This is a genomic window from Vibrio sp. 1288 (genome assembly GCF_033344475.1).
Window position 1 is genome coordinate 1 of sequence record NZ_JAWPOX010000006.1, and the last position, 57,671, is coordinate 57,671.

At 43.4% G+C, this 57,671-nt stretch carries 48 protein-coding genes and 1 riboswitch (1 of these 49 running past the window's edge); of the genes, 22 read left to right on the top strand and 26 right to left on the bottom strand.

Features of this window, described 5'->3' with window-relative positions; all coding sequences use genetic code 11:
* Window positions 1-169: 169 nt before the first annotated feature.
* On the bottom strand, window positions 170-679 hold the full coding sequence (locus tag R8O11_RS06180; protein ID WP_005387834.1) for a DUF2062 domain-containing protein: 510 nt from the start codon (window positions 677-679) through the stop codon (window positions 170-172).
* A gap of 8 nt (window positions 680-687) precedes the next feature.
* Between R8O11_RS06180 and R8O11_RS06185 the strand changes: the two genes are divergently transcribed.
* Genes R8O11_RS06185 through kdsB form a run of 5 tightly spaced genes read left to right on the top strand, consistent with a single transcriptional unit; the run spans window position 688 to window position 6,651 of the window.
* Window positions 688-2,943: a DNA internalization-related competence protein ComEC/Rec2 gene (locus R8O11_RS06185; protein ID WP_213915678.1), complete on the top strand. Its 2,256-nt coding sequence runs from the start codon at window positions 688-690 to the stop codon at window positions 2,941-2,943.
* A 31-nt stretch (window positions 2,944-2,974) separates the two neighbouring features.
* Complete coding sequence (gene msbA / locus R8O11_RS06190) at window positions 2,975-4,723, top strand: lipid A ABC transporter ATP-binding protein/permease MsbA (protein WP_017820018.1); 1,749 nt, start codon at window positions 2,975-2,977, stop codon at window positions 4,721-4,723.
* Between the two features lie 5 nt (window positions 4,724-4,728).
* Complete coding sequence (gene lpxK, locus R8O11_RS06195; RefSeq protein ID WP_065274294.1) at window positions 4,729-5,736, top strand: tetraacyldisaccharide 4'-kinase; 1,008 nt, start codon at window positions 4,729-4,731, stop codon at window positions 5,734-5,736.
* A complete protein-coding gene (locus R8O11_RS06200) occupies window positions 5,717-5,896 on the top strand; it encodes a Trm112 family protein (protein ID WP_005378451.1) in 180 nt (59 codons plus the stop codon). Before lpxK ends, R8O11_RS06200 begins: the two co-directional genes overlap by 20 nt.
* Window positions 5,896-6,651 (top strand): 3-deoxy-manno-octulosonate cytidylyltransferase, encoded by a 756-nt coding sequence (kdsB, locus tag R8O11_RS06205; RefSeq protein WP_054575460.1) that lies wholly within the window; start codon window positions 5,896-5,898, stop codon window positions 6,649-6,651. Before R8O11_RS06200 ends, kdsB begins: the two co-directional genes overlap by 1 nt.
* A 79-nt stretch (window positions 6,652-6,730) precedes the next feature.
* On the opposite strand, the gene R8O11_RS06210 is transcribed toward kdsB, so the two are convergent.
* The 9 genes from R8O11_RS06210 to R8O11_RS06250 all read right to left on the bottom strand — a co-directional run bounded on the left by R8O11_RS06210 (window position 6,731) and on the right by R8O11_RS06250 (window position 19,716).
* On the bottom strand, window positions 6,731-8,290 hold the full coding sequence (locus R8O11_RS06210; protein ID WP_005378449.1) for a SpoVR family protein: 1,560 nt from the start codon (window positions 8,288-8,290) through the stop codon (window positions 6,731-6,733).
* Between the two features lie 11 nt (window positions 8,291-8,301).
* Entirely contained in the window at window positions 8,302-9,573 is a 1,272-nt protein-coding gene (locus tag R8O11_RS06215) for a YeaH/YhbH family protein (protein ID WP_005378448.1), read from the bottom strand.
* Window positions 9,574-9,620: 47 nt separating this feature from the next.
* Window positions 9,621-11,555, bottom strand: a complete 1,935-nt coding sequence (locus R8O11_RS06220) for a PrkA family serine protein kinase (RefSeq protein ID WP_005378447.1) — start codon at window positions 11,553-11,555, stop codon at window positions 9,621-9,623.
* 493 nt (window positions 11,556-12,048) lie between these two features.
* Window positions 12,049-12,549 (bottom strand): YfbU family protein, encoded by a 501-nt coding sequence (locus R8O11_RS06225; RefSeq protein ID WP_005378446.1) that lies wholly within the window; start codon window positions 12,547-12,549, stop codon window positions 12,049-12,051.
* A gap of 136 nt (window positions 12,550-12,685) precedes the next feature.
* Window positions 12,686-13,351 (bottom strand): energy-coupling factor ABC transporter permease, encoded by a 666-nt coding sequence (locus tag R8O11_RS06230; protein ID WP_104978939.1) that lies wholly within the window; start codon window positions 13,349-13,351, stop codon window positions 12,686-12,688.
* Window positions 13,352-13,505: 154 nt separating this feature from the next.
* Entirely contained in the window at window positions 13,506-14,246 is a 741-nt protein-coding gene (gene pflA / locus R8O11_RS06235; RefSeq protein ID WP_005387854.1) for a pyruvate formate lyase 1-activating protein, read from the bottom strand.
* A 211-nt stretch (window positions 14,247-14,457) separates the two neighbouring features.
* Window positions 14,458-15,435 (bottom strand): lipid A deacylase LpxR family protein, encoded by a 978-nt coding sequence (locus tag R8O11_RS06240; protein WP_318193998.1) that lies wholly within the window; start codon window positions 15,433-15,435, stop codon window positions 14,458-14,460.
* Between the two features lie 153 nt (window positions 15,436-15,588).
* On the bottom strand, window positions 15,589-17,865 hold the full coding sequence (gene pflB / locus R8O11_RS06245; protein WP_005378442.1) for a formate C-acetyltransferase: 2,277 nt from the start codon (window positions 17,863-17,865) through the stop codon (window positions 15,589-15,591).
* Between the two features lie 303 nt (window positions 17,866-18,168).
* Window positions 18,169-19,716 carry a DUF3360 domain-containing protein gene (locus R8O11_RS06250; RefSeq protein WP_262589027.1) on the bottom strand — a complete coding sequence of 516 codons (1,548 nt, stop codon included), beginning with the start codon at window positions 19,714-19,716 and terminating at the stop codon, window positions 18,169-18,171.
* Between the two features lie 453 nt (window positions 19,717-20,169).
* Here R8O11_RS06250 and R8O11_RS06255 point away from each other — a divergent pair, with 453 nt between their 5' ends.
* From R8O11_RS06255 to R8O11_RS06280, 6 genes are all read left to right on the top strand, one after another.
* Window positions 20,170-21,654: a 54K polar flagellar sheath protein A gene (locus tag R8O11_RS06255; RefSeq protein ID WP_318193999.1), complete on the top strand. Its 1,485-nt coding sequence runs from the start codon at window positions 20,170-20,172 to the stop codon at window positions 21,652-21,654.
* Window positions 21,655-21,918: 264 nt separating this feature from the next.
* Window positions 21,919-22,689, top strand: a complete 771-nt coding sequence (locus tag R8O11_RS06260; RefSeq protein WP_318194000.1) for an ABC transporter ATP-binding protein — start codon at window positions 21,919-21,921, stop codon at window positions 22,687-22,689.
* Between the two features lie 83 nt (window positions 22,690-22,772).
* The gene (locus R8O11_RS06265; protein ID WP_005378437.1) at window positions 22,773-23,543 is read left to right on the top strand and encodes an ABC transporter substrate-binding protein; all 771 of its coding nucleotides are present in this window, start codon (window positions 22,773-22,775) and stop codon (window positions 23,541-23,543) included.
* Window positions 23,544-23,624: 81 nt separating this feature from the next.
* The gene (locus R8O11_RS06270) at window positions 23,625-24,365 is read left to right on the top strand and encodes an ABC transporter permease (RefSeq protein ID WP_005378436.1); all 741 of its coding nucleotides are present in this window, start codon (window positions 23,625-23,627) and stop codon (window positions 24,363-24,365) included.
* A 3-nt stretch (window positions 24,366-24,368) separates the two neighbouring features.
* Window positions 24,369-25,046, top strand: a complete 678-nt coding sequence (locus tag R8O11_RS06275) for an ABC transporter permease (RefSeq protein WP_005378435.1) — start codon at window positions 24,369-24,371, stop codon at window positions 25,044-25,046.
* Between the two features lie 154 nt (window positions 25,047-25,200).
* Window positions 25,201-27,924: an ImpA family metalloprotease gene (locus tag R8O11_RS06280; RefSeq protein ID WP_318194001.1), complete on the top strand. Its 2,724-nt coding sequence runs from the start codon at window positions 25,201-25,203 to the stop codon at window positions 27,922-27,924.
* 93 nt (window positions 27,925-28,017) lie between these two features.
* On the opposite strand, the gene xthA is transcribed toward R8O11_RS06280, so the two are convergent.
* The 5 genes from xthA to dinG all read right to left on the bottom strand — a co-directional run bounded on the left by xthA (window position 28,018) and on the right by dinG (window position 32,501).
* Window positions 28,018-28,824 (bottom strand): exodeoxyribonuclease III, encoded by an 807-nt coding sequence (xthA, locus tag R8O11_RS06285; protein ID WP_005378433.1) that lies wholly within the window; start codon window positions 28,822-28,824, stop codon window positions 28,018-28,020.
* Window positions 28,825-28,919: 95 nt separating this feature from the next.
* Entirely contained in the window at window positions 28,920-29,084 is a 165-nt protein-coding gene (rsmS, locus tag R8O11_RS06290; protein WP_005378432.1) for a pleiotropic regulatory protein RsmS, read from the bottom strand.
* Window positions 29,084-29,629 (bottom strand): primosomal replication protein, encoded by a 546-nt coding sequence (locus R8O11_RS06295; protein ID WP_017820026.1) that lies wholly within the window; start codon window positions 29,627-29,629, stop codon window positions 29,084-29,086. The genes rsmS and R8O11_RS06295 overlap by 1 nt, the downstream gene beginning before the upstream one ends.
* Window positions 29,626-30,411 carry a sulfite exporter TauE/SafE family protein gene (locus tag R8O11_RS06300; RefSeq protein WP_115385848.1) on the bottom strand — a complete coding sequence of 262 codons (786 nt, stop codon included), beginning with the start codon at window positions 30,409-30,411 and terminating at the stop codon, window positions 29,626-29,628. The genes R8O11_RS06295 and R8O11_RS06300 overlap by 4 nt, the downstream gene beginning before the upstream one ends.
* Before the next feature lie 14 nt (window positions 30,412-30,425).
* Entirely contained in the window at window positions 30,426-32,501 is a 2,076-nt protein-coding gene (gene dinG, locus R8O11_RS06305) for an ATP-dependent DNA helicase DinG (protein WP_017634733.1), read from the bottom strand.
* A 515-nt stretch (window positions 32,502-33,016) separates the two neighbouring features.
* Here dinG and R8O11_RS06310 point away from each other — a divergent pair.
* Window positions 33,017-34,096, top strand: coding sequence for a porin (locus R8O11_RS06310; RefSeq protein WP_005378424.1), 1,080 nt, complete (start codon window positions 33,017-33,019; stop codon window positions 34,094-34,096).
* A gap of 76 nt (window positions 34,097-34,172) precedes the next feature.
* On the top strand, window positions 34,173-34,850 hold the full coding sequence (locus tag R8O11_RS06315; protein WP_154204716.1) for a DUF2057 family protein: 678 nt from the start codon (window positions 34,173-34,175) through the stop codon (window positions 34,848-34,850).
* Window positions 34,851-34,935: 85 nt separating this feature from the next.
* Here R8O11_RS06315 and R8O11_RS06320 read toward each other — a convergent pair whose 3' ends face one another.
* The gene (locus tag R8O11_RS06320) at window positions 34,936-35,637 is read right to left on the bottom strand and encodes a pseudouridine synthase (protein ID WP_005387874.1); all 702 of its coding nucleotides are present in this window, start codon (window positions 35,635-35,637) and stop codon (window positions 34,936-34,938) included.
* 311 nt (window positions 35,638-35,948) lie between these two features.
* On the opposite strand from R8O11_RS06320, the gene R8O11_RS06325 reads away from it, so the two are divergent.
* Entirely contained in the window at window positions 35,949-38,174 is a 2,226-nt protein-coding gene (locus tag R8O11_RS06325; RefSeq protein WP_005378404.1) for an NADP-dependent isocitrate dehydrogenase, read from the top strand.
* Window positions 38,175-38,359: 185 nt separating this feature from the next.
* Here the strand turns inward: R8O11_RS06325 and cspD are convergent, their stop codons facing one another.
* A complete protein-coding gene (cspD, locus tag R8O11_RS06330) occupies window positions 38,360-38,578 on the bottom strand; it encodes a cold shock domain-containing protein CspD (RefSeq protein ID WP_005378407.1) in 219 nt (72 codons plus the stop codon).
* 704 nt (window positions 38,579-39,282) lie between these two features.
* Between cspD and clpS the strand changes: the two genes are divergently transcribed.
* Window positions 39,283-39,603: an ATP-dependent Clp protease adapter ClpS gene (clpS, locus tag R8O11_RS06335; RefSeq protein ID WP_005378419.1), complete on the top strand. Its 321-nt coding sequence runs from the start codon at window positions 39,283-39,285 to the stop codon at window positions 39,601-39,603.
* Between the two features lie 50 nt (window positions 39,604-39,653).
* A complete protein-coding gene (gene clpA, locus R8O11_RS06340; RefSeq protein WP_005387879.1) occupies window positions 39,654-41,921 on the top strand; it encodes an ATP-dependent Clp protease ATP-binding subunit ClpA in 2,268 nt (755 codons plus the stop codon).
* Between the two features lie 133 nt (window positions 41,922-42,054).
* Here clpA and infA read toward each other — a convergent pair whose 3' ends face one another.
* From infA to aat, 3 genes are all read right to left on the bottom strand, one after another.
* Window positions 42,055-42,273: a translation initiation factor IF-1 gene (gene infA / locus R8O11_RS06345; protein WP_001040192.1), complete on the bottom strand. Its 219-nt coding sequence runs from the start codon at window positions 42,271-42,273 to the stop codon at window positions 42,055-42,057.
* 81 nt (window positions 42,274-42,354) lie between these two features.
* Window positions 42,355-43,056 carry an arginyltransferase gene (locus R8O11_RS06350; protein WP_005378346.1) on the bottom strand — a complete coding sequence of 234 codons (702 nt, stop codon included), beginning with the start codon at window positions 43,054-43,056 and terminating at the stop codon, window positions 42,355-42,357.
* Window positions 43,053-43,760: a leucyl/phenylalanyl-tRNA--protein transferase gene (aat, locus tag R8O11_RS06355; RefSeq protein WP_005387881.1), complete on the bottom strand. Its 708-nt coding sequence runs from the start codon at window positions 43,758-43,760 to the stop codon at window positions 43,053-43,055. The genes R8O11_RS06350 and aat overlap by 4 nt, the downstream gene beginning before the upstream one ends.
* A 39-nt stretch (window positions 43,761-43,799) precedes the next feature.
* Between aat and R8O11_RS06360 the strand changes: the two genes are divergently transcribed.
* Both R8O11_RS06360 and aroA read left to right on the top strand, forming a co-directional pair.
* Window positions 43,800-44,276, top strand: coding sequence for a glycine zipper 2TM domain-containing protein (locus R8O11_RS06360; protein WP_005378348.1), 477 nt, complete (start codon window positions 43,800-43,802; stop codon window positions 44,274-44,276).
* Between the two features lie 290 nt (window positions 44,277-44,566).
* On the top strand, window positions 44,567-45,847 hold the full coding sequence (aroA, locus tag R8O11_RS06365; RefSeq protein ID WP_017634728.1) for a 3-phosphoshikimate 1-carboxyvinyltransferase: 1,281 nt from the start codon (window positions 44,567-44,569) through the stop codon (window positions 45,845-45,847).
* Between the two features lie 63 nt (window positions 45,848-45,910).
* Here the strand turns inward: aroA and R8O11_RS06370 are convergent, their stop codons facing one another.
* Window positions 45,911-46,159: a YciN family protein gene (locus tag R8O11_RS06370; RefSeq protein WP_042522113.1), complete on the bottom strand. Its 249-nt coding sequence runs from the start codon at window positions 46,157-46,159 to the stop codon at window positions 45,911-45,913.
* A gap of 434 nt (window positions 46,160-46,593) precedes the next feature.
* Between R8O11_RS06370 and topA the strand changes: the two genes are divergently transcribed.
* From topA to R8O11_RS06390, 4 genes are all read left to right on the top strand, one after another.
* Window positions 46,594-49,224 carry a type I DNA topoisomerase gene (topA, locus tag R8O11_RS06375; RefSeq protein WP_005378351.1) on the top strand — a complete coding sequence of 877 codons (2,631 nt, stop codon included), beginning with the start codon at window positions 46,594-46,596 and terminating at the stop codon, window positions 49,222-49,224.
* Between the two features lie 608 nt (window positions 49,225-49,832).
* The gene (gene glgC / locus R8O11_RS06380; RefSeq protein WP_017634726.1) at window positions 49,833-51,050 is read left to right on the top strand and encodes a glucose-1-phosphate adenylyltransferase; all 1,218 of its coding nucleotides are present in this window, start codon (window positions 49,833-49,835) and stop codon (window positions 51,048-51,050) included.
* Window positions 51,040-52,497, top strand: a complete 1,458-nt coding sequence (gene glgA, locus R8O11_RS06385; protein ID WP_042522112.1) for a glycogen synthase GlgA — start codon at window positions 51,040-51,042, stop codon at window positions 52,495-52,497. The genes glgC and glgA overlap by 11 nt, the downstream gene beginning before the upstream one ends.
* Before the next feature lie 109 nt (window positions 52,498-52,606).
* Window positions 52,607-53,410: an alpha/beta fold hydrolase gene (locus R8O11_RS06390; protein WP_017820032.1), complete on the top strand. Its 804-nt coding sequence runs from the start codon at window positions 52,607-52,609 to the stop codon at window positions 53,408-53,410.
* 31 nt (window positions 53,411-53,441) lie between these two features.
* Here the strand turns inward: R8O11_RS06390 and R8O11_RS06395 are convergent, their stop codons facing one another.
* The 5 genes from R8O11_RS06395 to torD all read right to left on the bottom strand — a co-directional run.
* Window positions 53,442-53,762 (bottom strand): DUF2007 domain-containing protein, encoded by a 321-nt coding sequence (locus R8O11_RS06395; RefSeq protein WP_017820033.1) that lies wholly within the window; start codon window positions 53,760-53,762, stop codon window positions 53,442-53,444.
* Between the two features lie 20 nt (window positions 53,763-53,782).
* Complete coding sequence (locus tag R8O11_RS06400) at window positions 53,783-54,469, bottom strand: TVP38/TMEM64 family protein (RefSeq protein ID WP_005378366.1); 687 nt, start codon at window positions 54,467-54,469, stop codon at window positions 53,783-53,785.
* A gap of 114 nt (window positions 54,470-54,583) precedes the next feature.
* Window positions 54,584-55,174: a TfoX/Sxy family DNA transformation protein gene (locus tag R8O11_RS06405; RefSeq protein ID WP_005378367.1), complete on the bottom strand. Its 591-nt coding sequence runs from the start codon at window positions 55,172-55,174 to the stop codon at window positions 54,584-54,586.
* Between the two features lie 116 nt (window positions 55,175-55,290).
* Window positions 55,291-55,380: riboswitch (cyclic di-GMP riboswitch) on the bottom strand.
* Between the two features lie 287 nt (window positions 55,381-55,667).
* Complete coding sequence (gene purR, locus R8O11_RS06410) at window positions 55,668-56,672, bottom strand: HTH-type transcriptional repressor PurR (protein WP_005378368.1); 1,005 nt, start codon at window positions 56,670-56,672, stop codon at window positions 55,668-55,670.
* 468 nt (window positions 56,673-57,140) lie between these two features.
* Window positions 57,141-57,671, bottom strand: the 3' portion of a protein-coding gene (gene torD, locus R8O11_RS06415) for a molecular chaperone TorD (protein WP_005378369.1). The gene runs 117 nt beyond the window's last position; the window shows 531 of its 648 coding nt (coding positions 118-648); the start codon falls outside the window, past its right edge; it ends in the stop codon at window positions 57,141-57,143.

Here is a 57,671-nt window from a genome sequence, read left to right on the forward strand (position 1 = left end):
ATTGGCGCTGGACTAAACAAAGGCCCCCTTTTAGGGGGCTCACACAAAGCCACCTTCTTTAGAAGGTGGTAATTTACATTTATCCGACTTGAGTAACATCGCGTTTCATTCTAACTGTTAGATGCCCCTCAACTGATAGCTCAAATGCTGATTTTTACGCAGTAAGGTCTTATCTTATTTTGCGTTTTTGCCAGCTCCGTACCACGGAGTAGCGCCAAAGCCCTCGAATTCCGAAGTAGCCAATAATCGCGGATACAACCCCACAAATTGCGCAGCCCAATAGAAATGGAGGTCCAATGGTGCTCATTTGCTGCATGATGAATTCCCACGATAGTTCAAAGTGAAAAGGTTGCGGGGGAAGACGCATCACTAGAGCACCTAGCTTGTACGCAAAGTAAAATAGCACAGGCATAGTGATAGGATTGCTGATCCATACCAAAGCGACGGAGAGGGGCAGATTGACACCCAACATAATGGCCAAACCAGCGGCCATGATCATTTGGCTCGGCAGCGGAACAAAAGCCATAAATAACCCGACAGCAAAAGCCCCTGATGCCGAGCGGCGGTTTAAGCACCACAAGTTTGGGTTGTACAACACATTGCCGAAGACCTTCAATGCTTTTTGGCGTTTGATCAATTCATGATCTGGCATGAAGCGTTTTATCAGCTTTCTAGGCATAGGACAGCATGACTCTCTCAGAAAAAAGTTGGACCTTGGCGTTATTTGTAGCGAGCGTAATCTCGTCGGCTTGGTGGCCGACAATACCAGATTGGCGTTGGTTGCTGCTGGGAATAATAACCACTGGCTCAATAATCAAATTACGTCGTGGCTTAATTAGCATAGGCGCAATTGCGGGCTTTATGGTTGTCATCGTCCACGGCAATGTATTGGAGTCTCAGAGACAAGCCCTTTTTCAAGCAGGGGAGAATATTACCATAATTGGTAAAGTTGACAGCCCTTTTACGCAAATAAGTCACGGTTATGAAGGTATTGTCGCTATAGAAGCGGTAAATTCTCAAACTCTGTTACCTTTTCTTAAACCTAAAATCCGTCTTATTACGCCTTTTCCACTCGATGTTAACAGTGAGTTTACGACATCCATCTCGTTAAAGCCGATTACAGGTCTACGCAACGAAGCTGGCTTTGATGCTGAAAAGCACGCGATGGGTAAAAATATTATCGCCCGAGCGGTTGTTAACAAAGATGCTAAGTGGATTGTTCGTTCTAATGTATCTCTGCGTCAATCCATTATTGCCGATGTCGCTGATGATGTGTCTTCCCTTCATCATTTCTCGTTAATAAGTGCGTTAGTTTTTGCTGACCGTTCTTGGTTGTCTAAGGAAGATTGGCAAGCGCTCAGGGACAGTGGTTTACTGCATTTGGTCTCCATTTCTGGTTTACATATTGGTATGGCGTTTACTTTTGGGCTAGTCGTGGGCGGTACCGTTCGTTATCTATTACCCCAATACCAGTTGTTACCTAGCTTATATGGGCTGATCTTCGCTGTTGCCTACGCTTGGTTAGCGGATTTCTCTCTGCCTACTACGCGAGCAGTGTCGGTATGCGTTGTTTACGTTCTCCTGAAGTATACTCTGGTGCACTGGACTTCTTGGCGAGTTCTTTTGCTTGCAGTATCTCTACAACTGCTTGTCCAACCTTTTGCATCCTACAGTATGAGCTTTTGGTTATCGTACCTCTCCGTTTGTGCGGTATTGTTCGCAATTAATTTGATTCGACATCAAAGGGGAGGTTGGAAAGCGCGATTAAAAGCGTTATTGCTTACTCAATTGATGTTGAGCGCTTTAATCGTACCTGTTAGTGGCCATTTCTTCTCCGGTTTTAGTTTGTCCTCAATAGCCTACAACTTGGTATTTATTCCTTGGTTCGGATTTATCGTTGTACCTTTGATGTTTCTAGCCCTGTTCTCATCTTTGTTTCTTGAAATGATAGCGAAGCCTCTGTGGCATTTGGTGGACTGGTCATTACAGCCATTGAGCACGTCAATACAGTACGCAGTAGGTTCTTGGCAACCCATTAGCATGGAAATGACAATGCTAGTTATGGTGATAGTGGTTTGCTTAATATTTCAACGGTTCATGTCTCAGTACGCGTGGTATTTGTTACTCGGCATCGTTATTAGTATCAAGCTTGCATCGGAGTATGAACCGCATTGGCGTATCGATGTATTAGATGTAGGTCATGGCCTTGCAGTGGTTGTAGAAAAAGACGACAAGGTGTTGCTGTATGACACTGGTAAAGCATGGCAAAGCGGCAGTATCGCAGAGCAGGTCGTCACTCCGGTTTTGCATCAACGAGGTTATGAAAGCATAGATACACTGATTCTAAGCCATTTCGATAATGATCACGCAGGCGGCCGCTTTTTCATTGAAGATGCCTTTTCTCCACAGCGTAAACTTAGTAGTCAATTCTTTATCGGATATGAGCCTTGCACTAGAGGTGACCAATGGAAATGGCAAGGATTAAACATGGAAGTGCTCTGGCCTCCTGCACTTGTTCAACGTGCGTATAATCCGCACTCCTGTGTATTACGACTTACTGACCCTATTTCTAACTTTAGTATGCTTTTTACTGGTGATATTGAGGCCATTAGCGAGTGGATTTTGCTTAGAGAACCCGGAAAGTTACAAAGCGATGTGGTGCTAGTCCCTCACCACGGGAGTAAAAGTTCATCGAATCCTCGATTTATCGAGGCGGTGAGCCCGAGTGTGGCGGTTGCTTCTTTAGCAAAAAACAATCGATGGGGAATGCCAGCGGAAAGTGTCGTTGCTTCATACCGAAAGCTTGGCATTACTTGGCTTGATACTGGTGAGGGTGGTCAGGTAAGCTTCTTTATTCACCGTGATAATTGGCGCTCAGAAACCAAACGTAGCGATACATTTGAGCCTTGGTATAGGCAGATGCTGCGTAAGGGAGTAGAATGAGAGTCTTAATGTAAGAAAATAAAGCACTTCTATGTCGATAAATACTGATGAAACGACTTGGCAGACGTTTAAGCGTCTATGGCAATTTATTCGCCTTTATAAGTCAGGTCTTGTCGTTGCAGTCATTGCATTAGTTATTAATGCCATATCAGATACCTATATGATTTCCCTACTAAAACCACTACTCGATGAAGGTTTTGGGAACGCTGAATCTGATTTTTTACGCACGCTTCCATTGATTATTTTTGCCATGATGTTCATCCGTGGCATAAGTGGATTTGTCTCCACCTACTGTTTGAGCTGGGTATCTGGCAACGTAGTTATGCAAGTCCGTCGCATGGTGTTCAATCACTTTATGCACATGCCAGTGTCATACTTTGATAAGGAAAAGACGGGCAACTTATTGTCGCGTATAACCTACGACTCAGAGCAAGTATCAGCGGCAACTAGCCAAGCGTTGGTGAGCATTGTCCGTGAAGGTGCAAGTATCATTGGTCTGTTAGTTTTGATGTTTTACAACAGCTGGCAATTGTCGCTAGTGCTGTTTGCTGTTGCTCCCGTTGTGGCATGGGGTATTGGTGTTGTTTCTAAACGTTTTAGAAAAATATCCAAAAATATGCAGACCATGATGGGTAACGTAACTGCATCAGCAGAGCAGATGCTGAAAGGCCATAAAGTTGTGTTGAGCTATGGCGGCCAAGACATCGAACGTCAACGATTTGAAAAAGTCAGCAACCAAATGCGTCAACAAAGCATGAAGTTGGTGACGGCTCAAGCGGCGGCTAACCCTATCATCCAAATGATTGCATCACTTGCAATTGTTGCCGTTCTTTATTTAGCAAGTATTGATTCGATTAAAGAGCAACTGACTCCAGGTACATTTACTGTTGTGTTCTCTGCAATGTTTGGTCTGATGCGCCCACTTAAAGCGCTGACTAACGTTACTTCTCAGTTCCAACGTGGTATGGCCGCGAGCCAAACGCTCTTCGCGTTAATTGACCTCGAGCCTGAGAAAAACGAAGGTAAGTTGACAGTTGAACGCGCAAATGGCGATGTTTCAGTTAAAAATGTAAGCTTTACTTACACTGGTGCAGAAAAACCAGCATTGGAAAATGTCAGCTTCGATATTCCAAGAGGAAAAACGGTGGCGCTAGTTGGCCGTTCTGGCTCAGGTAAAAGTACCATCGCGAACTTGTTCAACCGCTTCTATGATGTTGACAGTGGATCTATCACATTAGATGGGCATGATATTCGTGATTACGAGCTAAAGAATTTACGTCAGCAATTTGCACTAGTATCGCAAAATGTTCATTTGTTTAATGACACGATAGCAAACAATATTGCGTACGCAACGGATGGCCAATACGAGCGCAGTGATATCGAGAAAGCGGCAACACTCGCGCATGCGATGGAGTTCATCGGCAAAATGGATGATGGACTTGATACCATGATTGGTGAAAATGGTGCTAGCTTGTCTGGTGGTCAACGCCAACGTGTTGCGATTGCGCGAGCTCTATTGCGTGATGCTCCAGTGCTGATTCTTGATGAGGCAACTTCGGCTTTGGATACCGAATCCGAGCGAGCTATTCAAGCTGCACTTGATGAGCTGCAAAAAGATAAAACGGTACTTGTAATAGCGCACCGCTTATCCACAATCGAGAAAGCCGATGAAATTCTTGTGGTTGATGATGGTGCCATCATTGAACGTGGCAACCACGCTGAGCTTATTAAGAAAAATGGTGCGTATGCACAATTGCACCGTATTCAGTTTGGTGAATAAGCGCGGTGATTGAAAAAATCTGGTTTGAAAACCATCCAATAAAATACCTCTTGTGGCCGCTTTTGTGGCCACTGAGTTTATTATTTGGAGCGATAAGCAAGTCAAAGCGAAAGCAATACCAAACTGGCCGCAAGCAAGCTTATAATGCGCCTATACCTGTTGTTGTGGTTGGCAATATCACTGCTGGTGGCAATGGTAAAACACCAGTTGTTGTGTGGCTTGTTGAGCAACTACAGCAAATGGGCTTTAAGCCGGGGGTTGTTTCTCGTGGTTATGGGGCAAAGGCTCCTGCCTATCCGTTAGTGCTAAAAGAAGATACGCCAGCGAAGCATTGTGGCGATGAACCTAAGTTGATTCATCGCCGTACAGGAGCACCTGTTGCGGTAGATCCTGTGCGTTCAAATGCAGTGAAAGCACTGCTAGATTTGGATGTGGATATCATAATTACGGATGATGGATTACAACATTATGCGTTAGGCCGTGATATTGAGTTAGTGATTGTGGATGGGAATCGCCGGTTTGGGAATGAAAGCCTGATTCCATTAGGTCCTTTACGTGAAGGTATTGAGCGACTTAAAGAAGTCGACTTTATCATCACCAATGGCGGTCAAGCGCATACGGGCGAAATCGCAATGGCTTTAGCACCCTCTAAAGCTATTAATCTTAAGACTAAGCAACATGTGGATGTCTCGGAGTTGAAAGATCTCGTCGCATTTGCGGGCATTGGGCATCCTCCGCGTTTTTTTCATACACTAAACTCGATGGACGCAGATGTTAAAGTCACAAAAGGTTTTGCTGACCATCAAGACTTTGATCAACAAGAATTAGAAGCATTGGCTCAACAAGGGACCAATGTGATTATGACCGAGAAAGATGCCGTCAAGTGCAGCCATTATGCGCAAGATAATTGGTGGTATCTGCCTGTATCTGCCCAGTTTGAATCAAACGATGCAGAGCAAATTTTAAATAGAATAAAAGAGGTTAAAGCGGCTTATGGATCACCGTCTACTTGAGATTGTAGCTTGCCCTGTTTGCAAAGGTAAGCTGACGTACGATAAAGATAATCAAGAGTTGATCTGCAAATTGGATCGCCTTGCTTACCCGATCAAAGAGGGTATTCCAGTTCTGCTAGAGCCTGAAGCTCGCACTATGAGCATGGATGAGGGACGCTAATGTCTTTTACGGTTGTCATCCCTTCGCGCTACGCATCGAGCCGTTTGCCTGGTAAACCGCTAGCGGATATTGGTGGTAAGCCTATGGTTCAGTGGGTTTATGAACAAGCGCTACAAGCGGGTGCGGAAGATGTCATCGTTGCAACTGATGACGAGCGTGTTGCGAAAGCGGTTTCGTCATTTGGTGGTAAAGTTTGTATGACCTCTCCCCACCACGAATCAGGTACGGAGCGTCTTGCCGAAGTTGTTGAAAAGATGGCTATTCCGTCAGACCACATTATTGTTAATGTGCAAGGGGATGAGCCTTTGATTCCGCCGTCCATCATTCGTCAGGTTGCTGATAACTTATCTGGGTGTGAAGCCCCGATGGCGACGTTAGCTGTAGAAATAGACTCGGAAGAGGAAGTGTTCAACCCGAACGCTGTTAAAGTTGTCGCAGATGAGCAAGGCTATGCGTTGTACTTTAGTCGAGCAACCATCCCTTGGGATCGCGATAGCTTTGCTAAACAAGACAAAACTATTGCCAACCCATTAATGCGTCATATTGGTATTTATGCTTATCGAGCTGGTTTCATTAATACGTATGTCAACTGGGCACCAAGTGCATTAGAGCAGATTGAGTGTCTTGAGCAACTGCGAGTGCTTTGGTACGGTGAAAAAATTCATGTGGCGGTAGCGAAAGAAGCACCAGCGGCAGGGGTTGATACGCCCGAAGACCTAGAAGCCGTGCGCGCGATTGTTGCAAAGCAAGCGTAACAAATGCTCATATAGATTTAAGAATAAACAAGGCTCCTGAATTAGGAGCCTTTTTGTTTTACTTGTATCGCGGTATTAGTTAAATGTTAGTGTCGTATTGGTTCCGTTTAGGGCAGGTTGCTAACACTTCTCGGTGACCGGTGTCTTTCACTTCTTGGAGAATGACATCAAAGCCCCATAATCGGTACACGTGCTTTAGAACTTCTTCGTAACTATCATCAAGTGGGATGCGGTTGTGAGGAACGTACTGCAACGTAAGCGATCTATCACCACGGACATCGACATTAAACACCTGAATGTTTGGCTCAAGATTAGATAAGTTATACTGAGCAGCTAAGGTTTCTCTAATGCGTTTATAACCCATCTCATCGTGTATCGCAGCGACTTCAATAAAGTTCTTATGATCATCATCGTTGATCGCAAACAGCTTGAAATCACGCATTAATTTCGGAGAAAGGTATTGGCTAATAAAGCTTTCATCTTTGAAATTATGCATCGCGAAATGCACTGCATCTAACCAGTCGGTTCCTGCTAGGTCTGGAAACCACTCTTTGTCCTCATCAGTTGGTTCTTCACAGATACGCTTAATATCTCGGAACATGGCAAAGCCTAACGCGTAGGGGTTAATGCCATTAAAGTAAGGACTGTTATAAGGCGGCTGAGCCACGACACTGGTGTGGCTATGTAAGAACTCTAGAATGAACTTTTCAGACACCAAGCCCTCATCATAAAGATGGTTGAGTATGGTGTAGTGCCAGAACGTTGCCCAGCCCTCATTCATAACTTGCGTTTGTTTTTGCGGATAAAAATACTGACTGATCTTACGGACGATCCGAACAACTTCACGTTGCCACGGCTCTAGCAACGGCGCATGTTTTTCGAAGAAGTAGAGCAAGTTTTCCTGAGGCTCGCTTGGGAATCGCTCTTTAATGTCTTCCTCTTTCGTCTTGGCTGTCGGTACCGTGCGCCAAAGCTCATTAACTTGAGATTGTAGGTATGCTTCGCGTTCTTCTTGTCTTGCTTTTTCCTCTGTAATTGAGATTTTCTCTGGACGCTTGTAGCGGTCTACACCAAAGTTCATTAACGCGTGACAAGAGTCGAGCAGTTTTTCCACTTCTTTTACGCCATATCGTTCTTCACACTCGGCTAAATACTTTTTGGCGAACAGCAGATAGTCGATAATAGAGCTGGCGTCAGTCCACGTTTGGAATAGGTAATTACCTTTGAAAAAAGAGTTATGGCCGTAACACGCGTGCGCTATAACGAGTGCTTGCATTGTTACCGTATTTTCTTCCATCAAATAAGCAATACAAGGGTCGGAGTTAATCACAATCTCGTAGGCTAACCCCATTTGACCATGTTTATAGTTCTGCTCTGTTTGAATGAATTTTTTACCAAATGACCAGTGGTTGTAATTGATTGGCATGCCGATACTTGAGTAGGCATCCATCATCTGTTCTGAAGTAATCACTTCTATTTGGTTAGGGTAAGTGTCTAGGCGATAATGCTCCGCGACACGCTTAATTTCTTTGTGGTATCGCTCTAACAGCTCAAATGTCCAATCTGGTCCATCTGGCAACACTTTACTGTTACGCTTTTTAGGCGCCTCTCCTGAGAGGTTTCTCGTTGCGGTATTCATCGCTAGCCTCCTTACGCCGTTTCTTTTTGGAATAGTTCACGAAAGACTGGGAAAATATCCTCCACAGAGCGAATGTTTTTCATTGCGAAATTAGGAAACTCTTCAGTGAGTTTTTCGTACTCATGCCATAGAGTTTGGTGCGATCGCCGCGTGATCTCTATGTAAGAGTAATACTGACAGTTTGGAAGTAATTTGTTCACTAACAGATCCCGGCATCTTGGCGAATCATCTGCCCAGTTGTCACCGTCGGATGCTTGAGCTGCATATATGTTCCACTGACCAATCGGGTATCGCTCTTTTACTATTTCATCCATTAACTTGAGCGCGCTAGATACAATGGTACCCCCGGTTTCTTGTGAGTAGAAAAATTCGTGCTCGTCCACTTCCTTCGCTTGGGTATGGTGGCGGATAAAGACGACTTCGACATTCTCGTAGGTACGAGTTAAGAACAAGTACAAAAGAACATAGAAGCGTTTTGCGATGTCTTTCGTTGCCTGGTCCATCGAACCGGATACGTCCATTAGACAGAACATTACCGCTTGGCTCGATGGTACCGGGCGTTTCTCATAGTTCTTGAAGCGTAAGTCGAAGGTATCGATGAACGGCACGCTTTCGATTTTCTTGCGCAGTTCTTCAATTTCAGCCTTCAAGCGGTTCTCTTCAAACTGCTGAGCAGGTTCAATATTTTTGATGCGAGCAAGTTCGTCTTCTAACTCTTTAAGAAGTCGTTTCTTACCAGCAGTCATTGCAGTACGGCGCGCAAGAGATTGTTGCAGAGAGCGTACTACGGCGATATTGGAAGGGATACCGGCAGTTTGAAAGCCTGCACGGTGCGTTTTCCATTCTGTGATTTTGGCAATTTGGTTTTTTTCTAGATTAGGCAGCTCGAGATCTTCGAACAAAATATCGAGGTACTCATCTTTTGATATTTGGAATACAAATTCGTCTTGGCCTTCTCCATCTGGACTGGCGTTCCCTTCTCCAGAGCCGCTACCTTGACCGCCACCTTTGGGACGCTCAATTTTATCACCAGTAATGAATTGGTCGTTACCGGGATGAACTCGTTCTCGAACACCACCTTTGCCTTGATGAAATATAGGCTCATTGATGTCTTTGTGAGGGATAGAGACGTCTTCGCCCGTTTCCGTATTCGTAATCGAGCGTCGATTCACTGCGTCTGCTACCGACTCTTTTATTTGCTCTTTGTGGCGCTTCAAGAAGCGCTGTCGATTAACAGCGCTCTTGTTCTTGCCATTGAGCCTTCGGTCTATAAATTGCGCCATGAAATAGCCCTCTTCATGTTTCACAAGCGACCTAACTCAATACTGGGTTAGGATGACTTACGTACTCGTAGGTACCACTCAGAAAGTAGGCGAACCTGTTTCTCGGTATAGCCTTTTTCCATCATGCGAGCGACAAAGTCGTCATGCTTCTTCTGATCTTCAGAAGAGGTTTTCGCATTAAATGAGATAACCGGAAGTAGCTCTTCGGTATTGGAGAACATTTTCTTCTCGATTACTGTGCGCAGTTTTTCGTAGCTGGTCCAAACCGGGTTTTGACCATTGTTATTCGCTTTCGCACGAAGCACAAAGTTAACGATTTCGTTTCGGAAATCTTTCGGGTTAGAAATACCAGCTGTTTTTTCGATCTTCTCTAGCTCAGCATTCAGTGAAGAGCGATCAAATAGCTGACCAGTTTCTGGATCTCGGTACTCTTGGTCTTGAATCCAGAAGTCTGCATAGGTGACATATCGGTCGAAGATGTTTTGGCCGTATTCAGAGTAAGACTCAAGATAAGCGGTCTGAATCTCTTTACCGATAAATTCAACGTATCGAGGTACTAGGTAGCCTTTCAAGAACTCGAGATATTTCTCTGCTGTTTCAGCAGGGAACTGTTCGCGCTCAACCTGTTGTTCAATCACATAGAATAGATGTACAGGGTTGGCTGCCACTTCGGTTTGGTCGAAGTTAAATACGCGTGACAAAATCTTAAAGGCAAAACGTGTTGAGAGACCGTTCATGCCTTCATCGACACCAGCATAATCACGATACTCTTGATAGCTTTTTGCCTTTGGATCCGTATCTTTCAGCGTTTCACCGTCGTATACGCGCATCTTAGAGAAGATGGACGAGTTTTCAGGCTCTTTAAGTCGAGAAAGAATACTGAATTGTGCCAGAGTCTCGAGCGTGCTTGGTGAACAAGGGGCTTGAGACAACTCACTGTTTTCGAGAAGTTTTTGGTAGATTTTGACTTCTTCTGAAACACGTAGACAGTAAGGTACTTTCACAATATAAACACGGTCCAAGAACGCTTCATTGTTCTTGTTGTTACGGAAGGTCTGCCACTCAGATTCGTTTGAGTGAGCCAGAATCATACCGTCGAATGGAATCGCAGAAAGGCCTTCTGTACCGTTGAAGTTGCCTTCTTGCGTTGCTGTTAACAGCGGGTGAAGCACTTTGATTGGTGCTTTGAACATCTCAACGAATTCCATTAAACCTTGGTTTGCTTTACACAGCGCACCGGAGTAGCTGTAAGCGTCTGGATCGTCTTGCGAATAGTGTTCAAGCTTACGAATATCGACTTTACCAACCAATGATGAGATATCTTGGTTGTTTTCATCGCCTGGTTCAGTTTTGGCAATACCGATTTGGTCAAGGATAGAAGGGCGTACTTTCACTACTTTAAATTTGGTGATATCACCACCAAACTCGTGAAGACGTTTAGCGGCCCAAGGAGACATGATCGAGCGAAGATAACGGTGCTCGATGCCATATTCTTTTTTCAAAATATCGCCATCTTCTGTGGCTTTGAATAGGCAGAATGGATGGTCATTCACTGGGCTGCGTTCGCCGTTAGCAGTAAGAACATAAATAGGCATCTGTTCCATCAGAGCCTTAAGCTTTTCTGCAAGCGAAGACTTACCGCCACCTACAGGGCCGAGTAAGTAAAGAATCTGCTTACGCTCTTCTAGGCCTTGCGCCGCATGTTTTAGGTAAGACACAATTTGTTCTATGGCATCTTCCATGCCATAAAAGTCTTTAAAGGTTTCATAACGAGAGATAACACGATTCGAGAAGATTCGGCTTAGTCTCGGATCCTTTGCCGTATCGATTATCTCTGGTTCACCAATCGCCATCAGTAGGCGTTCTGCTGCATTAGCATAAGCGCTTTTGTCATCTTTACACAGGGCTAAAAACTCCTGTAACGACATCTCTTCATCTTTTGCAGCTTCATATCTTGATTGATAGTGGTCGAAAATACTCATGTCGCTTTCCCCTTTAATAGTCAGTCTACCGACGAACGTTGATTCAGGCTTTCCACCAACAGTTATGCTCGTTGTTGTTTGAATATACGTCCTGTTATCACATTTGGTTCGTACAGAATGTAAGATTGGCGACACCAAAGACTTTGCTTTATGGACGGTTTTTTCGTTACAACGGTGAGCGGTGGATATGAATTTTTCAATCACAGCCTTTCTCTACTTAAGCCTAGTCGGGGATTTGCAATTTTGCTTAACAATTATGAATTTATTGTAAAAGTGACATTTGAATCACTCTTTTATTAAGGACGAATTTATGTCGTGAATAGGTGCAATAGAAATCAAATATTTGGCAAAGACAGAAGAGTCTCAGTGATTCGTTGTTCTACATTGAGCAAGGTAAGTGAAAGAGGTAGGAAGAGAGCAAAGTCTTAGATAAGTTTGTGACAGGGTAAATAACAAGGAGAGCGGGCGCTCTCCTCATTCTTAGACGACCATTTTATGCGCTGAAGATTTGCGCTAGTTCGTTTTCACATAAATGATACTGACGAGGGCAGTTACGCCAAGTTTGCAGCATACGGCGGTATTTATCTAGCATCGGCATTTGGCTGTTAAAGTGATGATCTGCCTTGTCAAACTGAGGGTACAAACCTTCAGAATCGATGAGAAAACGTACGTAATGTACTTGTTGCGCTTCTGAAGCGATATCAAATCCCAAGAACTTCAAGCGGCGCTGATCTACGTTGCTGCGGTCTTCATCGTCTAGCATGTTGTAAGATTCTTGCATCGCATGATACATCTCCATAACGTCGATGATCTCACGACATTCTGCTTCTGAGAGGCAGCCGAAATCTTTGTTCAACTCTCGCATTTGTAGTTCATAACCACGTTCAACGATCGTTTGTAAGCGTTTGTATTTGGCCGCATTACTTGGATCAAGTTGAGACATAAGGTTGTATTGGTTTGATAGAATCAAACGTTGAGCGTTTGACATTTCCATGGTGACCTCACTAGATATCTAATACATTTTTAATGTGCTTAGGTTAACGCTTAAGACATGAGTGAAACATGATCTCAACACATATTTAATACTAAAAAATGGCAAGAACTGTCACTTTTGACCAGTTTGAAAACACTTATTTATGGTAATGATTGTATATGTAGTCTCGGTCTGAAAATACTCTCAGCCACTCTGGCTTGAATACGGTTAAAACCGCCAGTGCCATACCATTTAATAGACCTTCTGGAAAGGCGAGCAACGGCACAAAAACAAAGTAGTTATGTTGAATGGTTTCCCAATCGTAGTGACCAACTGATAGGTGATAAAAAGAGTTAATGATGAGGTGCAGACTTCCTGTTATCGCGCCATTGAAAAATCCAGCAACGAAGATGAAAACAAAAATGTTTCGTGGCAAGTAGTGGTAACTCAGAAGAAACACTAAGTAACTAATGAAAATCGGAATTAGGGCAGATAGAACTAACGACGTGGGTAAGAGTAGCAAGGACACATCATGTAGTAGGTGGTTGACCAACATAGCGGGAATGCTGAGTATAAATGCCATGCGCCAACCATACATCATCGTCAGCGTTGTTAGTGCAAGAAAATGAATCTGTAATCCTTCTTTTACACCTGCTTGAGCGGCCCATAAAATACTGAAAAAGAAGAGCGTTGCAAAAACGAGGTGCTGAAATCCTTTTTCTTTTTCCAGTTTGGGCCAAACGACTTTTTTCCAATCTGGTAGGCAGTAGACTACTACTATCCAAATTGAGACAACAAGAGAGCCTAAGTTAAACAAATCCATGTTACTTCCTTCCTATGCGAACATGACGCAATCATTTCTATCGTTCTTTTTATACCTAAATGACCGCAGAGAAACTCACTGATAAGGCTTAGATATAATCAAAAAAATACCAGCAATAAGCTGGTATTTTAAAGAGGTTAGTCTTGCGGTTCACTTAGTATTTTACGTTATCGTTGTATTGAGCAAGAATGGATTGAATTTCATCCATGGTTTCTTTCGGTGGCGGGTTTACGCCTTCGAGTGGGTATTCTAAGCCTAACGCTTCCCACTTATGAGCCCCTAATTTGTGGTAAGGAAGTAACTCGACCTTTTCGATGTTATCCATGTCTTTAATAAATTCACCAAGCATGTGTGCTGCTTCTGGGTCATCTGTGTAACCAGGCACGACGACATAGCGAATCCATGTTTTCTTTCCGATTTTTTGCAAGTAACGAGCAAAGTCCAATGTGCGTCGGTTGGATACACCGATGAGATCTTGGTGCACTTCGTCTTTCATGTGTTTGATGTCAAGCATGACTAAGTCTGTTGCATCCAGTACTTCATCGATAACATCAGTGTGCTTACGAACATAACCGTTAGTATCTAGACATGTATGAATGCCTTCGGTTTTAGCTGCGCGGAAAAAATCACGTACGAATTCCGGTTGAAGCATCGCTTCGCCGCCAGAACAAGTAACGCCACCACCTGATGCATTCATGAAGTGGCGGTAACTTTTCGCTTCGGAAATGATTTCTTCAACCGTGACTTCTTTGCCATCATGCGTGTCCCAAGTATCGCGGTTATGGCAATACTTACAGCGCATTAAACAACCTTGCAAGAAGACGATAAATCGAATACCAGGTCCGTCTACGGTACCACATGACTCAAATGAGTGAATACGACCAGCTGTTGACATCTTTTGCTCTCATTACTAGTAAATTCTAGCTGTTATTTTATTACAAAAAGCAGGGTTAAAACAGCTTTGTCGGTACTAAAGGCAAGGTTATTTGAAGAAAGAAAATAGATGGAGCCAATCTACATAAACGCTTGAACACGAGGTGGTTAATACCTACCCCGAGAACTTGCCGTGTATCTAGATTGACTTCGATGCTGGGATAATCCAGTTTTTAGAAAAAGGCGAACACGGAGAACGAGCCTGTCCCATAAACATCGGTTTGGGCTTCTTCATAATCCGGTGTTTTAATTGTAAAGGTGATGCTTGCACCGTAATTTTGGTTGTACCAAGATACCCCCGCGACGGCACTTGCTTGCCAATTTTGCAGTGTGACGTCGTATGGCGCTGACGGTTCAGGAATGCCAGGACGATCTCCTTCGATAGTCATGTCATTAAAGCGGTAACGACCTTCAAACCCGGTGAATAAGAACCAACTCGACGTGTTCTGAGCGATCATACTTGCTGAGAAAGGGCTTTCGACACTGATATTGGCGGCTCCGATGCTATTCGCTAGGTTTGTACCCCAACGAAACATGACGCCTTGAGAGACATCACTACGGAAGTTACCCGCATTGATGTCGTTAATGTTGGTGATCTCCCATTGTGTTTTTTGTTCTTCGCTGCGCATCAATTTGTTAAATACGCGGTAACCAAGGCTGAACGCCACTTTATCTTCAATCTGGTAATCCCAACCTTGAGGGTCCGTCGATCCTGTTATGCCGTGAACGATTTCTTGCGCCTTTTCTGATAGCGAACTTTCACCCGTAGTTCCTATGGTGAAATTGTACCGTACAGCTTTGTCACTCGTTAGGGAAAGGTAGTTGATTTCGGTGTGTAGGTAACCGGCATATGGGCGATCATTGATTAGTGGATAATCGGCTTCAATGTCGCTTGGAGTCCACATCTTGTGGCCAAGAACAAACTCTATTTTATCGATATTGGCGTGCTCTGAGTTAGCTAGACTCAGCCATTTCCATTGGCTTTCTTGTGTCAGTTGGTCTGTCGCGTAAGAAAGGAAAACACCATTCGTATAGTCTTGATCGACGCCAAAAATACCATCGTTGTCGATGGTAAAAGAAACCGTAGACTTAGTGGATGCTATTGCAACTGGAGAAAGAAGGGTAAGAATAATTAATTTACTAAATCTCATAGACTTTATTTGCTAACTTTTTTCGCATCATACGTAAGAATGCGGGCAAAAGTCTTTCGCGATATCACAACTTTCATTCAAGAAATAAAAAAAGGCTGATGCTACTTAGCATCAGCCTTTGTTGTATTACTAGAACGTTATTTCGCTATAGTCTTATAGAGACTCAGTGAATGTACGCGCGATTACGTCAGCTTGTTGCTCTGCAGTTAGAGAGTTGAAGCGAACAGCGTAACCAGATACACGGATTGTTAGCTGAGGGTATTTCTCTGGGTGCTTAACTGCGTCTTCTAGAGTTTCACGGTTAAGAACGTTCACGTTTAGGTGTTGACCACCTTCGATACCCGCTTCGTGGTGGAAGTAACCATCCATAAGACCAGCAAGGTTAGCGCGTTGTGAACCCTCATCTTTACCTAGTGCGTTAGGTACGATAGAGAATGTGTAAGAGATACCATCTTGTGCGTCAGCAAACGGCAGTTTAGCAACTGAAGTTAGTGATGCTACAGCACCTTTCTCGTCACGACCGTGCATTGGGTTTGCACCTGGAGCAAATGGAGCACCAGCACGACGACCGTCAGGCGTGTTACCAGTTTTCTTACCGTAAACCACGTTTGAAGTGATAGTAAGAATTGACTGAGTAGGGATTGCATCACGGTAAGTCTTAAGCTTACGGATTTTGCCCATAAATACAGAAACAAGTTCACATGCAATGTCATCAACGCGTGGGTCGTTGTTACCGAATTTAGGGTAATCGCCTTCGATTTCGAAGTCGATTGCTAGACCGTCTTCGTCACGAATTGGCTTAACTTTTGCGTATTTAATTGCAGATAGTGAGTCAGCCGCAACAGATAGACCAGCAATACCACAAGCCATAGTACGTTTAACGTCACGGTCGTGTAGAGCCATTAGTGCCGCTTCGTAGCTGTACTTATCGTGCATGAAGTGGATAGCGTTTAGTGCAGTCACATATTGTTTCGCTAGCCAATCCATGAAGTGGTCCATTTTCTCCCACAGTTCATCGTAGTTAAGAACATCGCCTTCGATCTTAGGCATTTGCGGGCCAACTTGGATTTTTAGCTTCTCATCCACACCACCGTTGATGGTGTAAAGCATTGTTTTCGCAAGGTTCGCACGAGCACCGAAGAACTGCATTTGCTTACCAACAACCATTGGAGATACACAACATGCGATCGCGTAGTCGTCAGAGTTCATGTCTGGACGCATTAGGTCGTCATTTTCGTACTGAATAGAAGAAGTATCGATAGATACTTTCGCACAGAACTTCTTGAAGCCTTCAGGTAGTTGCTCAGACCAAAGAACAGTGATGTTTGGCTCTGGAGAAGGACCCATAGTGTATAGTGAGTTTAGGAAACGGAAGTTTGTACGAGTAACTAGCGTACGACCGTCAAGACCCATACCACCCATAGACTCAGTTGCCCAGATAGGGTCGCCAGAGAATAGATCATCGTACTCAGGAGTACGTAGGAAACGAACCATACGTAGTTTCATTACGAAGTGGTCGATCATTTCCTGAGCTTGTTCTTCAGTTAGCTTACCAGCCGCGATATCACGTTCGATGAAGATGTCTAGGAACGTAGAAGTACGACCTAGAGACATAGCCGCACCGTTTTGAGATTTAACAGCAGCTAGGTAACCGAAGTAAGTCCACTGAATAGCTTCTTGCGCAGTTTCAGCAGGACGAGAAATATCACAACCGTATTTTGCAGCCATTTCTTTGATTTGACCTAGAGCACGGTGTTGCTCTGCGATCTCTTCACGAAGCTGCATTGTCATTTGTAGGTCTTCGCCGTTCTCAAAACGCTCTTGTAGAGAAGAGAACTGCGCGAATTTATCCTTCATTAGGAAGTCAATACCGTATAGAGCAACACGACGGTAGTCACCGATGATACGACCACGACCGTATGCATCTGGAAGACCAGTCAGTACGCCAGATTTACGACACGCCATGATTTGAGGAGTGTAGATATCGAAAACGCCTTGGTTGTGAGTTTTACGGTATTCTGTGTAGATTTTTTTAACTTGTGGGTCTAGCTCGCGGTCGTAGGCTTTGCATGAACCTTCAACCATGCGGATACCACCGTTAGGGATGATCGCACGTTTTAGAGGAGCGTCAGTTTGAAGACCTACGATAGTTTCTAGGTCTTTTTCGATGTAGCCTGCATCGTGAGCAGTGATGGTAGAGATAACTGAAGTATCAAAATCAACAGGAGCGTGAGTCGCGTTCTCTTGTTTGATGCCTTCCATTACCTTAGCCCAAAGCTTGTTAGTCGCTTCAGTACCTTCAGAAACTAGGAAAGATTCGTCGCCTTCGTACGGAGTGTAGTTCTTCTGAATGAAATCACGAACGTTTACTTCGTTTTGCCAGTCGCCTGCAGCAAAACCTTCCCAAGCTTTAGCAAATTGCTCTGCCATGACATACCTACCTTTTTAGTAGAAAAAAATACGTACTGCTTCGCCGTTGAGCCAGCTATCCCCAGATAAAAGAGGGGAACAGTACACTCTTATGAATAACAATATTTATAGTCTTAAATTTACGTATTCGATTTACAAAACTATAAATATTGTCACTAGTTTTAACGTTTCTCTTTTTAAGCAACAGTTAGAGGTTAAACTAAAATTTTTTTGCAAACCTTAAACTAAATCAATAAATCCTCAAAAATCTCGATAAAAATGGGGTAGCGACGAGCGCTACCCACAAATTTCTGGACTGCTAGCTTATAGCCAAGCTTGGATGCCATACTGGTCTTCAAGCATACCAACTGCAAGCATAGCAACTAAACAGATAACAAGTACGCTTACTGGGATCACAATCTTGTCTACAAATGATAGGCGAGACGCGCGCTCTTTATCTCCAATTAAACCGTTGTTATCTAAAAGCATAGTTAATGCCCAAGCTAGAACTGGGTTAACAACGGCAGAGCCAAAGATACAAATGCCTGCTGCTTGTGAGTCTTTCGAGTCCTTCACCATCTGCATGCCAGCTTCAAGCAGTGGTAGAGATACACCAACGAGAAGAGCAACGCGCATAACTGGAGGCCATACTGCAACGTCCATAGGAAAACCAAGGATTGCAACAATAATACATAGAGAGCCTAGTAAGATGGCACCAGCAGGAATAGGGCGTTTCGCGATTGCAGCAGGGATCATGTAAGTCCCCCAAGATGATGTGATGTTACCACCACCCACTGCAGTACCGACCATTTGGCGAACGGAACACATTGTCATTGTGTCATCAACGTCCATCAGCACTTTCTCACTCTTACGTGGGTAGTTCATCTCTTGGAAGATACGGTGACCCAAGAAGTCAGGTGACCACATTGCTACCGCAAGAATGGCGAATGGTAGTGAAGCGATGAAGTGTTCCATATTAGGAAGACCAAGCATCCAACCTTCTTCTGTTGAACCCCACCAGTAGATTGGATTTAGGTTTGGAAGGCCTGTCTCGGTTACGAATTTAATATCGAAGCCTGCGCCAAGAGCAAGTGCGATTGCAAGCCCAGTGAAGGCACAAACAGGGATCGCTAGCCAGCGTTTGTTCACTTTAGCAAGGAACGCGTATAAGCCAATGGTAACCGCAAGAACAATTAGACCGATGTAACCCATGCTACCAGCGGCAACCGTATCGGATTGCAAACCAACAGCCCAAGCTTGAATAGAGTTAATTTGGCTCATGGTTCCGGTTAAACCTAAGAAAATAAGAAGGCCACCAGCCGTACCTTCAGAGGTGAGGTTAACCAGTTTTGACCCACCTTTTAAGAGGCTCAAAATTAAACCAAACACACCAATGAGAATTGCTAATGCAAGAGGGTGAGCACCAGCAAGAGCGATGGTACCAATAAGAGGGATCATTGGGCCGTGGTTGCCTGCTAGGTTGGCTTTAGGGTTAATAAAACCAGAGGCAAGTACACAGAAAAGAAGTGCAGGGATGAGCATTTCTACACGCGCAACTTCGATAGCAAAGTCCTTGCCTAAGTTTACGTGGTCCCATGCTGCAGTAAGACCTTCAGCCCAAGACATCATTACCGCAGAGTACATTGCGATAATACCGATAGTACCAGCAAGTGCTGGAACAAGGTCTTCAAGCTCAAAGCGGAAGTCACGACCTGGCAAGTTCAAGCCAAAACGACGTGGCTTCATAATTTGTAGTTCGTGGTCTAGGTAGTCTGAACGGCTTGCGAACTCAGATGCTGGACGATGAAGCTCACGGTAGCTCTTGGTCTCGATATCTGAATCAGAGTGCGTTTTGTTAACTGCGTCTGACATAGATTCCTCATATATTTAAAAGTTATGAATTCTTCATTCAATTGTGTTAATCCGCATCCTGCGGCACGCTTATGCTAGCTATTGTTAGATTTGTTACACGTCGACACTGTGCCTAAGCATAGCTAATAACTTATTGTGTTGAGGCGCAAAAAAAGCCTCATCTTTTGGCAGGAGTCTAGCAAGATAGCCATTTAGGGTGATTGATTTAGATCACTTTAAGAATGGTTGTGAAATAAAACTACAGAAAGTTTCTGGCATGCGAATGAGATGCGGAGATCTTGTGTAATTTCATTACACAAGTTGCATAAAATTAGAACTTTTTGTCCTTTTGCACGAGATGCAGATTAAATGTCAATATTCACGATGATTATATAAAGCTGGCTTTATTCTTGCTTTGGACAGAGCAAAGACAATTTTTTGGCTAATCATTGCCGCTCAGTTTAGGAAAAAGACATGAAACAGCTTAAAGTACTGCCACTAGTGGCAATCATCTCAGGGTTAATGGTCGGTTGCGGCGGCGGTGGCGGCGGTGGCGGCGGTGGCGGTGGTGCAGCGCCGAAAACTGCGTTTACTTTTGATTTTGCTATACCAGCAACAATGACTGAAAGTGAAGCAACTACGAAAGGTTGTACTGTATATGACCACAAAACTGAGCTGAACGGCGATAAAACGGTTTTAACCTATAGTGCAGCGTCAAAAGAGCAAGTGACCAACTATGTTATCGGTTACTACTCTGATGCCGATGGCAAAAGATCCGGAGACATTATCAAACCTACCACTGATAACTTTAAGTTTTATCTTGAAGATATCCCTGACGGCGGCTTTGTAACGTTTCAAGCAATAGAATTTAACGGCAAAGAAGCTCGCGTAAACACGTTTTCAAAAGAGTTCTTGCAAGATAAGAAACTACGTAATGCTACTTTTGCACTAAACCGAGACTCTTTGAACAAATGCTTTACTGGCGGTAACTTAGCAAGCAATAAGTTTACTAACTTAGATTACCGAAACGCTGAATCAGGTGGCGGAGATTACAACTTTGTCTCGCAAACCGATATTTTCACGTCTCCGAACCCTGATATGTTGCCTACTGATGAACTGATGGGGCTTAAAGGTGAACCAACGGCATTGTTTCAGTATGAATCAGGTTCAAGCGACAAAGCGCTTTACCAATATGGTATTGGTTCGTGGGGAACTGGTGAGATAGCCTTAGTTAGAGCGGATAATACGTCAAACATTTATTCGTCTTCTGACTATACTTACGACTCGCTCAACATTGGCTTTGTTACTAACGGCTTTGCATATGACGCGTTGAAGCTGGATAAAACGGCCGTTGAATATAATCGCCCTAGTGCAACGAATAAAGAAACTTGGGTATACATGGCGTTCTCAGAGAATCAAGTTAATGGTTGGGAGTCTCTACTTAACGAAACGATCTCTGACGGATGGGATATTGACGTTGATCCGAGTGCTTACTTAAATATTGATAACCTGCCGAACACAAAACCAAGTGTATCAACGCAAGGAAGTGCAGAGTCCGTGATTGATCTGGACATGGGCTTAACATCGTCTACTGAAGGCTTTACTCGTGTCGCTTACTTTGCAACTTCAGGCGACTACAGAGTCACACATCGCATTTTCACAACAAGTGATAGTGATTCTGTTGTTGTTCCAGAATTGCATTACTACAACTTCCCAACATCGGCCGTTAACGGTTTGAAGGTTTCAGCTTCGGACGATTTTAATCGCACTGCTTTAGTAGTGAATGAAGATAGTAATATTGATTCTAAAGTTTTCATGAGCTTCTTCTCCAATGGTGAAGCGTCAGAGCCTGAACTAGATGAAGACCTAGATGGCATCATTACTTCTGAAAAAGAAGGCTTAGAAAATGAGGTGACATTACGTACTTCAAACTCGTTGGTAGTCAGTCGTTTTAATTAATTCATTGCGACCTCGAATAGGTTTCAATTAACACTTTTGTAAATTTATTAAGCCCCTTTGAAAGGGGCTTTTTTATATTTAATATTCAACTTTTGAAGAATATGTTGCTATATATTGCATATTAATTTGTCTATCGTATCTTTCTATTCGAATTATTTAGGTTAATAATTTGTTGCAAGTTTCAAAGGGCGGTGCTAATTTGTTCCGAATTAGAGAGGGCGGAGTCCCTTAATTGCAGTGACAAAAACACAGGGAGTAGGGCGCATGAATGATGTACCAGCGCTAGATATAAAAGACCTGCACAAAACATTTGGACAAAATGAAGTTTTAAAAGGCATTTCACTTGCCGCGCACAAAGGAGATGTTATCTCCATCATTGGCTCTTCCGGCTCAGGTAAGAGTACCTTTCTCAGATGTATCAACTTGCTAGAAACGCCTACCGCGGGCGAAATTTGGGTAAATGGTGAATTAATCCAAATGAAAAACAACAGAGCAGATGAATCTGTTCCTGCTAATGAAAAGCAAGTCCAACGTATTCGTTCACGCCTGGCAATGGTTTTCCAAGGTTTCAACCTCTGGTCTCACCTAACCGTACTAGAAAACGTGATTGAGGCGCCTGTTCATGTCTTAGGCGTGTCAAAAGCTCAAGCGATTGAAAATGCAGAAGTCTTGCTTAAGAAAGTAGGCTTGTATGAGCGTAAAGATTATTACCCTGGGCACTTATCTGGTGGCCAGCAGCAACGTGCAGCTATTGCCCGTGCGCTAGCAGTTGACCCAGAGGTGATGTTGTTTGACGAGCCAACTTCTGCGCTTGACCCAGAACTTGTAGGAGAAGTTCTGGGGGTAATGAGAGATTTGGCAGATGAAGGGCGAACTATGCTGGTGGTCACGCACGAAATGGCGTTTGCGCGTGACGTATCAAACCATGTGATGTTTTTACATCAAGGCTTAGTGGAAGAACAGGGAAATCCAGCTAAGCTATTTACAAACCCGGATTCAGAACGATTACAGCAGTTTATCTCATCCATTTACTAATATTTGTTAGGCGGCAGACTATTGCCTCCTAAGCCAACACAACAAACAAAACGAAATAAAATAGCAATCACAGGAGTATGGAAATGAAAAAGTGGTTATTAGCAGCAACGATTGCTGCAACGGCAGTATCAGGTGTTGCCCAAGCGAAAGAATGGAAAACAGTTCGCTTTGGTATCGAAGGTGCTTACCCTCCGTTTAGCTGGACAGAAACTGATGGCTCAATAAAAGGCTTTGACGTAGATATGGCAAATGCACTCTGTGAAGAGATGCAAGTGAAGTGCAAAATCGTCGCTCAAGATTGGGATGGTATTATCCCTTCTCTTCTTGCACGTAAGTACGATGCCATCATCGCAGCAATGTCTATCACTGAAGAGCGCAAGAAAAAAGTCGATTTCACTGGCAAGTACGCACAAATCCCAAATAAATTTATCGCTAAGAAAGGTGCGGGTCTAGATTTTGATAATCTTAAAGATGTCAAAATTGGCGTGCAACGTGCGACGACACATGACAAGTACTTAACTGACAACTACGGCGATGATGTTGAAATTGTACGTTATGGCTCTTTTGATGAAGCGTATCTTGATCTAGAAAATGGTCGAATTGCTGCCGTTTTAGGTGATGCGTCTGCTCTAGAAGAGGGTGTGATCAACAAAGCAGGTGGCGAAGCTTATGAGTTTGTTGGACCATCGTTAACCGATCCAAAATGGTTTGGCGAAGGTATGGGTATCGCTGTTCGTAAACAAGACAAAGATCTGACGAAGAAACTCGACGCAGCAATTATTTCACTACGTGAGAAAGGTGTTTACCAAGAAATTGCTGGTAAATACTTTAACTACGATGTGTACGGTGAATAAACCGTAATTAAGCGACCGTTGGCTTGTTCCTAGAAGTAGTCAACGGTCGATTTTTTGAGTTTAGGGATTAGGAACTCACCTATGCTAGATTTACAAGGATACGAAGCTTCGATTTTGAAAGGAGCTTTAGTAACAATAGAAGTTGCAGTGCTTTCACTCATTCTCGCCATGGTCTTAGGCATGCTTGGCGCACTAGCTAAGTTAGCGCCTTACAAATGGGCAAGGGCGATTGCCACTCTTTACACCACCGTCATTCGCGGCATTCCAGATTTGGTTCTGATGATGCTAATTTTCTTTGGTGGACAAATACTTTTAAATAACAGCCTTTACTCCATCAACGAAACGCTCAACGAGTGGTTTGCCTCGAGTGATCCAAACCATGAATGGACGTCTTACTTACCTGATTATATTGATGTCAGCCCATTTATAGCTGGTGTACTCACGATTGGTTTTATCTTTGGCGCCTACATGGCGGAGACTTTTCGTGGAGCGATCATGGCGGTGGACAAGGGTGAATTAGAAGCGGCGAAAGCTTATGGGATGAGTTCTGCTTTATCGTTTAGAAGAATCTTACTTCCTCAGATGATTCGTCATGCATTACCTGGATTTGGTAATAACTGGTTAGTGTTACTTAAGACCACAGCGTTAGTTTCCATTATTGGTCTGGATGACATGGTGAGAATGAGCTCATTGGCAGCAGGTACAACGAAAATGCCGTTCACCTTTTACATGGCTGTCGCGCTCATCTTTCTATTTTTTACCAGCGTTTCGACCGGGCTACTCAAGCTTGTTGAGCGTAAGTTCAGTATTCATGCGAGGTAAGTTATGGACTTTTCTTTGATTATTGAAAGCTTTCCAACTTATCTTCAGGGACTTTGGACAACAGTTTGGTTAGTGGGATTAGCGTTGGTTATTGGCTTGTGTGTCTCTATCCCATTAGCCGTGGCACGCAATAGTACCAATTACGCTCTAAGCTTACCTTCTTGGGGATTCATTTACTTTTTCCGTGGAACGCCGCTATTGGTTCAGCTGTATTTGATTTACTACGGCATGGATCAGTTTTTCCCTGTGAAAGATACCTTGTGGGAGAACGCTTGGTTCTGTGCTTTGGTCGCTTTTATTCTGAATACATCGGCTTACACCGCAGAAATTATTCGTGGTGCGATTAATGGTTTGCCGAAAGGTGAGGTGGAAGCTGCGAAAGCCTATGGCATGAGTAAGTTTATGACATACAGACGTATTATCTTGCCGAGTGCATTGCGTCGAGCATTACCAGCTTATTCCAACGAGGTCATATTTATGCTGCACGGAAGTGCAGTCGCGGGCATTGTTACCATCATGGATTTAACTGGTGCTGCGCGTCTAGTTAACTCGCGCTACTATGCACCATTTGAGTCTTTCCTGACGGCGGGGCTGTTCTACATGGCACTGACGTTTATGATTTTGTGGTGTTTCAAAGTGGCAGAGAAGCGTTTCTTAGCTTATCTACGTCCTTTAAGCTAATTATCAATAGAGGCAATAGCACCGGAGTGGGTGCTATTGCTTTTGATAATTTTGTTATCTTCATTCCTATTTTTCCAGCCGATGTAAAAGACTCTTTCTTATTATTCATTAACTTACATTAACATTCGATAAACTCATTGTTTAGTAAGTAAAAATGAAAAAAACAATTCTATCGTTGGGCATTGCCGCCTTAGCCACAGGATGTGGTGGGGGAGAGGGAGAATCACAACCTAATGCTCAAGTAAAACCAACGCCAGCTCCAGTTCAACAAGCTCTTGAAACTGGTAATGCACTGCTCGTTTCTGACCCGAGCGATTTCATTCGAGAAAGTCGTCAGGTTGTAGAAGACCACAAGATGCAGTCGAATACGATCAAATCTGCAATTGCGAAAAACCTTTCAGGTCTTTATTGGGATCCAACCCATGATGCCGCGATCTTGGCACCTCAGTATGGCTTCAACGACACCATCTTGATGACCAATAAGGCCATGGCAAGCGGTTACAAAGATCAAGCGCTGTCAATTGGCGTTGCCGGGGAAAAGTCTAATGGTCAACGTTACGCACTATTAGGTAGTAACCCATTTAGAACGGCACAACGTTTTCCCGACTCTTCCAACGCGGCGATGACGCAATGGTTAAGTAACCTGGTCACTTGGTTGTCGGGCGGAGTTACTTCAAACGTCGTCATCGCGCAAATGGATCAGTCTTATTACTTTCCGGATGAGCATGCGACTCGGAATTGGCTGAAAGACAATGTTTCACAAGAGCTGGCGTTTAACGAGGCCAACCTATGCGATGGTTCGAAGCTACTTAGCTGCTTGCAAACCAATACTCCAAACTTATTGATCTTGTCACAGCATCTGCAATCTGGAGATACCAACAAACCAGTACTCGAAGCTTTGGAATACGCTGAGCAAGCCCAAATTCCTGTTCTATACCTGCATTGGGATGGAGGACTAACTGATCTTGGCCAAGACATTTTGGAAAAATTCCATGTTGATTATGTGGGAGATAACTATTGGCGTAAGTTAGGCTTGGTCGACTGGGAACCTTCATCGTTGATGAACGTTGTGCCGGATTCTGTTATTACACAACAAGCGTTGTTGTCTCGTTTTGAATCTCAAAATTTCAACGTTGACTTGTCAAAGTGTGATGACAAATCCTGTCCTGACACTGCGAATATGGACAGTCAATTTTATGCAGGGGCAAACAGCATTCGCCATTGGTTGCAAAAGCTTGATGAACAAAAAGTAGATTTGTTTAATCAAAACGGCTACCAATACGAAAAACTCATGGTATTGCTGGCTGATCATTATCGTCAAACGGTTGTCTTCCCGATGGACAAACAATCAACCCAAATGACCGAATTCCTAAAGTCGTACTTTGCCGATTACGTGCAATACAACAGCCGAAGCGTAAACCCAAAACAACCAAATATGGGGAACTTCAGCCGTAGTGAGTTTAGCCCTGACATAAAGAGAATCAGTGCAACGATTAATATGGAATCAAAGCGTAACTTCCGTTCGGCTGGTGTGTATGCACTTCCTGGGGAAACCTTTACGGTTAAACGTAATGACAGCAATGATGTGGCGACTAAGATTGTCATCAACACTTTAAGAAGTGGTGCAACTCATGAGTTCAGCAAAGATGGATACACGCGACCAAAACTGCTGACTTCATTCGGCTATGAAGTGAAGCCGGGTGAAACCATCACGCTGACTTCTCCTTATGGTGGTCCAGTACAGGTTCACTTTGACAAAAATGATGTTCCGGTTGAACTGAAATTTAATCATGTGGCACAGCATCCAGTTTGGAGAAGTGAGAAGGACAACGACGCTTTTATTCAACAGTTAGAAGCCAATTTATTCGATTGGGCTGAGCTGATCACTCCTGGGTTTGAAGTACACTCAAAGCGCGACAAAATGTTGGAGTCGGTCAACGATGAAATGTGGTCTACCCCTTCGGAAATGGCGCTTGCAACAGAAGAATATGTTCACAACTACCCGCATGTGCTGGCAGGTTTCCAAGGGCCGGGCATAGATGAAGTGCCTGAAATTATTCAATACGCCCAAAACCAAGGTTGGGAAATCGCCAATATTGATATAGTGAAGCACATGAACGCTGACCAAGCGACGTGTGGTTATGGTTGTTCGGGTAACCCTTACGATGCTTACTGGTCATTCAGCCCACTCGGTCACGGTGATTTACATGAGCTTGGTCATGGTTTAGAAAAAGGTCGATTCCGATTTTCAGGCTGGGAAGGGCATTCAACGACCAATTACTACTCGTATTACAGTAAGTCTCGTTTCTTCCAGAATACGGGAAAAGTTTCAACTTGCCAAAGCTTGGATTTCAAAGGCCAGTTTGAATTATTGCAAGCTAGCCGAACTCAAGCGGATCCAAACGCATACATGGCTGCGCAAAATCAAACCAGTTGGAGTTGGGGCGCTCGTGTTTACATTCAAATGATGATGGCGGCGCAGCATGAAGGTGTGCTTAAAAATGGTTGGCATTTATTGGCGCGCTTGCACCTGATTGAACGTGAGTTTAACCGCTTAAAATCGGACGATGCGCTTTGGGATGAGAGACGATTGAGTATTGGTTTCGCCAACTACTCTCGGGAAGAAGCAAATAGCATCTCGAACAACGACTGGTTGCTTATTGCTCTGAGCTACATCTCTCAGCGAGATATGACTAACTATCTCGATATGTGGGGGTTCTCGCTCACAGAAAAAGCGAAACAGCAGGTTGTGGCGCTGAATCTACCGCCGATGCCGCTCACTTACTTTGCAAGTAGTAATACAGGCTACTGTCTGAACGAATTTGCACAAACACCGATAACTGTTGATGGTCAAACGGTTTGGCCGCTGAATCAGTGATTAAATGGTAATTTGTATGAAAAAGGGAGACTGAGTCTCCCTTTTTATTGGATTAAGCTTAGCGTTGAGTCTCGCTTATAGCTTTGCAATATATTACTTAAATGTTGACCAGATTGGTGCGTGATCTGAAGGCTTCTCGATACCACGAAGCTCATAGTCGATACCAGATTCAATACACTTTTCCGCTAGAGAAGGGGTTGCCAAAATGACATCAATTCGTAGGCCACGGTTATCATCAAAACCGCGAGAACGGTAGTCAAACCACGAAAATTGATCGTTCACCTCTGGGTATAGCTTACGGAAGGTGTCCACAAAGCCCCAGTCTAGTAAGGTTTTCAACCATTCGCGTTCTTCAGGTTGGAATGAACATTTACCTGTTTTTAGCCAACGTTTACGGTTTGGCTCGCCGATACCGATATCTGCATCAATAGGGCTGATGTTGATGTCACCCATAACAATCAATTGCTCGTCGTTATTGTGATGATCGTTTAGGTAGGTCATCAGATCTTTATAGAATTGGCGCTTGTATGGGAATTTGGTTTCGTGGCTGATGTTATCCCCTTGAGGGAAATAGCCGTTTAGTACAGTGACCTTTTCGCCGTTTTCATTTAAAAACGTTGCCATGATCATGCGCTTTTGATGTTCCTCGTTATCCGTCGGGAACCCTTTTTGTACGTGTAGAGGCTCTTGCTTACAAAGCATTGCTACGCCGTAATGTGCTTTTTGACCATGAAAATACACTTTGTAGCCCATGGCTTCGACAGCTTCAATCGGGAATGCTTCATCGTGAACTTTAATTTCCTGAAGACCAATCACATCAGGTTGGTGTTTGTCGATTAGCGCTTGGAGTTGGTGCAGTCGCGCACGTAGTCCATTGATGTTAAAGCTGATTACTTTCATTATTTATCCTTTTTGGGGGCGTACTTTTTATGAATAGTATCATTGTGTAAGAGCACTGAAAACGAGTCTCGGTGAAAGGAGTGAAACGCTCTGAGCTACTTTGCTTTTAATTTGTTTTCTAAGTCGTTTTGCACGATCTTTAAAGCGTTAAGCGCAACTTCTGGATCTATCTCATTGCTCTCAAGCAAATAGATTAAATCGACAGCCAGTTTGATCTCTTCAGGTGCGTCATCTAAAGGCGAGGTTGGTTGATCAGCCATTATTGATGTTTTTCCCTATGTGTAATTTGGTTCTCTAGCTTAAGAAGTGCTGTTTCACAACGCGCTAAACGTTGCTCGGTTGCTAGTAATACTTTTTGAGCGTCGGCACGCATAAAACTAGGAGCGCTTTCGACAGCACGTTCTTTTTCTAACACCATCTCGCGCAAGCGTCTTGCCCACTCTTGATGTTGAGCGAGCTCCTGATAAAGCACGTTGATAGGCTTACGGAAATGGCTGCTATGTTTGATTTCATTCTTACGAATTTTAGTGGTAGAAATCTCGCGTTGAATCGCACCGATTTGCGCCACTAACCGTTCAGTGAGGTACTCAGCACGCAAAGCGGTGAGCTTACCTTCATTTTGCTCACGCACAATCGCACCCAGCGTGGCTTTTGCTTCTTTTACGCAAGGAGTAAGTAAGCGAGAGCGGCAACCAAATAAACGCTCATCAAAAAGCGGAACATGATGTTCGCCTCTTTGACGGTCAAGAACAGCGGCTTGCTTCGCCATTTGTTCTAGATTTTCCTGGAGTTGAGAAATGTTCATGACAAACCTACAAACCATGCGTCATAAGCCAATTTAATGGCTAGTATGCTGACGGCAGTAACAAATACAGGACGAATGAATTTAGAACCAAATCTAATAGCGGAGTGCGCGCCAACAAAAGCACCAGCCATTAAACATACTCCCATTGTTAAGCCTAGCACCCAGTTGATATGTCCGAGGAATGCAAAAGTGATCAAAGAGGTAAAGTTACTGGTAAAGTTCATTGCTTTTGCTAAGCCAGAGGCGAGCAAGATATTCAGCCGGTACAGCGCCATTGAACTTACTGTCCAAAAAGCCCCAGTTCCAGGCCCTGCGAGTCCGTCGTAGAATCCTATGGATAAGCCTTGCATGTACTGTTTTTTATGAAGTTTTGGGCAAGGCTCGGGTATTGGACTTTGATGAGCAGAGTGGGGTGTTTTATGAAAAACGGTATACAACGCTGCCGCCAAAATAACAAGCGGCAATCCTTTTTCCAGCCAATCCGTACTAATCGCATCTACAAATAGCGTACCTAATGTCGCTCCGACGAGTGTTGCCACGAATGCACGCCTCCAGCATTGAGGTTTGAATAGACGTTTTTTGTAGTACGTAAATGCTGCAGTAGAAGAAGCAAAGGTAGCGGCAAGTTTATTGGTGCCTAGTGCAATATGAGGCGGCAAGCCTAGCGAAAGTAGAGCAGGTACGGTAAGCATGCCACCACCACCGGCAACTGCATCAATAAATCCTGCGACAAAAGCGACAAGCGCCAACACCAACAGCATGGTTGGCTCAATCATTTCCATAAATGGTGATTCTTCTAATATTCTATTTTACGTTTAAATGGAGGTAGTGAGTCGATTAAGGCTTGTCCGTATCGCTTAGTGACTAGGCGTCGATCAAGAATCGTTACTCTACCAGAATCTCTCTCTTTACGCAGTAAGCGACCTACGCTCTGGATCAGCTTTTTGCTTGCGTCTGGTACAGTTATTTGCATAAACGGGTTTCCTCCTTTTTTCTCAATGTATTCGGAATGAGCCTGCTCAACAGGGGAGGTTGGAACGCCAAATGGAATTTTTGTAATCACCAAGTTTTCAAGTAATTCGCCAGGTAAGTCTAGCCCCTCAGAGAAACTGCCAGTACCAAATAAGACGCTGGTTTTATTTGATTCTATTAACTTTTTATGTTTTTTTAGAATTTCTTGACGTGAGCTTTCACCTTGAACTTGCAACGCCCAGCCTTTTTTTATGAACTCCGAAGAGAGTGCCTTCGCGACTTGGTTCATCTGCCAATAGGATGAGAATAATACTAAGTTGGCTTTCTTGTCTTCCAAGTACTTAGGCAAGATCTCAATAAGATATTCAGTAAATTGAGGCGCTGGTGGTTCATATTTCATCGCAGGGATGAGTAATTCTGCCTGGTTTTGGTAATCGAATGGTGACGCAAGCGCTAAAAACTGAGTGCCTGATTCTGGTTTTCCATCAATACCAACCTGATGGCAAAAGTAATGGAAAGAGTTTAATGCACGCATCGTTGCGGAAACCAAAATGGCGCCAATACATCTGCTCCAAATCTGTTGGTCGAGTTGCCATCCAATTTCAAGTGGCGAAACACTCACAATGAAATCACCCTCGCGATCGGGGTGGGTTTCTAACCAGCGAGCTAAAGGCGCACCTTTTTCACGAGTTGGTTCAGCCATTAAATGCCATACTTGCGCTAGGTTTTCTAACCTTTGAATGTAGAAACCGAGCTCTGCAAGCGCTGGTTCAGCCAACCTTGTCGCAAGCTCCCCGTCTTTTACTCTTTCCGCAATAAGGTCGGCAATTTTTGCCACACTCTGATTTGCTTTTTTACTGAACTGTTTTAGTTCTTTGGATTGGTTCTCTAGCCACTCAGGTAGTTCACCGTGTTCGAAGCGATAGATACCCTCTTCAAATTGAGCTGGGTCGAACTGTTTGGGCAATTGAGTCAGTGCCGGTATTAAGTTCTGAACCGCGTCTTGAAGGTCGTTGCGAAATCGAGCTACGCGTTTCTCGTCTGCGAGTGATGAAAACTTACTAATCGACTGATTTAACTTCTCAAGCCATGCTGCCGCGCCTTTTAAACTCGCAGATGCTGAAGCATGGTCACGAGCGACGTGAGGTAAGTGATGTGCCTCGTCGAAGACGTATATTGTATTTTCTGGCTCAGGTAAAATCACGCCGCCACCTAAATCTGCGTCTGCCATGACGAGAGAGTGGTTAGCAATGATGACATCGTTTTTATCCAACTCTGAGCGCGCTTTTTGGAATGGGCAGCCGCGGTGGCCTGGTAAACTGTTATTGCAACTGTGTTTATCACTGACAATCAGTTGCCAAAGCTTATCGTCGATGGGTTTAGGCCAAGAATCACGGTCACCGTCCCATTTACCTTGCGCAAGAGAGCGATGCATTGTTTCTAACAGCTCTATATCTTTTTGCTTAGGTTTGGTTTCAAACATGGCTAACTGGCCACCATCAGCACCGCTAGCAGTGGCGAGCTTTTCTGCACAACAATAGCGTTGACGGCCTTTTGCCAAAATAAAAGAAAACTCTCGGTCGGTAATCCGACGAAAAAGAGGGAGGTCTTTATTTATGAGCTGCTCTTGCAGAGCGACGGTCGCCGTTGAGATAACCACTTTCCTATTGTTATGTACAGCCACGGGAATGGTCGCCATTAGATAAGAGAGCGATTTACCAATTCCAGTCCCTGCTTCTGCAACGAGTATTCGGTTAGATTTGTGATACTGACCGCACAGCGTTTTTGCAATCTCTGCAACAAGGTAGTTTTGTGCTCTTCTAGGCACAAAGTTATCAAGTTGATCTTGAAGGTTTTGATAGCTATTACGAATCGATTTTTGAATGTTACTGGTCAGCATACGGGCCTCAAATGCGTTGGAGGCGAATAGTAGCACACATCACTAGTTGTACAGTAGTTCACAAAACGGAATGCTTTTATAAGGAATGTAGATCTCCTTCACAAAAAAATATTGAACCTTATCTTAATGAAATTAATTTCATTATATGAAAAATATAAAACTCCAACTTGGTCTGATTTGTAGGTTTTTATTCTTTTTTTGTTTTTTTAAAATTTACCTGTTGGATTAAAAAACCATTTGTTAATAATTTTGTAAATTACAAATAATAATGGAGATTGGTTAGATGTTCGTCGAATAAATAAAGGTAAACTCATCAAGTTGTTGTTTTGTAATGGTATTTTGTTTTTTTTACATTGGTATTTAGAAAATTTGACAGCCAGAATAATCTTTTGCACTCTTAGCTCCAGATTTTGAGGAGGTGCTGTATAACGTTTTGTTAACGCTCTACCTCAAACATATAAAAAAAGGGAACCGGACAAGGATATCCCGAACTAAGAAAAGGCAGTGGATTAATTATGAAAAAAACTCTATTAGCACTAGCTGTAGTTGCGTCTGCAACTTCAGTGAACGCAGCTGAAGTATTCAAATCTGAAGAAGGTTCTGTAGATTTCTACGGTCAGCTACGTCCAACTCTTCTATTCACAGAAAAAACTGATCACACAGCAGAGCTAAACACTAGCTCTTCTCGTACTGGTGTGAACGCGGTTTACGTTGTTGACGAAAGCCTAAAAGTTCTGGGTGAAGTTGAAATCGGTGTTGCTCTAGGTGACAACTACGACGCAGGTGCTGATTCAAGCGAGCGTACAGATGACTCTGTATACGTACGTCGCCACATCATCGGTTTTGATATGGGTGATATGGGTACTCTTCGCTTCGGTAAAGAAGGTACTTGGGCTGATGACGTATACTTCGCAGATTACTCTTACTTCTTCGGTGGTAACGCAGCGGAAACTGCATACGGTCACGCTTGGAACAACGATTCTCAAATCAAATACGCTTACGAAAATGACGCATTCTGGCTAAAAGCTGGTTACGCGCTAGGCGAAAAAGATTCTAACGAAGAAGTACTAGAAGTATTCGTTGGTAAATCTTTCAACGACCTATCTCTACACGCTGGTGTACTTACTGCGAACAACGACATCAACGTAACTAAAGAGAAAAAACTAGTTCTTAATGGTGTAGAGCAAACAGTTTCTCACACAGAGCGTACTGATAACGAAAACCTATCTTTTGAAGTAACTGCTGAGTACGCACTAAACGAGCACACTCTAGGTGCTACGTACTACTACAACGAAAACGAAGATAAGCTAGGTAAATCAACAGTTGATTCACACTACATCGTTGTAGCTGGTATGTTCGCTGTTGCTCCTAAAACAACTCTATACTCTGGTTACGAGTACCTAGCTCAGTCTACTGACGAAGCAGGTAAAGTAGACGCAGACTCTTCTTGGTTCTACGCTGGTGTTGAATACAAGTTCTCTAAATGGGCACGTGTATTCGCAGAAGCGGGTTACACTTTCGAAGGTACTGACTTCGATAACAAAGACACAGACGACGCAACTAACTTCGGTGTTGGTGCTCGTTTCTACTGGTAATCAATACCCAGTTTGATATTGTAAGACCCAGCTATATGCTGGGTCTTTTACTATGAAGATAAGGATGAAAAATTCTATGCAGTTATCATTAAAAGTGGCAATGGCACTGTCTATTTTTGCCAGTACAAACCTCTACGCTGCAACGACTTTAGTGGTTCCAGAAGACGTGAAGTTATTGGCCGTCAACATGGAGAAGCCAGATCTAGAAGGTGGTCTTTTTTCTAGTGAGAAGACAATCGAACTACCTGACGGAACGAATCAAATTGTCTTCAAATATCAACCTACATTCGAAATTAACGAAAACCTTAAGACGGTTTACAGTGATGTAATCGTTGCTAAATTTGATGCTGAAAACGAAAAGCTAACATTTGAACTGCCAGAGTTTAAAACTCTTCGCCAAGCGCAAAACAACATCTCGCCTCTAGATTGGCAATTACTGGATACCAAAGGCCAACCTATTGCTTTGGTCGAAGATGTATTAGAGTCAGATGGTGTTCAAATTGGTCGTAATTACCCTCAAGAATCTCGCAACTACAATATTGCTGGCGGTATCGCGAGTGTTGCCGTTAGTTATGTAACTGTGAATCAGCATCAACAATCAGTAAGTGATATCGAGCCTCGAGTTGAGACTAGTGATTCCCGTTCAACAGCCGCATCGAACGACAGCCCAATGGTTGATGTATTAAAGACGATGTACCAGAAAGCGTCTCAGGCGGAAAAAGAGGCATTTAAAAACTGGCTTGCTGAGCAGTAATCCCTTAGTTCATTAGATAGGGCTTAACTGAAAAAGTACGAATCTAAAAAGCAGGCTTTAAGCCTGCTTTTATCTTTTCTGCTTATTAGAGAGAGATTTCTCTCCATTCACCAGGCATTAGGTCGTTAAGGACGATATCACCCATCGAATGACGAATGAGGCGCAAAGTAGGGAAGCCAATGTGCGCAGTCATGCGACGCACCTGACGATTTCTTCCTTCGATAATGGTAATGGCTAACCAAGTGGTAGGGATATTTGCGCGAAAACGAACCGGAGGAGTTCTGTCCCAGACTTGTGGTTCTGGAATAACTTCAACTTCGGCTGGTAGAGTCATACCATCTTTTAGCTCTACTCCCTTCCTCAATTTTTCAAGATCTTGCTCCTGAGGAGCGCCATCGACTTGAACCCAATAAGTCTTCGGCGATTTTGACTTTGGCTGCGTTAACTTCGCCTGCAAGATGCCATCGTTAGTGAGTACCATCAAACCTTCGCTGTCTCGGTCCAATCGGCCAGCCGCATAGACATTTTTGATTGGGATATAGTCCGCTAACGTTTTGCGACCATCGCCATCGGTAAATTGACTGAGCGTATCGTAAGGCTTATTGAAAATAATGACTTTACGATCTTTAGGGGCCACTTTTGGCTTTTGGCTTTTTGTTGGGCGATTAGGGCGGCGGTCTTGCTGAGTACGAGTCTTCGAGCCATTGCGAGCTCCTGAGTGTTTAAAATGGCCCGTTTTAGACTGGTTACGACTGCGACCTTTTTCCTGACCTGTACGAGATGACATGTTAACTACCCTGCAAAAATGTAAATGAACTGTGTTTGAAAGTTTTAAGTTTTCTCATGATCGGATATGATTTGCGCGCCTAAAACTAACAAACGCGCACAGAATGATAGACTAATTCGTGTTATTTGTTTAATTATATCAGTGCACTCATGGATTCAGAGCTTAGAGCTTCAAACTACAACAAAGAGTGCGAACCGCATGTGGCGTTAGTGAGGAGACATGTACTGCTAACGCGCAGCAATGCGTCAATTAAACCAACTCAGACGCTGAGTTGATCAGCCAACAAGTTGATTAAAAAATAGGGAAATTTCATGCCTACAGAAAAACCTACAATTATCTACACCATCACTGATGAAGCGCCGGCGCTAGCAACTTATTCATTACTACCAATCATTCAATCATTCACAGCATCGTCTGGCATCAATGTAGATACTCGTGATATTTCACTAGCAGGTCGAATTATCGCTAACTTCCCAGAGCATCTAAAAGAAGAACAGCGCATTGGCGATGCGTTGACTGAGCTTGGTGAACTAGCTCAAACTCCAGAAGCAAATATCATCAAGCTACCTAACATTTCAGCTTCAGTTCCTCAGCTTAAAGCGGCGATTAAAGAGCTTCAGGCGAAAGGTTACGATTTACCAAACTACCCAGAAGAGCCGAGCACGTACGAAGAGAAAGCGATTAAAGCGGCTTACGACAAAATCAAAGGTAGTGCGGTTAACCCAGTACTTCGTGAAGGTAACTCAGACCGTCGTGCTCCGACTTCGGTTAAGAACTACGCGAAGAAAAACCCACACTCAATGGGTGCATGGTCAGCAGAATCTAAGTCCCATGTTGCGAGCATGTCAGACAATGACTTCTTTGGTAGCGAAAAGTCTACAACTATCTCTGGTGCAACAGAGGTCAAAATCGAGTTTGTCGGTAATGATGGTACAGTTAAAGAGCTTAAGTCTGCGTTCCCATTACTAGATAAAGAAGTCATTGATACTTCAGTAATGAAGAAGAAGGCGTTGGTTGAATTTTTCGAGAAAGAGATTGCTGAAGCGAAAGCACAAGACGTGCTGCTGTCTCTTCATATGAAAGCGACGATGATGAAAGTTTCTGACCCTGTCATTTTCGGCCATGCCGTAAAAGTTTACTACAAAGACGTTTTCGATAAGTACGGTAAGCTGTTTGAAGAGCTAGGCGTTGATGTAAACAATGGCATCGGTGATGTTTACTCAAAAATTGAGTCTCTACCTGAAGCGCAAAAAGCAGAAATTGAAGCGGCCATTCAAGCGGTTTACCAAACTCAACCAGAACTTGCGATGGTTGACTCTGATCGTGGTATCACAAACTTACATGTACCAAGTGACATTATTGTAGATGCTTCTATGCCAGCAATGCTTCGCTCTTCGGGTCAAATGTGGGGACCAGATGGTAAACAAAAAGACACCAAAGCGATGATTCCAGATCGTAGCTACGCAGGTATTTACCAAGCGGTTATTGATTTCTGTAAAGAGCACGGCGCATTTGATCCAACCACTATGGGTAGCGTACCTAACGTTGGTCTAATGGCTCAGAAAGCTGAAGAGTATGGTTCTCACGACAAGACATTCATTCTAGACGCTGCGGGTACTGTTCGCGTTGTTGATGCTTCAGGTAACGTACTGTTAGAGCAAGCGGTTGAAGAAGGTGATATCTTCCGTATGTGTCAGGTTAAAGACGCACCAATCCAAGATTGGGTTAAACTAGCAGTGACTCGCGCACGTGCAACAGGTGTTCCAGCTGTATTCTGGCTAGATGAAAACCGCGCGCACGATGCTGAGCTTATCAAGAAAGTAAACGCCTACCTACCAGATCACGATACTGACGGTCTAGAGATTAAGATCCTATCTCCTGTTGAAGCTTGTAAGTACTCACTAGAGCGTATGAAAGCGGGCCTAGATACTATCTCTGTTACAGGTAATGTTCTTCGTGACTACCTAACAGACTTGTTCCCAATTCTAGAGTTAGGTACGTCTGCTAAGATGCTATCTATTGTTCCATTGATGAATGGTGGTGGTCTATTTGAAACAGGCGCTGGTGGTTCTGCTCCTAAGCACGTTCAACAAGTAGAAAAAGAGAATCACCTTCGTTGGGATTCTTTGGGCGAGTTCCTAGCGCTTGCAGCTTCGTTAGAGCATTTAAGTGTAGCGACAAACAATCCTAAGGCTCAGGTTCTCGCAGATACACTAGATAAAGCGACCGGTGAGTTTTTAGACACCAACAAATCTCCGTCACGTAAAGTGGGTGAGCTAGATAACCGTGGAAGCCACTTCTATCTTGCACTTTACTGGGCGAAAGCGCTTTCAGAGCAAACGGATGATGCGGATCTTGCTGCTGAATTTGCACCAATTGCAAAAGCGCTGTCAGAGCAGGAAGAAACGATCGTTGCTGAGCTAAATAATGCGCAAGGCGTGAAAGGTGAGCTAGGAGGTTACTACTTACTAGACGATGCATTGGTTTCTAAATTGATGCGTCCAAGCGAAACCTTTAACGCAATCATTAACAAGTAAGTTAGTGTTAAAAAACACGTCGTTTTCGGCGTGTTTCCTATCCTGTAAGTGCGTTGTAAGTGTCCCTTTTGTAACACGTGCTCTAAATAGTAAGAAACCCGCTATCTTGGCGGGTTTATTTTTCTCTTCAAAACATCAACATGGCGTTTCGAGAGCAATATTTTTATATTTCGACAGCGCTCTAATTATTTGGCTTGGCCTTCAAGAGGCACGACGCTACTCGCGTGACAGCCTTTGGGACCTTTTTCAATCTCGTAAGAGACTTGTTGGCCTGCTTTCAGTGTACGATAACCGTCCATCTGGATAGTTGAGTAGTGGGCAAAGATATCTCCCTCTTCTTCATCTGAACAAATAAACCCAAATCCTTTGGCATTGTTAAACCACTTTACTGTACCTGTAGCCATGCTTTACATCCCTCATGCATTTTTTACTGATGTTGTTACTGCAACCAAGTTATACCTTTAACTTGGTACTACCATTGTCAGCGAATGCCAACAAACGTCAAATCAATGATAAGTCACATTCATCAAACCACTTAAAGAAGAGAGGTTTCAAAATGATGATTTATGCATCAACACTTTCCACTGTAGTCAATGAATTTCGACAGTCAATAGCAGTGAGCAACAAACAGAAACATAATTGAAAACAAATCACTTTTGAGATTAACAAATTTGCAAACAGTTTTTCGTATATACGCAGAAGTTTAGTCAATTTGCCTATGAAGTGGCTCATACTGAAAAAGCCATACTGTCCGTGTTGCTTATGGGAGAAGAATCCTCTGACTGAATAAAAAATGAAGTTTTCGTGATAATTACCGTATTCTCAATGAGGAAGTGTGATCCAGATAGAAGATGATGGGGTGGTTTGCAATAGTCCGAGAGCAATAAATAGAAAGTTCTTTTATAAGAAAAAATGTGTAACTTATCGACAAGCATCTTTTATTTGCGCCGTATCAAGACGTGCATTAGTCTCTATATTAGGTAGCAACTTTTATCGATCAAAGATCGAATTCGGTGCCATAACTCACTACACCGCGCTGCATGCTTGTGGTAGATTGTTTTTATAGGTCGAAAACATCAACCCTTTGATACGATATCTTTAGATTGCCATGAGTAAAAATTTTGAATGGGTCACTCCGGACTCTGATCTTCTGGAGCGAGAAAGTACGAAAGTCCAGCCACCTAAGCTGTACAATGTCGTACTCAATAATGATGACTATACACCTATGGATTTCGTCATAGAGGTGCTTGAGCGATTTTTCTCACATGATATTGATAAAGCAACTCAAATCATGCTTCAGGTCCACTATGAAGGAAAGGCAATCTGCGGCACATACAGCGCAGAAATTGCCGAGACAAAAGTAGCGCAAGTTACGATGTACGCAAGGGAAAATGAACATCCGCTACTTTGCACTATGGAGCAAGCGTAAACAAAGAAGACTTGCTCGAACAACCCCAGTTGTTTTTTCGGGAGGTACTTATGCTAAATAAAGAACTAGAGTCAAGCCTTAACGGTGCATTTGCTCGGGCGCGAGATAAACGCCACGAGTTTATGACTGTCGAACACCTCCTACTTGCATTGTTGGAAAATGATGCAGCTAAGGAAGCCCTTCTAGCTTGTAAGGCGGATCTTGACGCTTTACGCAACGAACTCGATATTTTCATCGATCAAACTACGCCTCTTATCCCAGATAGTGATGAGACGCGTGAAACGCAGCCGACTTTGAGTTTTCAACGTGTACTACAACGCGCCGTCTTTCATGTACAGTCGTCTGGTCGTAATGAAGTAACAGGCGCCAACGTGCTTGTTGCTATCTTCAGTGAGCAAGAGTCGCATGCCGCTTACCTACTGAAGAAAAATGACATCTCCCGATTAGATATTGTTAACTTCATCTCCCACGGTATTACTAAAGCATCAGGTGCAGGTGAGGATTCATCATCAGACTCGTTTAGCTCAGAAAGTGTTGAAGAGCCTAATTCTGAAGAACGCCTAGAAAGCTTTGCGACGAATCTTAATCAAGTCGCTAAAGATGGAAACATCGACCCACTCATTGGACGTGATAAAGAGTTAGAGCGCACTATTCAGGTACTTTGTCGACGCCGCAAGAATAATCCACTACTAGTGGGTGAGGCAGGGGTTGGTAAAACAGCCATAGCGGAAGGTCTTGCATGGAGAATTGTCGAAGGGCAGGTCCCTGAGGTTATTCAAAACAGCGTGATTTATTCACTAGATATTGGTTCTTTGCTCGCTGGTACCAAATATCGCGGTGATTTTGAAAAGCGCTTCAAGGCGATTTTGAAACAACTTGAAAAAGAAGAAGATGCCATTTTGTTCATCGATGAAATACATACCATCATCGGTGCAGGCGCGGCATCTGGTGGTCAAGTCGATGCAGCAAATCTTATTAAGCCTCTTTTAAGTAGTGGTAAGTTGCGTTGTATTGGTTCGACGACATACCAAGAATACAGCAACATTTTCGAGAAAGAGCGTGCGTTGTCTCGCCGTTTCCAAAAGATAGACGTTGTAGAACCTTCATTAGATGACACAACTAAAATCTTGATGGGCTTGAAGCCGAAGTACGAAGCTCACCATGAAGTACGTTATACCAATAAAGCACTGCGTGCCGCGGTAGAACTGTCGGCTAAATACATTAATGAACGCCATCTACCAGATAAGGCCATTGATGTCATTGATGAAGCTGGTGCTCGTAGTCGTCTTGCTCCTGCAAGCCGTCGTAAAAAAACGGTCGGAGTGGCTGATATCGAATCAATGGTTGCCAAAATGGCGCGAATTCCAGAGAAGTCGGTTTCTTCTTCAGATAAAGACATTTTGAAAAACTTAGATAGCAAAATGAAGATGTTGGTATTTGGTCAAGATAATGCGATTGATGCATTATCCGAGGCGATCAAGCTGACACGTGCAGGTTTAGGTGTAGACAACAAACCTGTTGGTTCATTTTTGTTTGCAGGCCCAACAGGGGTTGGTAAAACAGAGGTGACGGTGCAGTTATCTAAGCTTCTAGGTATCGAGCTACTTCGTTTTGATATGTCTGAGTATGGTGAGCGTCACTCCGTAAGTCGCTTAATTGGTGCGCCTCCTGGTTATGTCGGTTATGACCAAGGTGGTTTGCTAACTGATGCTGTTATTAAGCACCCACATTCAGTCGTATTACTTGATGAGATTGAAAAAGCGCACCCTGATATCTTTAACCTGCTGTTGCAAGTCATGGATAACGGTACGCTAACGGACAACAATGGTCGCAAAGCAGACTTCCGTAATGTCATTCTTGTTATGACAACTAACGCAGGAGTGGCGGAAACCGAGAAGAAATCAATTGGTTTGATTCAACAAGACAACAGTCATGATGCAATGGCGGAAATTAAGAAGGTGTTTACTCCTGAGTTCCGTAACCGTCTTGATAACATCATCTGGTTTAACAGCCTTGATGAAAGCGTTATCCATCAAGTGGTTGATAAGTTCATTGTTGAACTGCAAGTGCAACTTGATGCGAGAGGCGTTTCAATGGAAGTATCGCAAGACGCTCGCCATTGGTTAGCACATAAAGGTTATGACAAAGCTATGGGGGCTCGCCCAATGGGGCGTGTTATCCAAGAACAGCTTAAGAAGCCTTTGGCTAACGAACTGTTGTTTGGATCTTTAGTTGACGGCGGTACAGTGAAAGTAACGCTGGTCAACGATACGCTTGAGTTTGAATACTTAAGTGAGAAAGAGACAGCGATGCATTAATCGTTAGTCGGTAACAAACGCAAAAGCGCACGAGAAGATCGTGCGCTTTTTTATCTGAACTAAATCGGAAAAAATTATGCAATAAAAAACGGAGCAGCTTGCTCCGTTTTTTATTGCATCCGAAAATCAGAGATTAACGAGCGCGGAAGACGATGCGGCCTTTTGACAGGTCGTATGGAGTCATCTCTACAGTTACTTTGTCACCCGTTAGGATACGGATGTAGTTCTTACGCATCTTGCCAGAGATGTGAGCAGTCACAACGTGACCGTTTTCAAGTTCAACACGGAACATAGTGTTTGGTAGAGTGTCAAGGACTGTGCCTTGCATCTCGATTACGTCTTCTTTAGCCATTTAATCCTCTTTAGAAATTAGGCAATATTAGCGGGCTATATTCTGCCGCTAAATAGTAATTATGTAAAGTTGAGGCGTATTCTACCCTCGCCAACGCTGATTTACTAGCCTTTGGTGGCGTTGAAAGCGTGTTTTGTAGCTCATTGCTGGGCACTCATCAATCTGATATCCCAAATATAGCCACTGTTGTTTGTTTTCTTGGCAGTATTTAATTTGATAAAGCACCGCTAATGTCCCAAGAGATAACTCGTAGTCAGGGTCAAAGAAAGTATAAAAAGCACTCGAGCATTGTGGCATCAAATCTGTCACCGCAATGGCGAGCAATTGATCTGATTCATCGTAAATGTGTAAAAACGACGTTGTCAGCCAGCTAGTTTGAGCAAATCGAGCAAACTCATCACGCTTTGGTGGGTACATAGTGCCGTTTTTATGCCGTTTGCAGATGTACCGACTGTAAAGCTCAAACCATTCCTCATCCATTTCAGGTTTCATTTCCCAGCGTAAAGACTGTGCTTTATTAAGCAGCCTCTTCTGACTTTTTGATAATCTAACGTCTGGAATCGAGACTCGAATTGGCTGGCAAGCGGTGCAATGCTCGCAATGCGGTTTATATATGGTATCTCCGCTACGACGAAAACCGTTAGCCATGAGCAACTGGTAATTTTCTTCAGTATGCAGCCTTTCATCAAGCGCCACCGCAACCCGCTCTTGCCGTTCAGGCAAATAACTACAAGGGTGATTATTCGTCAACCCTATTCGAATATGTTGTATATCCGTACTCATACTGAATCCTGCAAAACTTGGGGCTGATAGGCATCAAATAGTGTTTGCTTTTCTCTTAAAGATAGTAGTTTTTGCATAAATTCGTCACGCTCAAGTTCAAATGCGCCAAGTGATGCCAAGTGAGAATTCATAACTTGGCAATCGATTAATTGACCTTGCTTTGACGCCAAATGGTTGCATAAGTACCACAATGCAATTTTGGATGCGTTATCTTTTAGGCTAAACATCGACTCCCCGCAAAAAAGTTGGCCCACGCAGATGCCATATAGTCCGCCAATCAGGTTGTTGTCATGCCATACTTCTACAGAGTGACAGTGACCAAGTTTGGCTAACTCAATGTAGGAAGCTTGCATTTCCTCGTTGAGCCATGTTTCCTCTGCAGGGCGTGTTGAAGAACATAGTCTAATCACTTCTTCTGTCGCGAAATTGAGTGTTACTTTATAGTTATGTTTACGCTGAAATTTTTTGAGACTTTTAGATGGCTTAAACTGCAATGGGTCAAACACAGCGCGCGGAGAAGGGCTCCACCATAAAATAGGTTCACCAGGACCATACCAAGGGAAAATGCCTTGATAGTAACCATTGAGGATTCTCATGGGGTTTAAGTCACCACCAAAAGCCAGCAAACCATTGGGGTCGCTGAGTGCTTTATAGGGTGAGGGAAAGTTGAACGTTTCATCGAGTTCAGTTAAATAAATAGCCATAAGAAGTCGTTACCAACATTGGAGTCAGAGGAGTTTATGATGACCTGGTTAAGAAATATCGTAAAAGTATGGCTTGGGATCATACTGTTTTTACCACTTGTCGCCAACGCAGCCTATGAAAGAAATGTTGCCAAGCCAGTTAATGAAGTAGTTTACGGGAAGATTGACTCTGTCCGTTATATTACTCAACAAGAGGTTGTTCAATCGAAAAGTAACGGTTGGAAGACACTACTTGGTGCCACTATCGGTGGTTTAGTCGGTAATCAATTTGGTGGCGGTACGGGAAGAGAAGTCGCGACGGCAGTGGGTGCGCTTGCAGGTGCCGCAGTTGCTCAAAACCAAAGTAATTACCAATACACGGTTGAATATAAGTTAGTTGAGCTACTCATCAAAGTGAAGGGTGATAAGCTAATTAATGTCATCCAAGATGTTGATAAAAATATGTTATTTAGTCGAGGGGATGAAGTTCGTATTTTATATTTTGATGATGGAGTCAGGGTTGATATCACTTATTAACCCTAGGTTGTTTTAGTCTAACGAAGCCTAATCAGGCATGTACAGTCGGGCTGGCTTATCGTCAAATAAAGTCGAAATAGTTTGCTGTTTCGCCGTGCTTCTTTCGCTCTGATTTACATCGCTGGCAATGCCTTTAATTCTGTATCTTTAGGCTGCTTGAGGATATTCATAAATTAGCGCCGATTTACTCTGGTTTTGTCGTGTTTTTTTGGGTAGTCTGAATTCACGAAGAATTGTTTAGCCCTCATAAAAAATCGTATGTTGAGGGCACAAAGGATTATCAACTTTTAATGGAAAGCCTAACGTTACAACCTATCAATAAAATTCAAGGGGAAGTGAACCTTCCTGGCTCTAAAAGTGTTTCTAATCGAGCTCTTTTACTTGCTGCTCTTGCTAAAGGCAGAACTCGCCTTACTAATCTCCTCGACAGTGATGATATTCGTCATATGCTGAATGCGCTGACTAAACTAGGCGTTCAATACCAACTTTCCGAAGATAAAACAGAATGTCTCGTTGACGGCCTTGGGCGTCCGTTTTCTGTCTCAGAGCCGGTAGAGTTATTTCTCGGCAATGCTGGCACTGCGATGCGACCATTAGCTGCGGCTCTTTGTCTTGGAGAAGGGGAGTATGTACTGACGGGCGAACCTCGTATGAAAGAGCGTCCAATTGGTCACCTTGTCACGGCACTGAAAGATGCTGGTGCGAACGTTGAGTACATGGAAAACGAGAACTTTCCGCCTCTCAAAATAATTGGTACTGGCCTAAAAGCAGGTACAGTTTCTATCGATGGGTCCATTTCAAGTCAGTTCTTGACCGCTTTCTTAATGTCTGCGCCATTGGCTGAAGGTGAAATTCGCATCAACATCGAAGGCGATTTGGTTTCTAAGCCTTATATCGATATCACCCTGCATATCATGAAGCAGTTTGGAGTCGATGTGATCAACAACGACTATCAAGAGTTTGTGATCCCAGCCGGTCAGCAATACATCGCTCCAGGCGATTTCTTGGTTGAAGGTGACGCGTCTTCTGCTTCTTACTTCTTGGCGGCGGCAGCCATCAAAGGCGGAGAAGTTAAAGTCACGGGTATCGGTAAAAACAGCATTCAAGGTGATATTCAATTTGCTGATGCGCTTGAAAAAATGGGTGCAGAAATTGAATGGGGTGATGACTACGTAATTTCACGTGTTGGTCAATTAAAAGGCATTGATATGGATTACAACCATATCCCTGATGCTGCAATGACCATCGCGACAACAGCGCTATTTGCCGAAGGCACTACCGCTATTCGTAACGTTTATAACTGGCGTGTAAAAGAAACAGACCGTTTGTCAGCTATGGCGACTGAGTTACGTAAAGTTGGTGCGGAAGTGGAAGAAGGGGAAGACTACATCATCGTCAAACCTGTCTCTCAGTTAAAGCATGCTGCGATTGATACTTACGATGATCATCGAATGGCGATGTGTTTTTCGCTGGTGGCACTTAGTGATACGCCTGTGACGATTAACGATCCAAAGTGTACGTCGAAAACGTTCCCTGACTACTTCGACAAACTTAAGGCTTTAAGCTGCTAAATATTCTGACCTGAAACCGGAAAGCCAGAGTGAATAACACTCTGGCTTTTTTGTTTCCCAATACTATTTAACCAGCGTAAATTCCTTAGAAAGGTGATGCGCTAAGTATTTGAACATATTGAATACTGCAGTCGTATTTGAAGTTGGTAAACCTTTGTCATCAAGGAAGTATTCACCTTTAAAAACTAAAACACCTTCTTTTTCTTCTACACTTGTTGCTCGCATTCCCTCGATGTAATCATCGTGCTCTTGGATGATTTGGTTAGCGATCAAAAGAAGGTCGAACTCTTCGATAAGCGTTCTATCAGACATATTCTTTCTACCATTCTATTCAGTTAAGAACGCTGAGTATACCTACAACTAAAATGGGGTTGCATGATTAATTCAGTCAATCGTTCAGTAAGACTAAACAGATCAATTTTTAGAGTGTAAATATGATGCGGAGGAAGATGGCAGAGTATTGAACGAAACTATTTTGTGATGGGTAACAAAATTTATTGCATTGGATTAGCGGATGCTAAGTTTGCCTGTTTAGATATGCCGCTCAATACCTTTCAGAACCCTGTCTCTTTGAAGTATAAAGACGATGAATTGTCAACCAATCGGATCTGAATTTCAAAAAAGCAGTTGATCTTCTTTTCATCTCGCACAATAGTAAAAAAAGAAGCAATGAAATAGAACATTATGCGGGTGGCCTTTAAACAAGGTTTCTACCCGCATTATTATGAAGGACGTTAGAGTCAGTTATGGGTAAATCACTCGTTATAGTGGAGTCACCAGCCAAGGCAAAGACGATAAATAAGTACCTTGGTAAAGACTTTATTGTTAAGTCTAGTGTTGGTCATGTGCGTGATCTGCCTACGGCCGGTCAAAGCACTGGTGAGAAAAAAGCCGCAGCCATCTCAACTAAAGGGATGAGTCCGGAAGAGAAAGCGCGCGTTAAAAAAGAGAAAGACCGCAAAGCGTTGATCAAAAAGATGGGGATTAACCCATATCATGACTGGGAAGCGAATTACCAAATCCTTCCAGGCAAAGAAAAAGTTGTCAACGAACTACAAAAACTCGCCAAAGACGCAGATTGCGTTTATCTCGCAACCGATTTGGACCGCGAAGGGGAAGCAATCGCATGGCACCTTCGTGAGATCATCGGTGGCGATGAAGAGCGATACAAACGTGTAGTTTTTAACGAAATTACGAAAAACGCGATCCAACAAGCTTTCCAGACACCTGGTGAGCTGAACATGGATGGTGTAAATGCCCAACAAGCACGTCGCTTCATGGACCGTGTCGTTGGTTTTATGGTTTCACCTCTACTTTGGAAAAAAGTGGCTCGTGGCTTATCTGCTGGTCGAGTGCAGTCTGTTGCGGTGAAACTGTTAGTTGAGCGTGAGCGTGAGATTAACGCGTTTGTACCAGAAGAGTTCTGGGACATTCATGCGAATACGAAAACGAAAGACAAAGCGGACTTTAAACTGCTTGTTGCTCAGAAAGACGGTTCTGCGTTTAAGCCAGTTAATGAGGCAGAAACCAAAGCAGCGATGTCTGTACTTGAGAATGCAAGTTACGAAGTATGTAAGCGTGAAGACCGCCCTACAAAGAGCAAGCCTTCAGCACCTTACATCACCTCTACGCTTCAACAGGCAGCGAGTACACGTCTGGGCTACGGCGTGAAAAAGACCATGATGCTAGCTCAGCGCCTCTATGAGGCCGGTTACATCACTTATATGCGTACTGACTCGACTAACCTAAGTGCCGAGGCTGTGGACGCTGTACGTGACTTTATTGGTTCTGAGTTTGGTGATAAGTACCTGCCAGCGAAACCATTGACGTACGGTAGCAAAGAAGGGGCACAGGAAGCGCACGAAGCGATCCGTCCTTCAAATGTGGGTGTTAAGGCGGAAGACCTGCAAGGTGTCGATGCTGATGCGCACAAACTTTACGCTTTGATTTGGAATCAGTTTGTAGCGTGTCAAATGACGCCAGCAGAATACGATTCAACAACCATCAGTGTAAAAGCGGCAGAATACACGCTTAAAGCGAAAGGCCGTATCCTTAAATTTGACGGCTGGACTCGTGTACAGCGTCCAATGGGCAAAAACGAGGATACAATCCTTCCTGCGGTACAACTTGGCGATAAGCTAAGCTTAGAGTCACTTGACCCTAAACAGCACTTTACAAAGCCACCTGCGCGCTACACTGAAGCAGCACTGGTTAAAGAGCTAGAGAAACGAGGTATTGGTCGTCCGTCGACTTACGCATCGATCATTTCTACGATTCAAGATCGTGGCTACGTGAAAGTTGATCAGCGCCGTTTCTACGCTGAAAAAATGGGTGAAATTGTTACTGACCGCCTTGATGACAGCTTTAACGATTTGATGAACTACGACTTTACTGCGCGTATGGAACAGAAATTGGACCAAATCGCTGAAGGTGAAGTGAACTGGAAAGCTGTGTTAGACAACTTCTTTGCTGATTTTACTGGCGATCTTGAAAAAGCGGAGCTGGATGAGTCAGAAGGCGGTATGAAGTTAAACCACATCGTCATGACGGATATCGAGTGTCCGACGTGTAGCCGTCCAATGGGCATCCGTACTGCTTCAACAGGTGTATTCTTAGGCTGTTCAGGTTACGCGTTACCACCAAAAGAGCGTTGTAAGACAACCATCAACTTGGGTGACGAAGAAGGTATTATTAACGTTCTAGAAGAAGACGTTGAAACCGCAGCTCTTCGTGCTAAAAAGCGTTGTCCGATCTGTGAAACAGCGATGGACGCATACCTGATTGATGACAAGCGTAAGATGCATGTTTGTGGTAATAACCCGAACTGTGAAGGCTACCTTGTTGAATACGGCGAGTTCAAAGTAAAAGGCTACGATGGTCCAGTTGTTGAATGTGACAAATGTGGCTCTGATATGGTGCTTAAGAACGGTCGCTTTGGTAAATACATGGATTGTACGAGCGAAACGTGCAAGAACACTCGTAAGATCTTGAAGAATGGCGAAGTCGCGCCCCCGAAAGAAGATCCTGTTCATTTCCCCGAGTTGCCATGTGAAAACTCAGATGCGTATTTCGTACTTCGTGATGGTGCTTCAGGTCTATTTATGGCGGCAAGCAACTTCCCTAAATCGCGCGAGACACGTGCTCCTTTGGTTGCTGAACTGGCGCGTTTTGAAGAGCGTTTACCTGAGAAGTTCAAATACCTAGCAACTGCGCCGCAAGAAGATCCTGATGGTCGTCCTGCTGTTGTACGCTTTAGCCGTAAAACAAAAGAGAACTACGTTCGTTCGGAAGAGAACGGTAAGCCAAGTGGTTGGACAGCGCTCTTTGTTGACGGTAAGTGGGAAGTCACTGATAAGCGTAAAAAAGCGAAAGCATAAAAACGTACGATCTAAGTAATGTAAAAAGGCAGCGATATCGCTGCCTTTTTTGCGTTTTGTTTTTGCGTAAAGGCCACTGTGTTGTTCGTATAGCTCTTTGCTGCTTTGACTGAGTTTTGCTGACGCGAGAAGATCCCAGCATCAATATTTCGTAGTCGCTGATGTATTTTTTATGTAAAAAATATTTGTTGTAACTTTCATTTTGCATTCACATATTTGTTATACATTGGGCTAAAAAATCGGCGGTGTAGTGAATCCGTTCGTAAATTGTTTTCACAATGTAATCGTTTGCTTTTCCATGTGTGATCTAGATATCGTCTTGAGTACGCAAGAGCTGTATGGTACACAGAATGGCGTATTAAAAATTGTAATTTAGAACCCGCTTAGATAATTTATTACAAAAATTAGTGCAACTGTGTGCATTGTTTGCGTCAAAAAATAAGGAAAGAGTGGACGTTGCATACTGGAAGTGCCGTAGCTTTTTTATCCGTGTTGTAAGAGTTCACAGAAACTCAGAGACGGTTGCTAAATGTATTCGCTTGACTCCCCGAGTATGACTCATTCAAGCGAGTACCAAATCCAAGCTATAACGATATGGAGAACAACAAATGGCTGGTGTTTTGGGAATGATTCTTGCTGGCGGTGAAGGCTCTCGTTTGAGACCTTTAACGGAATCTCGCAGTAAACCTTCGGTACCGTTTGGTGGTAGTTATCGATTGATCGATTTTGCTCTAAACAATTTTGTTAATGCGGACCTGATGCGCATTTACGTCCTAACCCAATTTAAATCTCAATCTTTATTCCATCACTTAAAAAAGGGGTGGAACATCAACGGCATTACAGACCGCTTTATCGATCCTATTCCCGCTCAAATGCGTACTGGTAAACGTTGGTACGAAGGGACGGCGGACGCGATCTATCAAAACCTGCGTTTTATGGAGTTAGAGGAACCAGAGCAAGTTTGTATTTTTGGCTCTGACCATATCTATAAGATGGATATCAAACAAATGCTGAACTTCCACTCAGAAAAGCAGGCTTCTCTGACGGTATCTGCATTGCGCATGCCACTAAAAGAGGCGTCGCAATTTGGGGTTATCGAAGTGGATAGTGAAGGCCGTATGATTGGCTTTGAAGAAAAACCAGCAAATCCGAAGTCGATTCCTGGTGACCCGGATTACGCTTTAGTTTCAATGGGTAACTATGTTTTTGAAGCTCAGGTACTGTTCTCAGAGTTGGTCGAAGATGCGGATAATGAAGCTTCATCACATGATTTTGGAAAGGACATCATTCCAAAGATGTTCCCTAGAGGTGATGTGTTCGTGTATGACTTCAGTACCAACAAAATCAGTGGCGAAAAAGAAGAGGTGTACTGGCGTGATGTCGGAACTATTGATGCGTACTGGCAAGCGCATATGGATCTGCTAGAAAAAGATGCACCATTTTCGCTGTACAACCGTAAATGGCCATTGCATACCTACTACCCACCATTGCCACCTGCGACATTTACCGACTCTGATAATGGTCGTGTGCAGATAATCGATAGTTTAGTGTGTAATGGCAGCTATGTTAGAGGCTCAAGAATCGAAAAGTCGGTGCTTGGTTTTCGCAGTAATATTGCTTCTGCTTGCGATATCAGCGAATGTATACTTCTTGGTGACGTAAAAATTGGCGAAGGATGTGTTTTACGTCGTGTGATTGTCGACAAGGATGCCGATATTGCTCCTGGTACTCAGATTGGTGTGAATCTTCAAGAAGATAAAAAACACTTCCACGTGTCTGAGGAGGGCATTGTTGTTATTCCGAAAGGAGCTCGAGTTGGCTACTAACAACTTATCTATTCTGTTTGTAGCTTCTGAGGTTGAAGGCCTCATTAAAAGTGGTGGCTTGGCAGATGTTGCCAAGGCACTACCGGAAGCCCTTCAAAACCTACAGCAAGACGTAAGAATTACCATCCCTGCGTACAGCAGTATTGATAAACTCGCAGACGCAGAAGTTGTATTAGAAACAGAATTAACATCATGGCCGCATACGGAGTATCGAGTTTTGCGGCTCATGTTAGGTCAAAATCCTGTTTACCTGATTGATTGTCCGCCGTATTTCAATCGACCATCAATGTATGCGGAGAACAACCAAGCGTATACTGATAACGGCGAGCGCTTTGCGTTTTTTAGTGCAGCATGTCTCGATATGTTACCCAAGCTCGCCTTTCAACCTAATATCATACACGCGAACGATTGGCACACAGGTCTTGTTCCATTTTTGCTCAAGCACAGGTATGGCAATGATCCGTTTTTTGCTCATACTAAAAGCGTCATTTCAATTCACAATGCGGTCTTTAAAGGCGTATTTAGTTATGAAGACGTGCAGTGTTTGCCAGAGTTTCATTATAGAAACGTTCCCGATGCTGCGGTGAGTGCAACGCATATTACGATGCTTAAAGCTGGTGTAATGAATGCAGATAAGATAAACGCGGTTAGCCCTACGTACGCAGAGGAACTAAAAACAGAGCTTGGCAGTCATGGAATGGCTTGGGAGTTTCAGCAACGCGCGCAGGACTTAGTTGGTATTTTGAACGGTTGTGATTACAGCGCTTGGAATCCGGAAACTGATACCTACTTGCCGGTTAATTACTGCGCCGACCAGCAAAGTATGTCGCAAGGGAAGAAAGCTTGTAAAAAAGCATTACAACAACGACTAAATTTGCCCGAAAAAAATGTAGCTATGTTCGGTATGGTTTGTCGGTTGACCCAGCAGAAAGGCGTTCATTACTTGTTGCCTGCTTTGGCCGATTTTTTGAAGCACGATGTTCAGCTAGTTGTCGTTGGGACCGGAGACCCTGTTCTTGCCGCTCAGTTACGAGAGGTTGCCGCGCGGTTTTCTAGCAAATTTGCCTTTGTAGAAGCGTATGACAATGAACTTGCGCATATCGTTGAAGCTGGTTCTGATTTCTTCTTGATGCCTTCTGAGTTTGAACCATGTGGCTTAAACCAAATCTATAGTATGGCTTATGGGACATTACCGATAGTACGCGGTGTTGGTGGCTTAAAGGACAGCGTTAGCGATTATGATGTAAACCCATCTGAAGCAACGGGGTTTGTTTTTTTCGAACCGACACCGCAGGCATTGTTGTTAACGATGCTAAGGGCACTGTTGCTCTACGCTCAAAACGAGCCTGAAGTGAATAAAGTACAGTTGCACGCGATGCAACAAGACTTTTGTTGGCAAAAGGCCGCAGAATCTTATTTGCAGCTTTACCACTCAGCGTTAGTTTGACTTAAAATTGTAACGAAAGGCACCGAATGAGGTGCCTTTATTATCTTGAGTAAGGGGAGTGTGGTAGGATGGCTTTTTACTCAATAGCACGATCTTTTTGATACTCAATATGACCCAGCCGCTACTTTTTCATAAAACCTATTTGCACCCTACTAGTAATGAGTGGGTTGTATTTGTGCACGGTGCTGGTGGTAGCTCTTCTATCTGGTTCAAGCAAATTAAAGCTTACAAGCAACACTTTAACTTATTGCTGATCGATTTAAGAGGTCATGGAAAGTCAAATCAGTTACTTAAAGAGCTCATTGCTAGCCGTTATACCTTTACGGAAGTTACCCAAGATATTTTGAAAGTATTGGACCATTTAAAGATCCAATCCGCTCATTTTGTCGGTATGTCGCTTGGTACTATTATTGTTCGAAACCTTGCTGAATTGTCATCAGAGCGCGTACGTTCGATGGTGCTCGGTGGTGCTGTCACAAGGCTTAACACTCGTTCTCAGATATTGGTGAAATTAGGTAATTTTTGTAAGCATATCCTACCGTACATGTGGCTCTACAAACTGTTCGCTTATATTGTTATGCCTCAAAGAAGCCAACGAGAATCTCGCCACCTTTTTATTCGCGAAGCCAAGAAGCTTTGCCAAAAAGAATTTAAACGTTGGTTTATTCTTGCCGCTGATGTAAATCCGTTAATGAAATATTTTAAAGATCGAGAGTTACCCATTCCGACTCTTTACTTAATGGGCGACAGGGATTACATGTTTATTAAACCTGTCAAAGAAATGGTTGCAGCACATAAGCTCAGCATTCTACGAGAAATCCCGAATTGTGGTCATGTATGCAATGTAGAGCGTCCAGAAGACTTCAATCAACACTCCATCGAGTTTATTAAACAGCAAGCTGTATGTGCTTAAAACTGAGTGCATCCACTGAATAGGAGAGCCGCTATAGCTCTCCTAGTTGATATCCACATTGCCAACATGCACCAAATTGCCCTTCGTTTATTTCATGACATTTTGGGCATTGCCAATCTTGATACTCATGCCTATCGGATTGTTTTCGATATGCTTTTACTATTTCTTCAGCTTTCATCTTTTGTGCCGTGTCAAAAAGCCACACATAAGGATCGGTATCATCACCAAACGGCAGTTCTCCTTTTAAGCCGAAAATACCTTCTCCGCGAACTTCACAGTAAATTTGTTCCACTTTAAGCAGCTCACATACAATGTGTGCTTCTGCTGGGTTTTTAGCGATAAATATTTTCATCAAAATACCCACTTCACCAATTACGAGTTTTGCTGACTTGGTGTCGGCCTTACTTTATTCATAACCCATTTAGTGATGATTGGAAATAGTCCCAATAGCGCAAAAGACGCTAATACTGCGGGTGAAACAATGCCCGATAGGCTTTCAATTGTTGCTAATTGAGTACCTGCATTCAGATATACGGCTGTGCCTGGCAGCATACCTATTTGGCTAGTGAGATAAAATCGACCTACAGACATCGGTGTTAAGCCCATCAGTAAGTTGATTAGAAAGAAAGGGAATACAGGGATTAGACGCAAGGAAAATAGATAAAAAGCTCCGTCTTTTTCGACACCTTGATTAATTGCGTTGAGTTTATTTCCGAATTTGTTTTGTACCCAGTCACGCAATAAGTATCGGCTGCTCAAGAAGGCCAGTGTTGCCCCCATAGTGCTAGCGAAAGAAACCAGTAGCAAGCTTGTCCAAAAACCAAATAAGGCTGCACCAAGTAAGGTGACTACTGCCGCTCCTGGGATAGAAAAAGCGGTAATTGCAATGTAGGTAAAAAAGTAAATCGCAGCCGAGAATACAAAATTCTGATCGATGTATGTAGTTAGTGCTTCTTGTTGGGCTTTTGCATTCTCTAAGGTTAAATACTGGCCAAAGTTAATACCTAAAAAGACGATAGCCGCTAGTAGGATGAGACCTAATATCAGTTTCTTATTCATAATTTTGATTCCAATTTGGGATATATGTAATAAGACAGTAGGAAAACCGAAAAAATTTCACAAAAAAACCGCAGATTAGACTGCGGTTTTACAAGATAGTTTTTAGGCCGACTTTTATTGGAGGCCGTTCATCAACTCATCTCGGCGAGCTTGAGGTACCACACTCCAATGAGTGCCGTTGATAGCACCTTCTAGTGCCCATAGCAACTCAATGTTGACGGTTGCAGAGTGCGTATCTCTTATCGCTTTATAGGCGTTAAGCGCACCTTCCTCTTCAAGCTTCTCTACGGATTCGATGCCGGCTTTTTTTAGCATGCGCTCGGTAGCCAGTCGTAAGTTAGGCAAATCTTTCAAACGGTTAGGCTTTGTACTTGCTTGCTGTTCTTTCTCAAGCTTTGCCTTTTTCAATGATTGATTCGCTACTTCGATTAAGCGTTCGCTTGATTCCCATAAATCGCTGGAAATAGCGTAGTACTTTGTAACGACTGGAAAGCCACGTTTTTTATAAACGTAAGGCTTTAGCCCTTGTTTCTCGAAGTCAGATGAAGTTTTTTGGTCTGCTCTGATATGAAGCTGATTGTTTACCACTAGTGCAAACATTGTTTCATCAGCGAATAGTCCGAAGCCACCAAACATTGAGCGCGACTTGATATTACCAAGTGCCTCAAATAGCTTCATAGAGTCTTTGAGTATCGGTTTATCCATGTTTTGTTATCTCGGTGTAATTAATATTACGCCACCAAAAGTCAGGTCCGAGAGAGTAGCAAACATGCGTAAAAACAATGTCATTACAGAGTAAAGTCATTGCTTACACACTTGCCATCGGTAACCCCGCTACCTTCCATATCGTAATATGGTTCAGGCCGGAGGCTTTGCGTCCCACTCTTTCGAATGGTTTGCCCTGTGCGTGACACAATGAGCATACTTCTTATATTGAATTAACATCACGGTTTAGCGTTAAAAGTGTGATTTCGGTTCAATAAAAATGATAGATTGAATGCTCTATTTTGCATATGGAAAGGTGCAAATTGGCCTTTGAAAAGGAGTTCTTAATATATATTACATTTATATAAAACAGGGAGTTAACGTTAGTCAATTGTTATTAGAGTGGTGTGAAGTATTAGAGAATGCTTAATTTTTCCAAAAAAATAAGCGCCCCTGTAGAGCGCTTATTTAACACGGTTAAATACAGTGAAATTTAGTTCATTTTTTTCACAGTATTTCGAATTACAAGCTCAGGTTGCATTTCGAAAATTCGTTTTTCGTGTTCTTTATCTTTGATACGCTCAAGTAGAATTTCGAATGCATTTTTACCAACACGACGTTTAGGTTGGTGGATAGTCGTTAGCGGTGGAGAGAAGTATTCCGCAAGCTCGATGTTGTCGTAGCCGATCACTGAAATATCTTCAGGAATTTTGATCCCGTTTTGTTGCAAGCGGCTCATTAGGCCTAGAGCCATTGTGTCGTTAAAACAGAATACCGCCGTCGGGCGCTTGTCCATTGCGGTAATTTTATCTGCAACTAATACGGCCGTATCACATTCAAAGTTACCTTCAAGGATCCAGTCTTCATTTACAGCTAGGTTCGCTTCGCTCATTGCGCGACGGAAACCTGCAATGCGCTCTTGGCAAGCAAGCTTTTCAAAATGACCGCTTAGACAAGCGATATCCGTATGACCATTGTCAATCAGATGTTTGGTTGCAATGTAGCCACCTTCTTCTGAGTTATCCATGATCTTGTCTGCTTGTGAGCTCTCTGGGCCCCAATCCATGACCACTTTAGGAATGTCCGCATGACGGTCAAGCATCTCTTTTAGTTCTTCGGTTAAGTCAGAACACATCACTAGGATGCCATCAACGCGCTTTTCAGCCAGCATACGAATGTAATCGCGTTGTTTTTCGTAAATCCCGCCTGTGTTACATAAAATCAGAGTATAGCCTTGGCGGTAACAGTAGCTCTCAACGCCATCAATCACTTCTGAGAAAAATAGGTTAGTTGATTGAGTTACTAACATGCCAATCGTACGAGTTGAGTTGCATTTTAGGCTGCGTGCAACGGCACTTGGCGCGTAATTCAGCTCGTCAACGGCTTTCATTACTTTTTCTTGCGTTGCTTCTGCAACGAAACGCGTTTTATTGATAACGTGCGAAACTGTCGTAGTGGAAACGCCGGCTAAGCGAGCAACGTCTTTTATCGTGGCCATAAATGGTGTCCTGTATCGAGCTACTGAAATATGTCGTATTGGATGTACCTGATGCTCTAATGGTTTCACACCTAGCAATATAAAATTGGCGCTAAGTGTCTCGGCAGCGGTTGATCCAAGTGCGACAAAAGGGTACGTAGCAGCATCGGTCGATGAATTTTATCTTTTTTCTATCTGATGAGAAATTGCCATCAACCTGTTAAGAAAACACAAAAACCGCTATATTTCAGCGGTTTACATATAAATCATATTTAATCGTTTGCGCTCACATTTTAGCCCTATGTGGACTGACTAGCAATGTTTTCAGCAAGAGATTTGTGTATTTGAAGTCACATTTTGACTGCTAAATAACCAAGCGTCTTTGCGCTAAGTTAAGGCAAACGAATATTATACCCAAGTTACTTACAATTGGTCACTTTCAGGCATACAGGAAGCCCGATAGGCAGGCTCCCTAAAAATAGGCGGCAATTATTCACCAAGAAGGTAGGCGCTGTCTAGTTTACAAAATGCAACTAATAGTTTCGCGACACTCGAGTAAAATCCAAATTCGTCGAATTTTTTACATTTGTCTGAAAACTGAGGTAACCAAGACATCAATTGTTGCTGGATAAAGTCGTTTTGTTTAACGAAGGCTTCTTCCATGTGTTTTTCTTGTTCAAGCTCGTTTGAGCGGATAATCATGTTCCCGAGAAAGTCGAGCTCAACGGCTAAGTGATCCGCAGGTTCCTTTAGGTTTTCGTCTACTTGAACGCCAAATTCAGCCATCAACTTTTCCATTTCCTCAGCTGGCTTGTCATTCAGTAAACCTGATTCACCAATGTACATGGATGCGTAAGGAAGAGCGCCGTATTTTTCTGTCTTCAAAAACAGTTCACAAAAGTCAGCTGCAAGCTCTAGTTGTGCATCTTCACGATCTTGTAACCGATTCAATGCATCAACTAGGCTATCAACGGCTGGTTTTAGCGACTCATTTTCACCTAAACCTGCGAGAAAACTGCG

What these genes read in the sequence shown, in the direction of transcription:
- R8O11_RS06250 (WP_262589027.1), bottom strand. Translation starts at nt 19,716, where the DNA reads ATGTCAGACGCAGTTAACAAAACGCACTCTGATTCAGATATCGAGACC.
- R8O11_RS06225 (WP_005378446.1), bottom strand. Translation starts at nt 12,549, where the DNA reads ATGGAAATGTCAAACGCTCAACGTTTGATTCTATCAAACCAATACAAC.
- R8O11_RS06405 (WP_005378367.1), bottom strand. Translation starts at nt 55,174, where the DNA reads ATGGATAAACCGATACTCAAAGACTCTATGAAGCTATTTGAGGCACTT.
- pflB (WP_005378442.1), bottom strand. Translation starts at nt 17,865, where the DNA reads ATGGCAGAGCAATTTGCTAAAGCTTGGGAAGGTTTTGCTGCAGGCGAC.
- R8O11_RS06230 (WP_104978939.1), bottom strand. Translation starts at nt 13,351, where the DNA reads ATGGATTTGTTTAACTTAGGCTCTCTTGTTGTCTCAATTTGGATAGTA.
- xthA (WP_005378433.1), bottom strand. Translation starts at nt 28,824, where the DNA reads ATGAAAGTAATCAGCTTTAACATCAATGGACTACGTGCGCGACTGCAC.
- R8O11_RS06215 (WP_005378448.1), bottom strand. Translation starts at nt 9,573, where the DNA reads ATGGCGCAATTTATAGACCGAAGGCTCAATGGCAAGAACAAGAGCGCT.
- R8O11_RS06255 (WP_318193999.1), top strand. Translation starts at nt 20,170, where the DNA reads ATGAAACAGCTTAAAGTACTGCCACTAGTGGCAATCATCTCAGGGTTA.
- R8O11_RS06270 (WP_005378436.1), top strand. Translation starts at nt 23,625, where the DNA reads ATGCTAGATTTACAAGGATACGAAGCTTCGATTTTGAAAGGAGCTTTA.
- R8O11_RS06280 (WP_318194001.1), top strand. Translation starts at nt 25,201, where the DNA reads ATGAAAAAAACAATTCTATCGTTGGGCATTGCCGCCTTAGCCACAGGA.
- clpS (WP_005378419.1), top strand. Translation starts at nt 39,283, where the DNA reads ATGAGTAAAAATTTTGAATGGGTCACTCCGGACTCTGATCTTCTGGAG.
- R8O11_RS06395 (WP_017820033.1), bottom strand. Translation starts at nt 53,762, where the DNA reads ATGAAAATATTTATCGCTAAAAACCCAGCAGAAGCACACATTGTATGT.
- cspD (WP_005378407.1), bottom strand. Translation starts at nt 38,578, where the DNA reads ATGGCTACAGGTACAGTAAAGTGGTTTAACAATGCCAAAGGATTTGGG.
- infA (WP_001040192.1), bottom strand. Translation starts at nt 42,273, where the DNA reads ATGGCTAAAGAAGACGTAATCGAGATGCAAGGCACAGTCCTTGACACT.
- R8O11_RS06300 (WP_115385848.1), bottom strand. Translation starts at nt 30,411, where the DNA reads ATGGAAATGATTGAGCCAACCATGCTGTTGGTGTTGGCGCTTGTCGCT.
- R8O11_RS06390 (WP_017820032.1), top strand. Translation starts at nt 52,607, where the DNA reads ATGACCCAGCCGCTACTTTTTCATAAAACCTATTTGCACCCTACTAGT.
- R8O11_RS06295 (WP_017820026.1), bottom strand. Translation starts at nt 29,629, where the DNA reads ATGAACATTTCTCAACTCCAGGAAAATCTAGAACAAATGGCGAAGCAA.
- R8O11_RS06265 (WP_005378437.1), top strand. Translation starts at nt 22,773, where the DNA reads ATGAAAAAGTGGTTATTAGCAGCAACGATTGCTGCAACGGCAGTATCA.
- pflA (WP_005387854.1), bottom strand. Translation starts at nt 14,246, where the DNA reads ATGTCAACAGCTGGTCGTATTCACTCATTTGAGTCATGTGGTACCGTA.
- rsmS (WP_005378432.1), bottom strand. Translation starts at nt 29,084, where the DNA reads ATGGCTGATCAACCAACCTCGCCTTTAGATGACGCACCTGAAGAGATC.
- R8O11_RS06180 (WP_005387834.1), bottom strand. Translation starts at nt 679, where the DNA reads ATGCCTAGAAAGCTGATAAAACGCTTCATGCCAGATCATGAATTGATC.
- R8O11_RS06325 (WP_005378404.1), top strand. Translation starts at nt 35,949, where the DNA reads ATGCCTACAGAAAAACCTACAATTATCTACACCATCACTGATGAAGCG.
- clpA (WP_005387879.1), top strand. Translation starts at nt 39,654, where the DNA reads ATGCTAAATAAAGAACTAGAGTCAAGCCTTAACGGTGCATTTGCTCGG.
- R8O11_RS06315 (WP_154204716.1), top strand. Translation starts at nt 34,173, where the DNA reads ATGCAGTTATCATTAAAAGTGGCAATGGCACTGTCTATTTTTGCCAGT.
- topA (WP_005378351.1), top strand. Translation starts at nt 46,594, where the DNA reads ATGGGTAAATCACTCGTTATAGTGGAGTCACCAGCCAAGGCAAAGACG.
- aroA (WP_017634728.1), top strand. Translation starts at nt 44,567, where the DNA reads ATGGAAAGCCTAACGTTACAACCTATCAATAAAATTCAAGGGGAAGTG.
- kdsB (WP_054575460.1), top strand. Translation starts at nt 5,896, where the DNA reads ATGTCTTTTACGGTTGTCATCCCTTCGCGCTACGCATCGAGCCGTTTG.
- R8O11_RS06350 (WP_005378346.1), bottom strand. Translation starts at nt 43,056, where the DNA reads ATGAGTACGGATATACAACATATTCGAATAGGGTTGACGAATAATCAC.
- R8O11_RS06360 (WP_005378348.1), top strand. Translation starts at nt 43,800, where the DNA reads ATGACCTGGTTAAGAAATATCGTAAAAGTATGGCTTGGGATCATACTG.
- R8O11_RS06310 (WP_005378424.1), top strand. Translation starts at nt 33,017, where the DNA reads ATGAAAAAAACTCTATTAGCACTAGCTGTAGTTGCGTCTGCAACTTCA.
- R8O11_RS06275 (WP_005378435.1), top strand. Translation starts at nt 24,369, where the DNA reads ATGGACTTTTCTTTGATTATTGAAAGCTTTCCAACTTATCTTCAGGGA.
- R8O11_RS06185 (WP_213915678.1), top strand. Translation starts at nt 688, where the DNA reads ATGACTCTCTCAGAAAAAAGTTGGACCTTGGCGTTATTTGTAGCGAGC.
- R8O11_RS06370 (WP_042522113.1), bottom strand. Translation starts at nt 46,159, where the DNA reads ATGTCTGATAGAACGCTTATCGAAGAGTTCGACCTTCTTTTGATCGCT.
- R8O11_RS06210 (WP_005378449.1), bottom strand. Translation starts at nt 8,290, where the DNA reads ATGAATACCGCAACGAGAAACCTCTCAGGAGAGGCGCCTAAAAAGCGT.
- R8O11_RS06260 (WP_318194000.1), top strand. Translation starts at nt 21,919, where the DNA reads ATGAATGATGTACCAGCGCTAGATATAAAAGACCTGCACAAAACATTT.
- dinG (WP_017634733.1), bottom strand. Translation starts at nt 32,501, where the DNA reads ATGCTGACCAGTAACATTCAAAAATCGATTCGTAATAGCTATCAAAAC.
- R8O11_RS06320 (WP_005387874.1), bottom strand. Translation starts at nt 35,637, where the DNA reads ATGTCATCTCGTACAGGTCAGGAAAAAGGTCGCAGTCGTAACCAGTCT.
- R8O11_RS06240 (WP_318193998.1), bottom strand. Translation starts at nt 15,435, where the DNA reads ATGAGATTTAGTAAATTAATTATTCTTACCCTTCTTTCTCCAGTTGCA.
- msbA (WP_017820018.1), top strand. Translation starts at nt 2,975, where the DNA reads ATGTCGATAAATACTGATGAAACGACTTGGCAGACGTTTAAGCGTCTA.
- purR (WP_005378368.1), bottom strand. Translation starts at nt 56,672, where the DNA reads ATGGCCACGATAAAAGACGTTGCTCGCTTAGCCGGCGTTTCCACTACG.
- glgC (WP_017634726.1), top strand. Translation starts at nt 49,833, where the DNA reads ATGGCTGGTGTTTTGGGAATGATTCTTGCTGGCGGTGAAGGCTCTCGT.
- R8O11_RS06220 (WP_005378447.1), bottom strand. Translation starts at nt 11,555, where the DNA reads ATGAGTATTTTCGACCACTATCAATCAAGATATGAAGCTGCAAAAGAT.
- R8O11_RS06200 (WP_005378451.1), top strand. Translation starts at nt 5,717, where the DNA reads ATGGATCACCGTCTACTTGAGATTGTAGCTTGCCCTGTTTGCAAAGGT.
- aat (WP_005387881.1), bottom strand. Translation starts at nt 43,760, where the DNA reads ATGGCTATTTATTTAACTGAACTCGATGAAACGTTCAACTTTCCCTCA.
- R8O11_RS06400 (WP_005378366.1), bottom strand. Translation starts at nt 54,469, where the DNA reads ATGAATAAGAAACTGATATTAGGTCTCATCCTACTAGCGGCTATCGTC.